The organism is Rothia sp. HMSC062F03 (assembly GCF_001836905.1).
Classification (GTDB): Bacteria; Actinomycetota; Actinomycetes; order Actinomycetales; family Micrococcaceae; genus Rothia; species Rothia mucilaginosa_A.
In genome coordinates, this window is the sequence record NZ_KV830872.1 from 24,023 (window position 1) to 81,693 (window position 57,671).

Sequence of the window (57,671 nt, forward strand, 5' to 3'; positions counted from 1 at the left end):
TAGCGTGGTGGCTTCTGTATATTTCACCACACTGCAGATCCTCAGGGCCCATCCGGCCAGGTCCAAAGCGTACGCTATGGAGCCAGTTTCAAGTTTTTGATGCACTAAAATTACACCACAGATACCTAACTTCCGGCCCGTTTTCCGAACGACGAACTTATTAACGAAGCCGTACATCTGAACTCGAATACCGAATGACTGGAAACATAATGGTGATTAATCACAAGCGACGGGGCGAAACACAGAGCGCTGCTCCTTGCCTGCATCTGAGAGACATGCCCATCGAGCACTTGTATGCGCGCTATCAAAGGATAGCGCGGAACCTGCCGAGACGGATTCGCTGGCTTGCTTTGATATTCGCGCCAACGAGCACGAGTTTCACCGTCTTCACCGCTGGCCTACTGAATGTTGCAGGGGCTCTGATGATTACGGCAGGTATCGGCCAGGTAACGTCAGGTGAGAGGACCCCAGGCAGTGCTATTTGGTTACTCATCTTCGCTTTCCTGGCTGAAAGCCTAGGGTACTGGGTGAAGGAACGCCAAGAGCTTATTCTCACGATCGCGGTTCGACAGCTCACATACCGCCGTTTCCGGGACATCTTTAGTAGGTCATCCCATCCGCCGGAAGCTCACGGACATGTTCTCACATACCCAGGACAGATCAGCCAGTTTGCCTTCGTTGTTGATTTCGCCGTTTCAACCGTTCAGATTATTGCCTTTCTCACGGCTTCGCTCGCGCTATATGGTGCAAGCGGCGCCATCGCTGCGTTGCTCATCACTGGATTGGTATTCGTCAGCGTCCGTCTCATCAACTTGGTGGGCCGACTATGGGAACAGTACGTCGCTCTAGAGGGAGAGCGTAGGCAGTGGATCCAGCGTGTAGCAAACGCGCTGCCTCGAGGGCAAAGCATCCCCAGCTGGGGTACCGCCCTGGACAAGGTCGCTAGCATCCGAAACACCGAAGAGCAGCTTCTGCGCAGACGGGTCCCGTTGCAGGTCCTGAATGGATTCCTTGAACGGGGAGCACTAACTGCGGTGCTCGCTGTGGTTGCGGTTCTCGGCGCATGGCTCTGGCCATCCGCTCGTTTCGGTATTGGAATTATTTTGGCAGCCCGCTACCTGTACGCAGCGGTGCAGAACAACATCGTAAACTATCGGGTTATTCGGCTCGCTGTGCCAATGATGCGTGAGCTCGACAAGCTCGAGTCGTCTCCAAATTGCACGGTTAAACAGCAGGACTGGGTGGGGCAGCCTTCAAATTCTAGAGAGGTGCTTGCAGCTACGTCTGAGCGCGCTGAAGCATTGCGCACATCCGTGACCACCCCCGATTCCGCTTTCGTACCACGCAACCCGGAAGTGTCCCATTCGGTGTTGTCAGCGTGGCGAGCTTCTGCTTCGCCACATCAGGTATCCCGGTTTACTAGCCTCGCTTTAGGTATGGGGCTCAGTGAGGATGTGATCGGGCGGTTCTGGCAAGACGTAACAACCTTGTCGTCAGGAGAGAGACAGCGTGCTGCTGTCGCTATCGTTTTGGCAGACAAACCGGACTGGCTAATTTTGGACGATACGTTCGCAGCGCTTGATCCTGTAACACGAGAAGTGGTTGCCGAGAGGATCTTAGAGTGCGTGCCAACGTGCACACTTCTGGCAAGCTCGGAGGAGTACGTACCAAGTGCCTTCACCCCCGGCAATGATGCGAGGGTAGACCCTCTTGAGTTGCAGGCTCATAGCCCCGGGGCAGCTAAGGGGGTAGATGCTGGTTCGACGGATGTGAGCGAGGGACAGGACCTTCCTGACCCTGAGCCGAAGCGTGCCACATTCCGACGATCGGCCCTGTTGTTGTTTGGACCGCATTTGGTGTGGATTACGTGTGGCGCCCTACTCTTGAGCGGATCCGAAGTTGCTTTTGCATTGACGATTGCTCACAGTGATGGGCTGTCTGCTCAGGTTGCTGGAGTGTCAGCTGCTTGCGCACTGGCAGCAATTGTTGGGTCCGTCATGTTCTTTGGCCCGCTCTACTGGGCTCCCATCGCTAGGCTGAGCGATTTGCACGACCGGGTTATACGGAGGCTCAATCGATTCGCTAGTCCTAGAACAAGCGGTGCGGTCATGGGGCGGATGGGTGAAGACTTCTCCGACCTTCAGATGTCGGTGCCTAGCGCCCTGGGTTCGGTATTTATGGTCATTCTACAGACCTTGATGCTCATCGGAGGCGCAGTGGCCGGCGCCCCGCTGTTCATGATCGTTGTGTTGGCGGTAGCACCCCTAGCGATCCTTGCTATGCGTCAGGGTTCAAAGTGGATTCTCCCTGCCTCGACGACGGCTGCCAATCGCCGAGGTGACTTCATCGGGGTGGCTGGTGCCCAGGCTGGCTTACACGCTGCGCCCGTCAGTGCAGGGCTGCGTCGGGCTGGAGAAGAAGCCTACGCTCATTCGGAGGCTGCATACGTCAGTAGCTCGATTCAGTTGGCGAACGCCTACGCACTGCGTACGGGACTGATTCAGTTGCTTGTGTCGTCACTGAATGTTTCTGCAGTGGTATTGGCACTGATGGTCGAAGGATCGAACTCAGTGGTTGCTCCCGCGGTCGTAATATATTTTGCAGTAACTCTGTCATCTGGCATCCAATCTACGGTGGAGACGCTGCAACAGGTTGGTGTAGTCAGCTTGACTGCGGAGCGTGTTCGGATGCTTGAAGAGTACCGGGCCGACCGTTCTTATCCGCCCGTGCGGTCTGCTGACCTGGCTCTGCTTGAGAGTGTTCTTGACTCTGGGTGTTCTATGGTTGCCTTGATTGGACCAACTGGCGCGGGGAAGTCCGTCATGCTTGATGCTCTATACCGCCGGTATCCCCAAGGCGAAGTGGTAATCGTACCAGATATCGATCCGTTCGCATCTGAAGCATCGAATTCGAGCGGGCTCATGCTTGCGCGTTCCGTGTTACGTGAAGGCGCTGCCCGGCTTGTGTTGCTTGATGAGACCTTGAAGAGTCTCACTCCCTCAGAGGAGCGCACTGAGCTCGAATCGATGGCGTGCGCTATCGAGGGCAGTGACAAGCAGGTTGTGATTGTCCTTCACTCGCGCTCTAACCTTGATTGTTTCAAAGAAGTGGTGAATTTAGATGCGTGAGCTGACCCAAGTACTACGTTTTTTCTCCATGAACTATCGAGGACGAAATGCGAATCTATAGGGCCAAACCTATAGCCTGGACCGATTCGTCGGTGGCACTTCTGAACGAGTACGGCGCCACACTGTGTGTGCACACCTGACCGCGAGGCGACACCGCTGGACTTACCCGAGGCGGATGAGATTGTATTGAGCCCCGACGGTGTGATGTACGCATGCTGGTTTGAGAACGAAAGCTTTCGGGTCCAGGCGTATCGATTTGAAGCTGAGACATTCAAGCCTGCTGGGCAACCGTGCGTGGTAAATGTTCACAGCCTACACGGTGAGGACCTTGTAGTTCTCGGTATCCCTGGCGGTGTAGAGCTGTGGCTGGACACCGCGGAGCAGTGCCAGAGAATCTGGACGATCTCGAACGGCGGTGCAAGAAGGAACCCAGCGACGGTGGACCCAAGACCCAGGGGTGAACTGTTGTTCAGCTCCGGCACGGTCGCAGGATTCGTGGAGGACCTTGGTGGGGGAGAGGCGGTAGGATAATGCCTGATTCAGTAGCAGGAAGAGCGAATAGTTGCCGGGTTGAACTTTGGGCGGTGGCGATGTCGGCGCGGAGTGCTTGGGTGAGGGCGAGGTCGTCGGGAGCCTCGCGGATTGGGGAATAGAAAAGGCACCCCGTGGGGGTGCCTTGGTGCAAAAGCCCAGTCGGATAGCGTGGTGGCTTCTGTATATTTCACCACCTGCAGATCCTCAGGGCCCATCCGGCCAACCTAGCAGCTCAGGGCCGCTAGTGCTAGTTTCAAGTTTTTGATGCTCTACCAGTCTAACATTCCTAAAACCCGGCAGCCCGTAAGCCGGTCATGACTGCGGAAATAGAAAAGGCACCCCGTGGGGGGTGCCTTGTGTGCAAAAGCCCAGTTGGGCAGCCAATGGCTTCTATATATTTCACCAACTGCAAACCCTCAGGGCCCATCCGGCCAACCTAGCAGCTCAGGGCCGCTAGTGCTAGTTTCAAGTTTTTGATGCTCTACCAGTCTAACATTCCTAAAACCCGGCAGCCCGTGGGCTGGTCATGACTGCGGAAAAAGGAAAGGCACCCCGCAGGGGGTGCCTTGGTGCAAAATCCCATCTGAGCGCTAAGGGGCTTCTGTATATTTCACCGCGCTGCTATCCCAGTAGGGCCCATCCGGCCAACCTAGCAGCTCAGGGCCGCTAGTGCTAGTTTCAAGTTTTTGATGCACTACTATTTTAACATAATCACCATACTTCCGAGAAGAGCATCTATGTCTATAAACCGACTTTTGAGTCCTTTTATCCGTAAACTAGGATCTCAAAATGACTACAATCAGGAACTCCAGAGGCACTCTGACGCCGAACGCATTGCTTTCATTGACGAAACCTTTGTTGACCCGTCCTACGATGAAAAAACTGGTATCCTACGCCCCGGCTACTACTCCATCGCAGCCGTCGTTGTCGAAGCCGACGACATCGCCAAATTCCGCGAAGACCTCCCCGCCACCCTCGGAGGTATCAATTACTGGCACACCACTGACGCTTTCAATGATCGAGGTCTAGAAAAAGACCCCAATCCAAACGCCGACCCCGAGAATCCTTCCCGTAAATATTCCCCCTGGCATCTCCGCAGAAATATTCGCCCAATGCTTAACACTCTTGGCCGCAATACCAAGGACGGGCAGAACATTGTCACGCTCAATTTTAATATCCCCTATACCAAGGACCCAGCTGAGAGGCAAAGACTCCGTGATGCTGCCCGAGCTGAAGCTATCACCGCTATCACTACGCACCTTACCCATGCCGACCCGCCCACTACAACCTTTGTCTTCGAAAAAGTTAGAGACGAGAAACAAGACGGTAAAGATGATAACCAAATAGGTAAAGAGGATAACCAAAAAGATATAGATACGCTTAACCGGCTCGAAAAAGCGGGCATTATCCCGCCCATTACTAAAATCTTCGCTCACCCCACCGATGAGCCGCTCCTCTGGGCTGCCGATCTTCTCGCGTGGGCTTCCCGCCATCTTGTCAATGAAACTAATCTTTCATGGCTCGATAACGCTAAAATCAAGGCACGCTTCCTCGACTCACACGTACGAACCGAGCTTAAGACCCTTAATATTCGGCCCCTCAATCAGCCTTCTCCCCGAATGAAGCTATATGATGAAGGCGCCTACCGTGAAGCTGGAACGCCGAGCACCCGTACCGAAGCCGAAGCAACCTTCCGCGCCGCCGAAGCCAACGGCACCCCCGTCTGGGCAGGCCCCGATAAAAAGTCCGATCGCAAAAACATTGCCTACCGCAATGCTAAAAACGAAGCCATGGAAACGCCCCTGTCCACCGAAAAGGAATTCGAACTTGCCGTTGGACGTGGCTATCTCACCGAAGGACAAGCCGAAAAGTTCGATGCGGAAGTAGCTACCTCATCTGAGCAGATGGACCCTGAAACTCAGGAGTTCCTCGAATTCTTCGCCGCGCTCAGGAAGGGAACAGAAACAAAAACCCCTGTTAAGCCGAAGCAAATTCAGCAGGCGGTTGCACAGCAGCAAGTACACCGCCCGCAGGTGAACCAGTCCCACGGCGGAGTCGAACTCTAACCCAAAGAGAATATGCACAATGAAGAGGGGGCTCACGACAAAACTTTCGTGAGCCCCCTCTATCAGTTAACTCAGCAAATCAAAGACTCCCCGCGGCGGATCCTGAATCGGGAACGCCTCACGAGAATACCGCGACGCATTATGCTCCCCATCCTCGCAATAGCGGAACGGGCCAGTCGAAGACATCAACACCGACATGTGGTAATCCATGTGGTCACGCCACCACGCCGAAAGACCCGTCGGGTCCTCACGGGAAGCCTCCCAGGACAGCCACAACGCCGTCAAACGGCACACCGCCTCCGGGTGCTTCCACCACTGGGCACACCAGAACGTGTCCCTGCTATTGACCTTACGGTTCATCACCTGCAGCAACCAGGAATGCACAAACTCACCCGCATTCGGGAAAATCGTTGCAGGACCCTGCTCCTGCTGAACTTCGTTCTCGCCCATGCGCTACGCACCCCCATTCGCCAGCTGCTGCGCCGGGTCATACTTCGCCAGTGACGCCTTCACCGCTGCAGCATCCGGGCCGGTGTACCACGGAATCGTCTGAACCATCGTCGCGGGCGCACCGGATGCAAAGACCACCGCACGGCCACGAGGCAGCGCCGCCAAGTCAGACACGTCCAGGATCTTGTCCTTACGGTCATTATCGACGCTACGCGACGAACCCGACTGGCGGCTACTCGAGACCGAAACGTTCGAGTAGACGTAATCACCAATCAGCTGGCTCAACTCGCCCAGGAACTCAGTCTCAGAGACACCGCCACCATACACCTTGATGTTCGCAGCGCTCCAGAGCTTGCGCATGCCCTCACGACCCCAGACAACCACGCCCTGAGACCAGGACTGCAGAATCGTGCAGATCACGATACCGCGGCTTCCGTAATGGCTATAGAGGTTCGGAAGTTCCTTCCAGCGGCACACGTTCGCAGCCTCATCCAGCATCGCCACCATCGGCAAACGCAAACGCCCACCCAGCGCAACGGCCAGCTCTTCAGCAGCCTCAACCACCGCAACTGTCAAAGCAGTCACCAGCGGACCAGCAGTACCAGCACCCTCCTTCGACAAAAGGAACAGAGTATTACGACCACGCACAAAGTCACGGGCGTTAAACTCTTCGCGCCTCTCGCCCTCTTCCGGCGGGGTCACCCACTTGAGCACCGCCGCCGACGTCAGGCAGTTCGCCATCTGACGAGCCACACCGAACACGCCGCCACGCTGCTTATCAGGGGCCGAGATAATGCCGTCCACGTTCTGTGCAATCTGCGGGTAACCGGCATCCTTGAGGATTCCGACCGCCTCATCATCAGTCTCACGAGTCAGCCAGCGGTAAACACGGGTGATGGGCTGACCGTCCTTAGCGGCCGCCAGCAAGAACGCCGCCAGCAGATCCTTCGCGGCAGAGTCGAAGAACGCATCCGTGCGGGCGCCTTCCTCACGCGAACCAGAGGCGAAATGCTCCGCCAGATTCTGCGCCTTCACCTCATCGGTCACATAGCTGAGCGGGTTCCACCACCAGGTTGCCGGGTGAGCGGCCACAGCCTGCGGGTCAAAGATCCACACGTCACCGACCTGCTCACGCACACCACGGGTAGCATCCACCACGTCACGCTTATTTGAGGTGACCAGCACCGCGCCGGGGGCGGCCAGGATGCCGGGGATAGCACGCGAGGTGGTCTTACCGGTACGAGGACCCCAAATGTCCACGCACACGTTCTCCCAACCGGAATACAGCATCTGGCCTGAGAGGGTCTTGGCAATCGGAAGACCCGGCGAATCCACACCCAGACGGCGGGCGTCATTCAACGCCGCCTTCTCACGCATGAACGCAATATCAGCGCCAGAGCCCATCATTGACCCGGCCTTATCCACACGCGTTGACGGGGTGCTGTTCGCCAGCTTGCGCCACCAAAGGCCTACCGCACCGCCCAGCAGCAGAACAGCTACCACGATAGAGACCACGGTGGAAGCCATAGACCAGGGCGCGGTTCCACGAATCACGCCGATTATGGCAGCAACCGGGTTCCACACGGTGATGCTCTGACCGGTCAGAGCGGCACCGACCGCGTAGCCGGAGTAGAAGATAATGCCGGCGACCAGGATGAGGGCGATAATGCCCCAGATGACGAACGCTTCAGTGTTGAAGCCGCGCTTATGCGGAGTGCTCATAATAGCCGTATCCTTCCGGGCTCGGAATCAGGTGCGCAGACTCAGTAGGGGTCTGATTGTGCTGCGGGGTGGGTGCCGGTGCTGTGGTCGTTGAGGAGAAACGTACCGGCGGCTGCTCCGGTTCCTGCTGTGCAGAGGTCTCTGACAAGCTAGAATCCTGTACAGAAATACCGAAATCCTCATATACAGATTCCTGTATTTCTACATTTCCGTATGTGCCAGCGTTACCAGCAGGCATACCCACCAGTGCGTTCGTCACCTCATTACCACTAGCCACATGCACCGAACCATCCGAGTTACCCCAGCGCTTGTTCGTGTTGTTCATATCGATTTCAACCTGAGTCAGACGCACCATCACACTAATACCAGGGCGTCCACCCACCTTCACCATGAACTTACCAACGCCAGGTGCCTGACGGGGCGCACCATGCGCCGAACGATTCTGAGCGAGACGCGACCACGAACCAGGATCAGCCCACGACACCAGACGCGCCGATTCCGCCTGACTCAGAGGCATCACACGACGCAGCTTCGCCATCTCAGACTGCGGCAACGCACCAGTAATCACCAGACCAGAGCGCTCCACAAAACCACGAGCCTTCTCACGCTCAGACTCCGTCGCCAACGCATCCAAGTCACTCATCGTGTGCGTAATCATCGCCTGGCCCACACCATCACGACGATTCAGACGAGTCAGCGAGTCAATACGGTCCACCATATCCGCGCCCGCACGCAGCGCACGCCAGAGCTCATCGAGGACCACGAAATAGTTGCGGCGCGGCGCCAGCCCCTCATCCGCCAGCGTGTGCGCAATTTCCACCGACGCAAACGTCGTGGACCAGCACGCCAGCAGAGCAGCAGCCTGCACGTCACGGTGAATATCAGAAATCTGGCTAATGTCGAACACCGCCGGGCGGTCCATCGCCAAACGTGCCGTGGTCGGCTTAGAGAACATATCGCCAAAGCGGCCCTGACCATTTAGAGACATGAGCGAGGACACCAACGCATCCGTCGCGTCCCTATAGCGGCCCTCATCACCACGGTCCAGCGCCACATCCTGCAGAGCCTGCGGGCGAGCCACAATCACATCCAGCAGATCCTGCACCACCGGCACACCCTCATGATGCTCCTCCAGATACGTCAAAGCAGCATCCAGAATCGTCTCCTCATGCGGGGTGATGTGGCCCTTACGCAGAATCGAAATCAGCGCAGAAAGCATCTGAAGCTTGCGTGAGTGAGCGTCCACCATCAGACGCTCACGAGTCTTCGGGGGAAGAGAATCAGCGATGGTACTAAGCTCGCCCGGGTCCAGAATGTTCAGGTGTCCACGGCCAGGGGCCAGCTGAATGACCTGGCCGCCCATCGCGGTGATTTCGTCCACATAGTCAGGCTTGAGGTCACCAGGAATCAACGGAACAATACCTCGGCCGTTCATACCCAACAGCATATGACGGACGAACGTACTCTTGCCGTAGCCAGGAAGGCCCAAGATAAACACGGACGGGTTGTTAATAATGCCGTCCACAAACCACGCAATCGGGTCACAACCAACCGGCGCATTCGTATCAATATCGATACCCATAGGGGCACCAGAGAACGGGGTGGACGAGCCTGCCGCAAACGGCCACATGCCGCACACCTGGCGGGTAGAACCACGCCACTCGCGAGGAGACTCAAACAGATGCGAGGCACCGCCACCGGGAATCATGTACCCGCGGGCGCGGCCATAGGCACCCGAGTGAGCTTCAGTAGACGAGACGAAGAGAGACTTGAGGGACGAGAACAGGCCAGCTCGGCGCGGAGCTTCCGGCTGGTCAGCCTCGGCGGCGTTATAGGTGACGACTCGACGACGACTCATCAGAACCTCCATACAGAAAAACAGAAAAGCATATATACAGAAATGCTGATTTGCAGAGACCTGGGAATCTGCATCCACAAATCCCCAGGTCTACGCAATATCACAGGGCTACAACGCCGACTTCACCGATTCCGGCAGAACCGTATGGCGACCCAACACCACACCCAACGGCAACGTCGCAGCAAACACCGCATCATGAGCACCCCACGCACGGCGGAGCATGATACGACTCGACGGAGCAAGCTCCTGCTCCACCACGGCTACCGCATCAGCCATCTCTGCAGGAGTCTCAACCGTCGCGCACACTACCAGACCCACATAGGTCAAACCAGCACCACGCGCCTCATCAGCTGCCGTCGCATTAGCCGCCTCCAGCTCAGCCGACAGACGAGCCGAGCCATTACGAGTCGAGGTCAAACGGGTACGGGCGGTGTTCTGATCCTGCTCAACCATCGCCGCAGTCAACGCCGAATCCACCGGACGATACAGCATCGTCACACGCTTACGACCAATCATCGCGTGCGGCTCCAAAAGACGCGCAAACACGTTCGAGAACACGGCACCTCGCGGAGCCTCACTCATCGTCCAGCACACAGACAGGCCTGAATCATGCCGATAATGGCTCCACTCAACCACCGCAGTACTCGGACCAGCAGAGGACAGGTCAATCTCCGGACTCTCGCCCACATAGGCAGCCTCATCCAGCAAGCGAGATACGGCTGGATCATACGCGGTACGCACAATCTGACCAATATCACCAGCCACCATCGGGGTGGCCACACCCGCGCCGGTTGCTTCCAGGTGCGAGCACCAGAAGACAACCTTGGAGGAGAGGTCACGGAGCATCTCATCCGGGGTGCGGCGGCGCATACCCGCACGAGCCGCAGCCGAGAAGCTTAGGGTCACCCAAGCACGGGTCTCAGAGACACCCGACGGGTAGGTTTGAGCCGCCTCCGCCAGCATCTGCGAAGCAATCGGGGATGCCGTATTGGACATGGACGACTCAATCTCACGGCGCAGACGGATACCTGAACCGGGGGAGGTCTCCACGGTCACCGAGGCACCTACCAGACCGACCTCACGGCCCAGCTCAGCCAAAAAGCCGCCCCAGTTGGCGACCCACTGGTCAATATCGGCTTGGTCGACCATGGCTGCACCATCAGGCTCAACCGCCATCGACACCGAGTAGATACTAACGGCAGGCATGTGAATCAGCGCAAAGGGACGCCCCACGCTGTCGGTACCCTCATAGGTCACCGCAGAGGAAGCCACACCGGGCAGGCGGAACTCATTCGTGGGGGTGGACCCGAGCGGACCCGAGCGGAAGATATTGAGCTTCCGGAAGCGAGCGAACATGAAAATAAGCCTTTCGGAGAGGCGCTCCATGAGCGTGTACCCGTGCTTGTCTTTCAGAGCGAAGGAGCCCAGAAAAAGCGCGAGGATAACGCCGATGATGAGGCCGGGGATAATGCCGGCCAGACGCATGACGAAGATGGTGATGATGATGGTGACGAACAGCAGGGCCGTCGCCAAACCGGAGAGTCTGCCAATACCGGCGCGCTGAGGAATACGCCAGTTACCGTATGTGGGTTCAACATACTCAGTATCGATATGCACTATTGATTACCCCTGTTTCGGTTAGGTTGCGCCGAGCCGCTGCTACCACGTCGTCGGGCACCACGACCCCCACGGGACGGGGGCGTTACGCCGCCGCCACGGGAGCCTCGGGAGCCTCGGGCTCCGCCGCCTTGTTGCTTAGAACCCTGCTGCGGAACCTGCTCGCCAGCGGCATCATGGACAGCAGACGAAATCGCCTGCCCGCCCTTCTGCGCGCCCTTAACGGCAGCACCAGCTGTCATCACAATTGCACCGGCACCACCTGTAGCAACACCAGCACCCTTTGCGAGCAGACTCTTAGCAAGAGAACCACCGCCCTTAGCAGCTGCAGCACCAGTAGCGGCACCGCCACCACCGCCACCGGCGGCAGCTCCACCGCCGCCACCTGCACCGCCACCACCGCGGCCAGCGCCTCGAATTCGCGAGCCGAAGTTGACCGCGCCAGAAGCGGCACTGCCGACAGCAGCACCAGCGAACATTGCGCCAGCACCGGAAGCGGCACCGACAGCGGGGACGATGAGGCGCATCATGGCAGGCAGAGCAAAGAGGGCAGCAATCATCAGGACCAGGCCGGAGATGAAATACATCATTCGCTGCCCATCATCGCCGTCGACCTTGCCGACACTACCGAAAACCTTAAACGCTGCAGCGTAGACTATCGATGCCACCGGCTTGTAGAGGATGAAAGCGATGAGCCAGCTCACATGTTTCTGTGACCACTGCTTACCCCACGAGGTATTAGTCGCCGAGAACGCCAAGGGCAGGGTGCCCACCAGGATCAGCGCCATAGCGGAGCGGACAATGAGCAGACCGATCTGAATGACCGCAACGATGATTGCGATAATGCCCATGACGATGGCAAAAATCGCGATGCCCACCGTGATCCCAGACTTAAAAACCTCTGGGCCGATGAGAGTCGAAAGAGCCTTATCGAACCCCTCGTCCGTGGAGCGGCCGATAATCCAGGCTGAGAACTCGTCGCCTGAGCGCAGCAGAAGAGTTACGCCCGTCACACTGGCGGCGTTCATGATGGCAAATTTCAGTAGTGACGCGAGGAGGTCTGTGAGTGGCTGGCCCTTGCGGGTCCACATCATCTGCCCGGCAGCGATGAGGATGCTGACGACAAGTAGTGCCGCGACGTACCAGGAGGTGGACTCGCGGATGAAGTATACTGCGTTGTCCTTGCCGGTGAGCGGGATGCTGGGTGTGTTAACCCAGAAGGAGCCCAGGCTCTTCGCGAGGCCTCCGAGGGAGTCGGTCACGCCGTGGAAGAGGGAGTTAATGAATCCCTCGGCACCAGCACATACGAGATCACCCCACCCACAATTGGCATTGACATCGTGCTCACCCGCCATTAGGAGCCCCAGGTAATGAAGTCGTCAGGGTCCACGTTGCTAATTCCAGGAGCAGTCGTGGGAGCCCAATAGCGCCAGTCACCGTCGTGCCATTCCATCACTACGTCCCAGCTACGATATGCACCGGAAGGAATCTGAAAGAGCAGACGCACGGTAGCACGCTCAGGAGTGTAGGAGACATAACGGTAGCCCGCGACGCGCACTACAGTGCGGGTTTTAGTATCACTCTGCCGGTTCTGACGCGCTGCCTCAGCACCCGGGCCCACAACAGTCGGCATGTACGCCTCCGGTGCCTCGTTAATCTCGATGGTCGCCCAGACAGATGCGTAGAGTGCGCCCTCAGCAGAGTGCTCAAAGCAGGAGCGAATCGGCGAGTTAACCATGGGGCCGGCGGTCTTCGAGACAGGGCCAATCCAGCCGGCATCGGTAGTCACCCACGATGCGCCCTTCGGGGCAGCATCCATCACCGAATCATCATCCGACGCACCCGCACCACACGAGCCCGCCGCCACTGACGAGGTAGCACGACTCAACTGCTGCTCAGCACCCGCAGAAGCACTAGAGCCACCCGAAGCCGACGAGCTCGAGCCGCCACGCGGAATCAGCACAATCAACAACAGGACCAGCAGCACACCAACACCAGCAATAATGCCGATACCCCAGCGGGGAATGGTCACGCCAGACTTTTTCTCCATGATGTCTCTCCATGTCTCTCAACCCCGAATGTCGGGGTACACCAGATAGCCCTACCCCAGCGTGGGGAAGAGCTTGAGTGAATGATAGTGGGTAATGGGGGGATAGGAGACCCAGCGACGGGTCTCGCTTGAGATTAAAAGGGTCACGGGGTGCGTGAGCGCACCCCGTGCAGGGCTTTTAGCCCATGAACATGCCGACCAGACCGCTGGCTGCGGAGGCCAGGATACAGCCACCGAACACCCAACCGAGGCTGGCAGCGTGCTCGCCGCCCTGACCGCGGCGGTTGTTAATCATCATCGCACCAGCAGTCACCAGCACACCGATAACCGCCAGAGCGAAAACAATCCAGGCAATCCACTTAACGATGGTGGTCACGCCGTCAGAGCCGGGAGGTGCCTCGCCCGCACCCGGATCAACCGGGCCAGCCAGCACAGCAGCGTTCAGGAAAAAGGAATTTGCAGCAGCGAGCATCTCGCGCCTCCTCGTGGTTGTAGTGTGTGTAACCCCCAGCGTCGGGGGCAAAAATTTATTACCGGTATCAGCGATTACCATAGCACACGCACCTGATGTACGTGCCACGCATTGTCACTAGTCCACCGTATAGAGCCTCATGCCTCGACACCGTGTGCCGTAGCTAGTGATGAGTAGCGGACCCACTCACCACTCGTATCCACACCCTCCAGACGGGACAGCTCAGTCAGGCGGGCACGCACAGCACGCCAGCATTCAGCCGCAGTAATGACGTCAGTGCCGGCTACCTTCAGCCCGACCGCGCAATCACGGCAGACCAGACGTAGGGTCCCTGCGCGAGCGGGGATGAGCCCATATCACGCAGCTGGTCTCAGCTCACCGGCCCGTGTTCCCCGCGTGAGCGGGGATAAAACTAAATATGCAGATATGCAGAAAGCCGTAAACATAGCTTTCTGCATATCTGCATATGCGTCTTCCGATATGACCAGCCAGCTTTAAAACTCCCACACCCCCTGTTAAAATGAGATGCGAGGCCACCCCACACGGGGCGACCCCAAGGGCACACGGTATCACTCACACCAACCACGCACACCTCCACACACCAGGAGCCATAAAGTCATGCAAAAAAGTGCCCTCGGGATAGCCCTACCCTTCATCTTCATCTTCGGACTCATCCTCTCACTCCTCCTCGTTATCGGCGGCGGAGCAGGCGCTAACGCCTGCACCCCCAGTAGTAGCGGCAACGGCGGCAACGGCCACCAAAACGCCTCCGCCCCCGCCGCAGCACCCGTCACCAGCATCGGCGACCGCGGCGACACCATCAAGGCCCACCTCCCAGAGCTTCAGGAAGCATCCCGCATCAGCGGCTTCCCCATCTCCCTCATCGCAGCCACCATCCACCAAGAATCCGGCTGGGACCCCAACATCGTCTCCGGCGTAGGAGCACAAGGACTAGCCCAATTCATGCCCGGCACCTGGGCATCCTTCGGTAACGGTGGCGACCCCTTCAACCCCCATGATGCCATCCCCGCCATGGGACGCTACATGAGCTACCTCAAAACCACCCTCCGCAACGCAGGTGTCGACGGCGACGAAATCGATAACGTCCTCCGCGCCTACAATGCAGGCCCCGGCGCAGTCATGGAGCGCACCGGCGGATACAACACCGACGAAAACAACAACTACGCCCCCGCTATCAAAAGCCACTGGCGGCAGTACCAGACCCTCATTAAAGACCTCGGCATTGATGACTACCCCACCGGTGCCGAACAGCCCTCGTTGAGTAATGCTGCCGCCAATAAGGCAACCCCCGAATCCACTAGCAGTACTTCCGCACCGGCACAGGCAGAGAAGAAAAGCAATAAAAAGGCATCCGATAAGGATCAATGCAAGGAAGAGGACCAGAAATCTTCAAATGCAGAAAACCAGAATTCTGTAAATACAGATAACTCCGGTGATGACTACCCCTGGGCTCACATGGCCCATTGCAACGGAGACTACTCCTACTGCCCGACAACACCGGATCCGACCAACGCACTTCCGAGTGAATGTGTAGCATTCGCCGCCTGGCGCGTCACCCGACAAACCGGCGGTAGCGCCGACAACATCACGTTCCACTCCCCCGGCAACGCGTCTGTGTGGCTTGGCCATTGGACAGGCAGAGGCTGGCCCAGCGGCCATGAACCGCGGGTCGGCGCCGTAGTCTACTACGGCCCGAACGTCGCGGGAATGAGTAGCTACGGCCATGTCGCTATCGTGAAGGAAGTCCACGACGACGGAACCTTCGTCGAAGAAGGCTACAACGGCCTCGGCGCACCCAACGACCACATCTACTACACCCGTGTTGTCTCGAATAACTCACCGTCCGCATTCCTCTACATGCCGGGCACCTAAGAAAGGAAATACCATGACCCGCAAACTCACCGCACTCACCGCAACCATCACCCTGCTCGCTACCGGATGCTCCGCATCCACCGACAACACCGCCCCCACCGGATCCCCCGTCGCAACCTCCACCCCCAGCACCACCACGGCACCCGCACCTGCACCCAGCACCGCAACCCACACCCCCACCGTCACCGAGGTAAACCCCACCACTGCAACCCCGACCCCGACGGTCAGCCTTGACCCTTCCCCCCTTGCAGGGGTGGGAGTAGGCGAGCAACAGCCCTCCAGCGAAGCCGTACTGACCTCCATCACTGATGAAGACCGTGCCCGCGCGGTAGACGCGGCAAAGGCCATCGTCACCGCCTACACCAGCGGCAAACCCTACAAGGAATGGTCAGCAGACCTCTTCCCCCTCATCGACCCGGAACTCCAAAACCAGTACGGTCCTAAGATCAAAACTGACATTCTCAAGGGCAAAGTCACCGGAGCCTCCATCACTAATGACCCGACTCTTGAAACAGCCATGGGCGAAAACCCCTACTGGGTCACTGTGGTAGTTACTGTCGACGGCGGTATTAGCCCGCAATACTTTGTACGAGTACACCGTACCGCTGACCGACCCAATAAGTGGAAGGCCTCCCACATCCTCGAGCCTCAGGGCTTCAACTCCTTTGTAAAGAGCCGGACTCAGAAGAAGTAAATAACATGGACGCTCTCGACTACCCCCGCATCGACGCCACCGTCTCAGCTGACGGCCTCATCCAACTTGAAATCCAAGACCACGCCCCCCGCACCTTCCAGGACGCAACCACTAAAGAAGCCCTAGGACAGGTGTGGAACCACTGCGCCCACCTCGCCCAAACCCTCGGCCGCGACGTCAAAATCTACGTCCAAGAAGGTACCAAAACCAGCTACTACACCCTCACTCCAGAAGGCGAGCCTACTCTCCAAACTGTGACCGAGGAAGTTGAAAAGCCGTCCGTCTGGCGACGCAAAGCAATCCTCATCCCCGCCGCAGCCCTCCTAGCACTAGGACTCGGCGGCGGAGCCCTCGCAACCGTCAACGCCCTCAACCAACCCGCCACCACCACCATGGCAACCACCCCAGCCGGAGTCGCCATCACCCTCGACAACGGAACCTACACCACCGGCGCCCTCAGTGGCGATGGCCAGCGTATCTCCTACATTGACGGGTCGACCCTCTACGTTGTCGATGCCACCAAAGGCACCCTCGTCAGCCAGACCGACCTCACCAAAAACAAGGTCGAAGCTGCAGGGCTGACCATCCACCCCACCGGTGACGGATTCCTCTACACCGCACCCGGTAGCTACTTCATGTGGTCCGGCGGAAAATTCTCCAACATCAACACCATTACCACCAAGGCGCAAACCATCATCACCCGCGCTGGGGAATCCGTCATCATCTCCCGCAATGACCCCACCCCCGGAAGCGTCCAAAAAATCAGCGTTAACGGAACCGAGCGGTACCGCTCCCCCGCTGAAGGCGCAGCCTTCATCGCCACCTCTAAAGGCAACGGCATCTGGGCATCCACCCGCGGTAACGGCACCATCATCACCGCAACTGCCAACGGTACCGAAACCGGAGCGCACCCCCTAGTAACCCCCACCGAAGGAGCAACCTTCACTCGCTGGGTAGGAGCCACCGCCAACGGTGAGGTCGTCACCCTCTGGCACACCTCCGCCGGGCAAGACATCCTTGCCCTCCAAGCCCCAGAATCTGACAACGTCAGCCGCACCATCGACATCACCGGAGCAGCCGATAGCGTGAAGATTGACGGCACCGGCACCATCGCCATCGCAGGAGATCAAGTCCATCACCTCACCACCGAGGGGTCCTACGCCCTACCGGCCGTGCCAACCAAGGTCACAAGCCGGCCCGCGGGAGGATTCAGCCTCGAATTCGGTGACGGAACCACCGGCGACGCAACCTCCAGCGGCTATATCGCCTCCACCGACACCCCAGTTCTTGGCACAACCGCAGACGGACACCGCGTAACCGTCAGTCCCGACCAACACAGCATCGTCATTAACCCTTAATTAAGAGGAGTAAAAAGTGTACCGCAAGGCCCTCATCACTTCCCTCACCCTCGCAGCCGCAGCAGGCGCCATTAGCTGCACCGCAGCGACTGCAGCAGAAACACCCACCCAGAGCGGTTCTATCACCATCCGTGATAATGGCCAGCCCAACCGCGACCAGACCCGTGACCTGACCGTTGCCCTCATCACCAAGAACGGCGCCGGTAACGCAGCCACCCAGCCTGCTACTACGCCCGAGTTCGTCACCGCATCCCCTGCCGAAGCGGAAGCACCTGCCGAAGAACCTGCCCAGGAAGCGCCTGCAGAAGCACCCGCTGATACTGCACAACAGGAAGGTTCAACCCCCGAAGCGGAAGCGCCCGCCGAGGCTGAGGCACCTGCTGCGGAGGCGGACCACTCTGAACCTCGTGAAGAGACCCCCGCTCCGAGTGAAGCAGCTTCGGGTGAAGTGGAAGTTGTTATCGCCCCCAGCGCCGAACCCACCCATGAGGTTCCCGAAACGCCGGGCAATACCGACGTACCCATCAACCCGGAACCTGAACCGGTCACCCCCGAACCGGAAACCCCGGGGAACACCGATGTGCCCATTGCACCTGAGCCTGAACCGGCCCGTAGCGAGCACGATGAAACCCCTGCCGACCACCAGCCGGCTGACGACACCGCACCCGTTATCGAACCGGAGCCTGAGCCTTCAACTCCGGCACCCGAGGCTACTGAAACCCCTGGCGAGGTTGAAGTTGTCATCGCACCTACCCCTGAGCCGAGTCAGAAAGCATCTGCGGACACTGTGGATAATGAGACACCCGATAACTCAGAGGTAGTCAGTACCGAGGTGCCCATCGCACCCGAGGATGCCCAGGCACACTCCCGTGCCACCTCAGATACTGGAGACCACGCAGTAACCGGTAGCGACGAGGTGGGTATCGCTCCGCAAGCACCGGGCTCCAAGACCCCTAAGAGTAAGAATGGATCATCAGCTCAGCCTGCTGCAGATGCGAAATCCCCCACTTCGGTGCCGTCTGTTCAATCCACGGCGCCGGCTACCGCCCGCGACGAGTTGGCTTACACCGGTATTAGTGCCGAGACTGGCGGGATCGCAATTGGCGGTTTTATGCTGATTCTCACCGGAGCCGCTGGTGTGTGGTCTGTCCGCCGCAGACCTCTAACGCCTAGCACCTAACTGAAGGGGGCGAGCGAATCATTGCGATTCGCTCGCCCCTTTAGTTATGTCTTGACAAGGGCTAATTCTGTACAGAAATAAAGAAATATTGAAATCTTTATATACGGATTTCTGCATATCCATATTTCCACCTCAAAAGAAGAGGTGCAGGTGGCAGGCGTAACCTATGGGGCCATGCCAAGTTGCTTGAAGCTGCAGTACATCATGCGCGAAAGCGTAACTGACTTATTCGAAAAATACCCGTAGGGTCATTCTGATAGATTTGGAATGGCCCTACGATACACCACCGATATTTAAGGAGAACTACTCATGGCCGAGTACTTTGACCTTCCTGAGCGTTACCCTGAGCTATTCGCGCAGCTCAACGATAAGCAGAAGCGAGGTATTACTCAGACTCTCGCCTCAGCATGGCTTGAGGGTTACACCCATTCTCGCGAAGAAGTGGCTCAACTTATTGATCTGGAGCTAGGACGAATCACCTTCGAAGAATATAAGCAGAAGACCCTGGACAGGATTGCTTCTCGCCGAAACTTGGAAGAATCTGAGTAATGAGTGGTCAGGATGCATGGGCGGCATATTTTTTCCCACCGCCTGATGATCAAGTCATGCGTAATATTCCTGGTATTCGCAATGAGGGAGAGCTAAGAGAGTTCGAATACAGTATGACATCTGCAAGGCAGAGAATGCTGGAGGAGAACCCTAGCCTTGTTGCGCATACTTTTGACGCAGCACATCTCAAAGGGATCCATAAGTATCTCTTTCAGGACGTGTATGACTGGGCGGGGGAGTATCGTACTGTCAACATGAGTAAAAGGTATTCTGTGTTTGCAGATGTCAACAACAAAGAAGTCGACCGATACTTGGCAGAAGCATCCCAAAAAGTGCGCTCAACAGACTGGGAAAAGCTTAATCGTGTGGAATTTGTGAAGGCGGCATCTGAAGTTTTTGCAAACTTAAACCAGGCCCACCCCTTCCGTGAAGGAAACGGCCGAACCAGCAAAATCTTCATGGAACATGTTGCAGCTCTGAGTAATTTTGAACTTGATTACGATCGTGTCAGTAAAGAAATCTGGAATCAGCAGTCTATGTTTAGCGGTCCAGATTTTGGACACTTTCAGGTGCGTCCTGAAGAGATGTACCCGGTTTTCAATGCCATTTCCGTACCGCGCGAAACCCCACATGAGACCCAACTCGATGCTGAGGATGAAAAGTCGCAGCAGATTTACCGGCAGATTATGAATGGCTTCACTGGGCCTACTGGAGCGAATCAGCAGCAGACACCCCAGACACCTAACCGCAATATCAACCACGGCTTAAACCGCGAATCCGGTCAAGGACTCGGAGACTAAAGAAGGTGGGGTGCTCAAGACATATGTCTTGAGCACCCCACCTTTGCGTGTTTTCAAGGTATGGTTACCGACAGGACGAAGTAGACCGGCTAGGGCGCGGAATGGTTATGGAAGGGCAGACGCAGCTTTTCTAACGTAGCGTGAGTGGTTCCATCATACGGCTTATGTTGGAACCACTCACTTCTTTCTAGGGTTTGGGCTCGGAGTTTGCTGCGCGCAGTAGTGCGTTCACTTCGGCGCGAGTAATACCAAGGCGACCCGTCTGGCAGAACGCGCCAAAAACCAGCAAAAGCATCCAAAGGACCAGAAGGTTACTGAGCCGGAGCAGCAGCCGAAGCCGCTCTCGCCGGTAGAGCAGAAAGTGCAGGAGGCCCGTGCTGAGCGTGCGCCTGAACCTGAAGCGGATGAGGAAACTCTGGCAGCTTTGAGGGTGAGCCAGATTGGCATGAGGACACATGCCCGAAAAGGAACAGCCCCTCATCCGAAACAGCCACCGGCACCTTCTACAGTACGTCCAAAGACTAATAAAGACATGGAACTTTAGGAATAACGTAAGAGGGGGACACATATTGTGTGTCCTCCCTTTCTGAAATATGGGTTTGTTCCTTTAGCGTCTGCGAGCGGCAACGACGGCCGACTGCACCAGGCGGTTTTCGCCTTGTGGACGATAACAGTACAGGATTCTAGCTAAGGTTGAACCCCGCACAATAGGGATTGAAACAGGTTAGGGGGAGAGATAGCATGGCTGAACGGACCCCAAATAATGTTCTCACGATTATCCTAGAGGGGTAAGAAAGCAACAAAAAAGGCACCCTCAGCGGGTGCCTTATGCGCAAGGTCCGTAGCTTCGGCCGACCTACATCAGCATACCCACTACGGCTCACCCATTATACCTCCTCGCCTTACGGCGACTACCTCAGGGTTCTTGGTTTACCTTGCTACTATTACTATAGCAAAACCGAATACCAACCGCAACATTTTTTGAAGGAATCAAAGGTGTCCTCCAATTCTTCCGGCCATCATCTTATCAGCGATTATCAGCAGGCCTTTATCACTAACCCCTCCGACAGAATAGAGCGAGATTACCATTCTCGTATCGTCGGTTTCTACGAGAGAAACAGCGATGCTCCTCGTTTTGCCTTTGTAGACGAAACCTACCGACCTCCCAAAGTCAGCGATGACGGATACGGTATGCATCAAGGGTTCTACTCTATGACGGCTGTGATTGTCGAAGCAGATCAGCTTAAGGACTTCCGAGACGCACTGACGAATCTGCAAGGCGATTTCTACCATGCGAACCGAGCCAGTCCTGACCGTAACCAGGCTCTTCTTGAGCTAGTACACCAGCAGCTGCCGCCTGGCGCAGCAATCATTACAGTAGGTACTGCTGTTGATTATTCCCCGGATGCTGATACTCAGGTAGATTTCATCAGGCAAGCACGTCACAGTAACATGCTTTCTCTGATTCAGCAGGGACAAGATCGAGATAACCCGGTCTACGCGTTCGTCTTTGAACGCATGAGGAATGACAAGGAGAACCAGTTGGATTTGGAGGCTATCTCGAACTTTATCCAGGCTGGTCTTATCGATCCTATCGATCAGGTACAGGTATCTCCGAGTGCTGAGAGGCTCCTGTGGACCCCCGATGCGGTCTGTTATGCCGTTCAGAAGGTTCTTAACTCTTCTGACTACACCCTTTTTGAGACCATCAAAGACAATCTTGAGGTCTACGATGCGCTCAGCCATAGGTATCTTGACCTTGCTCCTGGACAGAACCAGCAGACTCAGATGAGTGCGCTCAATTTTGTCGCAGCTACTGTCCCGATTGAGAAGCTCTCTGATAATGCGCTTATGCAGGTCGCGAGTGGTCGTTTCGTCCGTGAAGAAGTCGTAGCTAGCCTTTCAAATTCTTTGCCTGAGGGTCCTTTGCCTGAGGGGCAGGGACGTATCCTACAGCCCAAGGCTCAAGAAGGTGTTGGTGATGCGTACTCCCGGACGCAAGCACAGGGGCATCAGCATCAGTTGTCTCCTGCTCAAGCTGTCGCTCAGAGTATTGCGCGTGGTGATATGACTCCCCGGCAGAAGCAGGCCTTTGAGGAATTGAACCGTCGTGGCACTCCTATTCCTCCCGCGTTGCAGGCTGTTAAGACCTCATATGAGCGGATGGAGCGTGCACGCGAACAGATTCTTGGCCCGAATGAGCAGCGTCAGCAGAATCATTTGAGTTCACAGCAGCAAGAAGCTATCACGGAGCTAGGTAATCGGCCGTCAGAGATTGATGTAGAGACTCAACGTTCGCTCAGTTTTCTCCAGCCCATGATGCAGAAAAGCGGTGTGGCCCAGACAGACCGGTCTCAGAATGAGGCTCCGCGGCGAGGTCCTGAACCACCAGAGCGAGGCATCGAGCTCTAATAAAGAGGTATGGGGGTGAGAAATCCAGTAGTGGATTTCTCACCCCCATGCCCCTTCGTCGTTCTCAGCAGCACACGAGACGATGCTCTGTTAATCTGGAAGAAAGCACCGATACCCCGTGAGGTCAATGATGAACATTCACCCCTTCGACAACCACAGCACCGATGTTGAGCAGGAGCTTTCCCGTGAACTGCAGGCTATTGCCCAGCAGATTCGTCAGGCATTGCAGAACCATAAGCAGCGGGTCGCCCGTGCAGAAAACCAGGAATCTGTAAATGCAGATACACAGATTCCTGCATCTCCGTATGCGCGGCTCTGGGAAGAATCATGGTGGGCTACCGCAACCAGCCGCGACCTAGCCGAATGGGCCACCGCGGCAGATCAGGAAGCACCCTACCGCGCTGATGCCGCCGCAGCCTACCACCACCTCGACGATAAGCTACGGAACGAATATGGCTTCACCCTCGCCGACTACCTTGCATACCTGAAGGAACACGGCTGGGAAGAACGCTACGAACAGCACCAGGCCGAGGAACGAGCTGAAGAACGGGAAAACCTCTCCGATTCTGAGCGTCAGAAGGAACTCGACTCTAACGACCCGGCTGAAGCCCAAGAGCACGAGAACCAGTCAGAGCAGGCTCATGCCCAGGCTGGTCATGAGTGGGATCAGGCTGAAGCCCGCGGTGAGCGTGCCGCCTACTACGAGGCTCACTACGATTCAGAAACCGCACACGCAGCCAAGCTCAACGACCAGTCCCTCGGTACGCATCCGCACCAGGCTGTAGCCGCCGCGAAGGCTCGAGGACCTCAGCAGCAGGCCAAGCCTGCCCGCGCAGTGCAGCAACAGGTTCATCAGCAGCACGAGCTATCCCACTAAAACCGTTCTCTTAGTAAGTGCGCTTAGTCAGCTCACGACGAACCGACTCACGCACACCCGCATCCTCAACCGACGCCAACACCGAAGCCAGAGCACGCGAGAGAATATCCTCACGCATGAACGGCTCCACACGAGTCACCTGGTACACCGGCACCATGGCGCGTGAGAGCATCGGGATGAAGTTCGGTTCAGCCCAGGACGGCTCCAGGGCGATCACGCGTGCCAGGGCGGGGGAGTACTCTTCCATCCAGCGCTGGAAGTCTTCTTCGTTGGAGAAGTACGAGCCGTCTTCCTTGAGCTCGAATGCTTGAGGGACAGCGGTGTTGGCGGCCTTTGCTTCGTCGAGCTCTTGTGCGAAGTCGGAGACGCGTTCACGCAAAGCTGCCATCTGCTTGAATTGCGCGGGAATGTCCTCATCCTGCAGGGCTGCTAGGTAGTTTTCGACTTCGCGGTGATCGGGTTCGCGTAGGGTGGTGCCGGGGGTGGGGAGGGTGGGGAACTGGTAGCCGGTTTCGGTGAGGTGGTTTGCTTTCTCTTCGCCCTTGACGGCTAGTTCGATGGCGGTGTTGAGTAGGTCCTGCTTTGTGTCGGCGTCGATGGGGTAGCGGCCGTATTGGCCGGGGGTGTACTTCTTGTACAGGTTGTTTAGGGCGATGCAGCGTAGGCGTAGGTTGTAGAGGAAGGCTTGCCAGTTGCCGATGGTGGCGAAGCCTTCGTTGATGAGGGTGATCATTTCGTCGATGGGTTCTTCGTCGGCTAGTTCGGTGGTGAGGCTGTCGAGGAGGTGGTTGATGCTTTGGGCGGTGGCGATGTCGGTGCGTAGTGCTTGGGTGAGGGCGAGGTCGTCGGGGTAGGTGATGTAGTGGCTGCCGTCGATTTGGATGAGGTCGGTGTGGGTGATCCATGCGGGGGCGGTGGGGTTGGTGTTGATCATTGGTTTTCTTTCGGTTGTGGTTGGTGGTGTGGTTGTTTTGTCCCGGGTTGCTTCGGTGCGGGGGGGGGTATGGGAAAAGGCACCCTGTGGGGGTGCCTTGTGTGCAAAAGCCCAGTCGGGCAGCGTAAGGGTTTCTATATATTTCACCACACTGCAGACCCTCAGGGCCCATCCGGCCAACCTAGCAACTCAGGGCTGCTAGTGCTAGTTTCAAGTTTTTGATGCTCTACCAGTCTAACATTCCTAAAACCCGGCAGCCCGTGAGCCGGTCACGGCGACCGAAAAGAAAACCCCACCAAACCCGCCGCGCGCGGCGCCCGCAGAAGTGCGGCGTAAGACACTGCACCCGCTGTCTCGCACGTACGCCCGAAAAGTGCGAGAATGGAGCGAAAAAGAAAACTACGAAAGAGACACTTTCATGCTTATTCTCGTTGTGAACGCTGGTTCTTCCTCCCTGAAGTACCAGGTGCGTGACACCTCCCTCCCCGAAGCAGAGCAGATGCTGGCCTCCGGCCTGGTTGAAAACATCGGCACCGATGTGCCCAACCACGAGGTCGCATTCGACATCATGTCCGAGAAGCTTGAGCCCGTCTTGGCAGGCCGCGAGCTGCAGGCAGTCGGTCACCGCGTGGTGCAGGGTGCGGAGAAGTTTACCCACCCCGCCCTGCTCACCGAGGAAGTTGTCCAGCAGATCGACGACCTCTCCCCGCTGGCACCGCTGCACAACCCCGCACACGCTCAGGGTATGCGCGCCGCAATGCACAAGTGGCCCTCCCTGCCGCAGGTTGCTATCTTCGACACCGCGTTCCACTCCACCATGCCCGAAGAAGCATGGCGCTACGCGATCCCCTACGACCTGGCTGACAAGTACAGCATCCGCCGCTACGGCTTCCACGGCACCAGCCACGAGTACGTCTCCCACGTTGCAGCTGACATGCTCGGCATCGCCCGCGACAAGTTCAACGGCATCGTGGCACACCTCGGTAACGGCGCATCTGTGACCGCGGTGAAGGACGGCAAGTCCGTCGACACCTCCATGGGCTACACCCCGCTGGCCGGCCTGATCATGGGTACCCGCTCCGGCGACATTGACCCCTCGGCACTGACCACCATCCTGGTTCGTGAGGGCATTGACGGCGCACGCCTGGACACCATCCTGAACAAGGAGTCCGGCCTGCTCGCACTGGCTGGCTCCAACGACATGCGTAAGGTCGTTGAGGCTGCACAGTCCGGCGATGAGCGCGCACAGCTCGCACTGGACATGACCTCCTACCGCCTGATGAAGTACATCGGCGGCTACAACCTGGTTGTTGGTGGCGCACAGGCTCTGATCTTCACTGCAGGTATCGGCGAGAACTCCGGCGACTTCCGCAAGCTGGTCCTGGACCGCCTCGGCCCTCTGGGCATCAAGTACAACGAGGAGGAGAACGCTAAGCGCTCCCCCGAGCCTCGCGTGATTTCCACCGAGGATTCCGCCATCAAGGTGCTGGTCATCCCCACCAACGAGGAGAAGGCCATCGCCGAGGCAACCGAGGAGCTCGTCAAGAGCCTCTAAGCGCTCGAGTTTCGCGCGGCCACCGTGCGGGGTGCGTGAGGCATCCCGCGCGCAGCGCGTAGAGCTTCAGCCCGCCGTAGCATCCGTTACCAACAGACGCTGCGGCGGGCTTTTGCGCACCCGGACACCCAAATACGTGCGGTTTGTGAGAAAAACCGTTCTCGTATTCACCCAAGCGTGCCCAAACCCGATAGAGTGGAGTCAGACAACACTCGATACGAAGTGGACGAGATATGACTCAACCTCCTGAAAACCACCAGCCCGGCGGGCAGTTCAACGCCCAGCCCGGCCCCCAGGGGCGCCCCGCCCCGCAGGGCACGCCCCTTCCGCAGGACCTCTCCGCGGGTTGGCTGCCCGAAGATAAGCGTCAGAAGCCGGTGAGCCCCCTTCCGGAACCCAGGTTCTTTGCCTACCAGTCCATACTGCCGACGAAGGTGCTGCACGCGCTGCGTCACCCCGCCGAAATCCCGTGGCTGGTCGCCGCCTACGCGGTCACCGCGGCCGGCTACGTCGTGCTGTTCATGTCGATTATTACGCTGTTTGGCCGCATGGGCCAGTGGCTCTTCTCGTCCGGTTCGGGCGACTACACCGGCGGCACAAGCAGCCGCGTGGCAAGCAGCGTGCAGGACATCGTCATGCAGGCCGTGTCCATGCTGGTTCTGGGCCCTCTCGTGCTCTTCATCGGTCGTGCGCTCTTCTACGCCCAGCAGCGTGTGAACGGCGTGCGCATCACCCCGACCCAGTTCCCCGAGGCGTACCAGATGCTCGCCGAGGCCGCCGAGGCTGCCGGCCTGCGCCGCGTACCCGACGCGTACGTCATCAGCGGTAACGGCACCATCAACGCCTTCGCATCGGGTCACGGCTTCCGCCGCTTCATCTGCGTCTACTCCGACCTGTTCGAAATCGGCGGTAAGTCCCGTGACCCGCAGGCCCTGCGCTTCATCATCGGTCACGAGGTGGGCCACATCGCGGCCGGTCACGTCAGCTACTTCCGTCTGATTTTCACCACGCTCTTCAGCCGCATCCCCATACTGTCTAGCGCACTGTCTCGCGCTCAGGAGTACACCGCCGATAACTTCGGTTACCGCTTCTGCCCCGAGGGCGCCAAGGGCGCTATCAAGGTGTTGGCCGCCGGTAAGTACCTGAACAAGCAGGTCAACTTCGACGAGCTGGCCGACCGCGCCGTCACCGACCGCGGCCTGGCCGTCTGGTACGTGAACCTGCTGATGAGCCACCCCGTGATCACCTGGCGTGCCCACGCCCTGCGTGACCGCACCCAGCCGGGCCGCCTCTTCTGGCGCCCGACCGAGAACCCCACGGACAACGGTACCCCGCGCGTGCCCGTGCTGGTTCCCGCTTCGGAGCCCGTTGGCATGTGGCCCGACCCGATTCAGTCCACCGAGTTCATGCAGGAAAACCAGAAGACCTGGGAGCCCCACAACCTCGAGACCGTGGACGTGGTACAGAAGCCCGAGGAGGACCTCGCATACCCCGAGAACACGGCCCTGTTCAGCGGTTGGCAGACCGAGCAGGCTCGCGCGTTCCACGCTCAGCGTTGGGATGCGTACGCGGCCGCCGGCGGTGCACCCGCCGCGGGTGCGTCCGGCTTCGGCCAGCAGGCGGCCTCCGGCTTCGGTCAGCCCGGCCAGCAGCCTGGCCAGCAGTCCGGAACCCCGGATCAGTCCGGCTCCCAGCCCGCTTCTCAGCCCGGCCCGTTCGGGTCGGCCCCTGAGCAGCCCGGCTCCAACCGACCCGACGCCGGCCCCTCCGGCGAGGGCGGTTACGGCTTCGACCCCGGCAACAAGTAGCCCGCTAAGCCGTGAACGCGCCCGCGGGCGCTAAAGGCTCAAGAACCCGCCGAGGGCACCTCATCGTGAGAGGTACCCCCGGCGGGTTCAGCTCTTTAACCGCAGGTCATAGAATAGGGGCTATGCTCTCATCACTGCGCTCCATCAAGCTTGACCCGCTGCTGACCATGCTCATCACCGCCGTTATTCTGGCCATTATCGTGCCGGCGCGCGGCGACTTCGCCGACTGGTTCAGCACCGGAACGAAGTTCGCGGTCGCCCTGCTGTTCTACCTGTACGGCGCTCGCCTCTCCACCGCGGAGGCCATTCGCGGCCTGACCCACTGGCGTCTGCACCTGATGATTTTGAGCTGCACGTTCGTGCTGTTCCCGCTGGTCGGTTTGGCGCTTTCACCGCTGCGTTTTGTGCTCGGCGATGGGCTGTACATGGGTATTCTGTTCTTGACCTTTGTGCCATCGACCGTGCAGGCATCCATCGCCTTCACCTCGATTGCGGGCGGTAACGTGGCGGCGGCGATTGTGAGCGCCTCCCTCTCCTCGATCGTGGGTGTGGTGGCCACGCCGCTGCTGGCCATGCTGCTGATGCACACGGACCATATTGAGTTCTCGGGCACCGTGTTTCTCGACATCGCGATTCAGCTGTTCCTGCCCTTCGTGCTCGGTCAGCTCACGCGCCGCTGGGTGGGGGAGTTCGCCAAGAAGCCGACGACCAAGTGGCTGGATAAGTTCTCGGTCATGATGATCGTGTATTCGGCGTTCTCCGCTTCGGTGGTGCAGGGCGTGTGGACGCGCGTGGCCTGGTGGCAGATCGTGGTGCTCATCGTGCTCATGGCAATCATTGTGGTGTTCATGCTGTGGCTGACCGACCAGCTGGCTAAGCGCCTGGGGTTCAACCGTGCCGACCGCATCACGATTCAGTTCTGCGGTTCGAAGAAGTCGCTGGCGGCCGGCCTGCCCATGGCCATCATTATTTTCGGTGCCGGGTCGCTGGGCCTGATGATGCTGCCGATCATGATTTTCCATCAGGTTCAGCTGATGATTTGCACCTGGCTTGCGGGGCGTTACGCGCGCCTGGATGTGGTGGGCGCGGCGGCCGCGCTGGAGGCTTCGAAGAAGTAGCCGGCGTCCCCTGCACGCGGTCGTCCGCTACCCTCTCGGATAGCGTGCGGGGCGTTCACGAGGAGGGAACATGACGAAATTTTTAAAAATAACCGACCAGTGCACTTATGTGCAATATGTGGTGTTTGTGCTGGTCAGTTGATTTTCTGTGGGGTTTGCGGGGTATTCGGCCCAAAATTCCCCTCGGAGACCCTGAACACTATCCGGCGTTGGGGGTTCGCATTAGCCAAATGGTGCTTTAGAATATTTCACTGTAGCTTCAGCGAAACCGGGTTCCACCTGCGAGTATTTACTGACGCTACGTCACATGGGCGCGGTAGAGATTCACTCCCTCAACCGGCCCGGAGCACTCGCCACGGCGGATTCACTCCCCGACCGCGCGATGACCGGAAGAGATTCACTCCCTCGTACCGGTAGACGCTCCCAAACATTCACTCAGACACAACCGGATAACTCAGCTTCACCACGCGCAGCTATAGCTCCGGCTATCCTGCGTGCTCGTCGCTGTAGTGCATCCACCCCAGAAACGAGGACACATTATCATGGCTACCATCATGAGCGTGAACGTATGCGATTCCAAGTACAACGCTGACCCCACAGGTGTACGAGACTCCACCAGCGCTATCCAGAAGGCCGTTGATGACGTCGCCGCACAGGGCGGCGGTTCCGTCGAGATTCCCGGCGGTATCTACCGAGTCTCCTACCCCTTCATCGAAATCAAGCACCGCGTCGAAATCTTCGGCCACGGTCAGGCAACCCGCATCGTCGCTTTCACCGACAAGGGTATTCCCTCCACCAAGAACGGTAGCTACGAATGTACCGGCGTGTTCCACACCGGTAGTTACACCACCCCCATGAGCGGTGGCACCAACCAGAACAAGCCCATGCGTATGGGCGTGCGCGACCTGTTTATCCGCACCAACAAGTACAACCTGCCGCTGAATTCTAAGAGCAACCAGATCTTCCTGGAGAAGCACACCCAGCCCGTCGACAACGTTGCGGGCGTCATCTTCCACACCCGCATCGCGGACGCCAACCCCGGCGAGCCGGACGCGGTCCCCACCCTGTCCAACATCGAGATTTGGGACACCGCCATTGGCGTGGCCATCCTGGGCCTGGACGACCAGGGCATGAAGATCGACAAGATCCGCATCCGCCAAACCCTGCGCCAGGGCCTGCTGGTCGGCAAGCCCGTGGGTCACCCGCTGCGCGCTCGCGAGGGCGACACCCCCGGCGCGGCAGATAACAAGTTCTCCATGATTGACGTCTCCGACGCCAACATGAGCTACGGTACCTTCGCCGGCATCGAGATTTACACCTCCCAGTCGAAGTTCGAGCTGTCGACCAGCTGGTTCAACAAGCGCAACCAGGGTAAGAACGCCCTGTACGAGGTGAAGACCCGCCACGTGGGCGCCGGCTGGTTCATCCAGGGCACCCGCAACATGTTCATTGGCTGCACCGCCCAGGAGAACGCCGGCCACGGCTGGCTCGTGGAGTGGGGTAATAACCAGTTCATTGGCTGCTTGGGTGAGTCTTCCAGCTTCCAGGATGCCGTGACCGGTGCTGCTCGAGGTGATGAGGCGGCCAACTGGTACATCGGCCGTAACGCACGCGGTAGCCGCTTCGTGGCACCCCGCGCGCACAACCCCTACAGCTGGGCGAAGGCTTCGCTGTACGGCTTCTACATTGAGAACAACATTCGCGATATGCACATTACGAACGGTTCCGCTAAGGATGACCGCCTGGGCGAGAACAATATGATGGGCCGTCGCGTGCACGTGACCGGCGCTATGGGCGATAACGTGCTCATCGAGGTGGACCACATCCGTCACTCGACCTTCGCACCCAAGCAGCTGGAGAAGCGCGGCAACGGCGTGTTCATGGGCTAGTGACGGCCTCGACGTGCGAGACCGCCCCGAGGGGGCACGGGCTCGCTCTGGTGTTTCCGGACCAATAGTTCCGGGCTGATGCAGCGGCCCGGAACCGACACCAGTCGCCGCGGGGGCGAGGAGAAATCCTCGCCCCCGCGGCGTTTAAACGCCCCGTCTCATGCGCGGCCCGCCACACTTTGCGGGGGAGACGGCAAGGGAGTGGGCGGGCGCAGGGTGCCGGTCATCGCCTCCGCCGGCACAATGCGGTACCCTTGAGCAGGAGCCACTCTCGCCCCGCGCGAAAGGGCCCGCACCGGGCGGCTTACGATGAGCCGCCCCGCTCAACTCACTCAGCACAGCGCACCGCCCGCGCATCCTATTCACTCAATTCAACCGCCCCGCCGCGGCCTGTACACCGGCCGCGTTACACCCCTCCCGGAAAGAATTGAACCTCACGTGCCTGATACTCCCATGAGCATTAACGCCGTCAACTACGGCGCAGATCCCACCGGCGCCAAGGATTCCACCGCGGCCATTCAGCGAGCCGTCGACGACGTCGCCTCGCACGGCGGCGGATCCGTCGAGCTGCCCCGCGGCATCTACCGTGTTTCCTACCCCTTCATTGAAATCAAGCACCGCGTCGAGGTCATCGGGCAGGGCCCCGCGACCGTCGTCATCGCCCACTCCGACCGGGCCATTCCCACCACTAGCGACGGGTACATCGAGTACACCGGCGTGTTCCACGTGGGTAGCTACACGACCCCCGTCTACGGTGCCTACAACGCGAACAAGCCCATGCGCATGGGCGTGCGCAATCTGCACATCCGCACCAACGCGGCTAACACGCCCATCGCCAGATACCCGCTGGATGCGCACACCGCCCCGCTGAACAACGTCGCCGGCGTCATCTTCCACACCCACCTGACCGGCGACATGCTCAACGAGCCGGACATCGTGCCCGTTATCGCCGGCGTGGAAGTCTGGGACACCGCCATCGGCGTTGCCGTGCTCGGCCTGGACGACCAGGGCATGAAAATTGACGACGTGACCGTGCGCCGTACCCTCAACCAGGGCCTGCTGCTCGGCAAACCCGTCGGCCACCGCCGCCGCGGTACCGAAGGCCAGAACTCCGGCGCGGCAGACAACAAGCTGCGCGGCGTTGACGTGGCCGAAGCCAACCTCAGCGGCGGCTCCTACGCCGGTATCGAGGTGTACGCGGCCCAGTCCAAGTTCGAGAACTGCTCCAGCAATAGCAACCACCGCACCCTCGGCAAGAGCGCCCTCTACGAACCCGGCACCCGCAACGCCGGTGCGGGCTGGATTGTGCAGGGTGAGCGCAATATGTTCATTGGCTGCACCGCCCGCTCCAACGCGGGCCACGGCTGGCTCGTCGAGTGGGCCAATAACGTTTTCATCGGCTGCGCGGGTGAGGCGTCCAGCTGGGCCGGAACCGTCAGCGGTGCCGCCCGCGCCGACGAGGCGGCCAACTGGTACATCGGCCGTAATGCCCGCGGTACCCGCATGGTCGCCCCCGTCTCGTACAACCCGCCCGAGCAGGCCGCCTCGCTGTACGGCTACTACATCGAAAACAAGATTTACGATCTTCGCATTACCGACGGCGTTGCGCAGGACGAGCGCATCGGCGAGAACAATATGCTGGGTCGCCGCGTCTACGTGACCGGTGAAATGGGCGCGAACGTGGTGATTGAGGTGGAGGACCTGCGCCACACCACCTCCACGCCCGCTCAGCTTCGCGTGGAGGCGTATAACGTCATGCGCGGCTAGGGCCCGGGCGGGGGAGCCGCGCGCTAAGAGGTTGCGCGTCGGGGCGACCACTCACCAAGAATTCAATTTCATCTTGAATAAATTATCGAGATGTACTTTAACTTCATTAAAAGGGAAGGTTTAATGCTGTCGCCTGCCCGGAACCGCTCGCGCGCCGCGGGCGGCCCGGTGCCTTCCTTCGGTGTCGCACCGACCCAACCGGTTCCTTCCGGCCGGTTTCCAACCACAATGTACGAGGACCGCACCATGCTTTCGGCTTTCTCACGCTCCCTTGCACCCGCACGACCCCTGCGTCGCGTGCTCACCCTAACCGTCGCCCTCGCCCTGGGTGCCTTGCCGGTGGGCGCATCCGCAGTGGTGCCCCACCCCCAGACCGCGGTGGCCGCCGTCCAGCCGCCCCGAAACAACGCTGACACCGAGTACAACACCTGCGTTGAACGCCTCGTGGGCGATGCGTCCCCCACGCCCGGCGTGTGGGCCGTCTGCCGCGGCTACCTCGACGAGGGCGAGTATGTCGCTCGTCGTCGCCACGATGCGACCGTCACCCGCGCCGAGCTGGTGCGCCTGCTCTACCGCATGGCCGGCTCGCCCGCTGTGAAGGACCTTCCGGCCGTCTCTCCCTACGCTGACGTGCCCGCCAGCGACCCGGACTACGCCGCCATCATCTGGGCCGCGGATGCGGGCATCACCGCTGGCTGGGACGACGGCCTCTTCCACCCCGACGACCGTGCCAGCCGCTACACCCTCTCCGCGTTCCTGTACCGTGCGGCGGGTAGCCCCGAGGGGGCTGCGACCATTCGCCGCCCGAAGCTGGCTGAGCGCGATGCGCAGCGCAAGGAAGACGCGGCCGCACGGAAGAGCCGTTTCGCCACCGAGAGCCGCTGGCTTACCCGCACTCTGGGCGAGTACCCGGCGGCCGATCGTGACGGCGACGGCGTGACGGATAAGGTAAAGCCCGGCGATCCGCTGTACTTCTCGGATGCGCTCTACATGCTTCGGGCCTACGAGAAGGCCGGCCTGAAGGTCGTCGGAACGCCCGCCGGTAACTAGGGATGACGTTGGCTAAAATCGGTGCTGACTAGTGCATATATTCACCGCCCGCCGGTGCGACCCACCGGGTTGCGCCGGCGGGCGGTGGTGTACCGGCGTGCTTCCGATACACCCGCCCGTGAGGTGAGCTCCCCGCACCCGCTAAGCTAGAAGGCATGAAGATTGCCACCTGGAACATCAACTCAATCCGCGCCCGCGAAAACCGCGTCGAAGACTGGCTCGACGAGCGCGAGGTCGACGTGCTCGCCCTGCAAGAAACCAAAACCAAGGACGAAACCTTCCCCTTCGACCTCTTCGAATTCATGGGCTACGAGGTTGCGCACTTTGGCCTGAATCAGTGGAACGGCGTGGCAATCGCCTCCCGAGTTGGCCTCGAAGACGTGCAGCGCGGCTTCGATAACCAGCCGCACTTCGGCAAGCCCGGCGAGCCCGAAGTCCTCGAAGCCCGCGCGATTGGCGCGACCTGCGGCGGCGTGCGCGTCTGGAGCCTGTACGTGCCCAACGGCCGCGGCCTGACCGACCCGCACATGGATTACAAGCTTCGCTGGATGGAGGCGCTGCGCCAGAACGTGCACAACGAGCTGGCCGCCAACCCGCAGTCGCAGCTCGCCCTGGTTGGCGACTGGAACGTCGCCCCCGAAGATACCGACGTGTGGGACATCGACTACTTCCGTGATAACGAGCTGACCCACGTCTCCGAGCCCGAGCGCCGAGCCTTCGTCGCCCTACTCGAAGAGGGCATGGTGGACGTAGTGCGCCCGCACACCCCGGGCGAGTACACCTACTGGGACTACCAGGCGGGCCGCTTCACCAAGGATGAGGGCATGCGCATTGACTTCCAGCTGTTCTCGCCCGCGCTCGCCGCACGCGTGGAACGTGCCTGGATCGATAGGGTGGAACGCGCCGGTGAGGGCGCGAGCGACCATACGCCGGTGGTCGTGGAGATTGCCGACTAGGCCGAGTATATAGCTTTGACGGGTGCTCAACCCGGGATATTTACCGCGGGAGGCGGGGGATGCGTTCCCCCGCCTCCCGCGGTTTTGCGTCTCGGGGCGCAGTCCTCCCCCAAAGTTTCCGTGTGGCTTAGTTGAAAAGTTCGGCTAGCCGAACTATTGTTAAATTCCGCCCGGGACGACAGGCAAAAGCGCATTATGATGCCTGCGCAGACACAACCGTGTCCCTAGCGTCCCGGCGCGGCAAATCCCATACATCAACCACATACTCAAACCCGTAACTTCCAATGAAGGATGCCTCATGAACGCTTTCACCCCCGCAGGCAGCAACGCACGCCGCCTCATCCAGGCGCTCTGCGCCGCCCTCGCACTCACCCTGCTACTCGTACTCACCGGTTGCGGTAGCACCGCCAGCACCACCGACGGCGCTAAGAGCAGCAGCGGCAAGAAGACCGTGCTCACCACCTTCACCGTGCTCGCAGACATCGCCCGCAACGTGGCAGGCGACGACCTGAACGTCGAATCCCTCACCAAGCCCGGCGCAGAGATTCACGAGTACGAGCCCACCCCCTCCGACGTGAAGAAGGCGCACGCTGCCGACCTGGTGCTCGACAACGGCCTGAACCTCGAATCCTGGTTCGCCAAGTTCGTTGAAGAATCCCACGCTAAGCACGTGACCGTCTCCGAGGGGGTCACGCCCATCTCCATTACCGAGGACGCCTACGCGGGCAAGCCCAACCCCCACGCCTGGATGAGCCCCAGCAACGTGCAGAAGTACGTGGACGTCATGGTCCGCGAGTTTAGCGCCCTCGACCCGGAGCACGCCGCCGACTACAAGACCCGCGGCGAAGCCTACAAGAAGCAGCTGCAGCAGGTGCGGGACGAGCTCGTCAGCGAGATTTCCACCCTGCCCGAAAACCAGCGCGCGCTCGTCACCTGCGAGGGTGCCTTCTCCTACCTGACCTCCGACGCTGGGCTGAACGAGAAGTACATTTGGGCGGTCAACTCCGAGCAGCAGGCCACTCCCTCGCAGATTTCCTCCACCATCGACTACGTGCGCGAGAACCACGTTCCTGCCGTGTTCTGTGAATCCACCGTCTCTGACAACCCGATGCGCCAGGTGGCCGACGCGACCGGCGCCCGATTCGGCGGCGTGCTCTACGTGGACTCCCTCTCGGACTCGAACGGCCCCGTACCCACCTACCTGGACATGATCCGCTACGACGCACGTACCATCGTTGCGGGCCTCAAGGGCAACTCCTAAACCCCGAATAAACCCGGGCCAAACCCGGTATCGAAAACCCCGGGTAACCCCCAAACCCCCGATAGGATAGGAGGGGCGGTCGCCTTCTTGGTTCCGCTCCTCCCACGCCGTTAACACCCGCCCCACGCATACGGTGACTACCAGAAAGAACACAAGGAATGAGCACTCTTCTCAGCTGCGAAAATGTGCACGTGAACTACGGGCCAGTCCGCGCCCTCACCGGCGCATCCTTCACCCTGGACACCGGGCGTATCTGCGGCCTGATCGGCATGAACGGCTCCGGCAAGTCCACCCTCTTCAAAGCCATCATGGGGGTTGTGCCCGCGCACGCCGGCACCATCACCCTGGACGGGCAGGCCGTCGGCGGCAAGCGCGCCCACCGCCACCGTGCCGGAATCGTCAGCTACGTTCCGCAGAGCGAGGAGATTGACTGGACCTTCCCCATCTCGGTGCGCGAGGTCGTCAGCATGGGCCGTTACCGCAATCTCGGCATCACCCGTCGCCTGCGCGCCGCGGACCGTGCCGCCGTGGATGAGGCGCTCGCCCGCGTGGAACTGACCGACCTTGCCGACCGTCAGATTGGGGCGCTCTCGGGTGGTCAGCGTAAGCGCGCCTTCGTGGCACGCGCTATCGCCCAGGGCGCCCAGCTGCTGCTGCTGGATGAGCCTTTCGCCGGCGTGGACAAGCGCAGCGAGGCGATGCTCATTCAGGTCATCGAACAGCTGCGTGATGAGGGTGCGACCGTGCTGGTTTCCACGCACGACTTAGCGAGCCTGCGCCAGTTCGCCGACGAGGCGCTACTGCTACGCGGCGATATTCTGATGCACGATACCCCCGAGAAGGTGCTCGCCCCCGAGAACCTGGTGCGTGCCTTCGGCATGGAAGTGGACGCCGGCGCGTCGGTCGCTACCGCTGCCCCCGGTGCTGCTACCTCCGGCACTACTACGAACAGCTCTGCGGAAGGGAAGAACTAAGAATGAACATTCTGGATTTTCTGGTGGAACCGCTCACCCTGCCCTTCATGCTCCGAGCCGTGGTCGTCACCGTTATCGCCGCCGCCGTCTGCGCCCTGCTCTCCTGCTGGCTCGTGTTGCTCGGCTGGTCGCTCATAGGGGACGCCATCTCCCACGCGGTGCTGCCCGGCGTGGTGCTCGCCTACATTTTCGGCGCGCCCTTCGCCGTCGGCGCGGTGGTTGCCGCCCTCGTGGCGGTGGCGCTCATCGGCGGGGTGCGGCGCAGCGGGCGCGTGCGCGAGGACGCCGCGATCGGCATCGTGTTCACAACCCTCTTCGCGCTGGGCCTGGTGCTGATTTCGGTCACGCCGTCCAATACCGACCTGAACCACATCCTCTTCGGCAACGTGCTGGGCGTGTCCTGGGCAGACGTCACGCAGGTCGCCATCCTGGCGGTCCTCGTGGCGGCCGTGCTACTGGTCAAGCGCCGCGACTTCGTGCTGTACGCCTTCGACCCGGGCTTTGCGCAGGCGGTGGGGTTGCGTCCGCGTCTGCTCGGCGCGCTACTGCTCGTGATGCTGGCGCTCACCTCCGTGGTGGCCCTGCAGATCGTGGGCGTGGTGCTGGTCGTGGCGATGCTGGTTATCCCCGGCTCCACGGCGCGCCTGCTCACCGACCGCTTCGTGCCCATGCTCGGCGTGAGCGTGGGGGTTTCGCTCGCGGGAACGCTGACCGGCCTGTACGCCAGCTACTACCTGGACGTCTCGCCGGGCGGTGCCGTGGTGGTCACGCAGGGGCTGCTCTTCGCGATTGCCTACGCGTTGGCCCCGCGCTACGGTCTGCTGGGCAGGATGCGCGCCCGCCGACTCAGCACTGCCGCAACGAAAACTGAGCCGGTAGCTTCCTAAGAAAGCTCACCCTGCGAAAGCCCACTGAGTACACTCACCACATACAGCAATAGGCGGAAAGTCCCACCGTGGGGCTTTCCGCCTATTGCTATCTTCTGAAGGTTAGGGGCGCGTACCCACCCGGATCTCCGGGCTAGAAGTCCGCCTCTACCGCCCTGTACCTAGCGCGCGGGGCGCGATACGAAGAGGGAGGCGGTCGCCTCCGCACCGAGCGGAATAATCGTGCTCCCGGAGACCACCGTGCCGCTCTCGTCCGTCTCGTGCAGGTTGCCGGAACCGGCACCCACCACGCTCACGTTCACCGCCTCGGAGAAGGGGGCGCCCTCCTCTACCTTGAGGCGCGCGCCGGGCACGAAGCCGTGGCCGTGCAGGTAGCGCAGCAAGCGCGGGTCGTCATCGTTAATGCGTTCGAGCATGACCGTCTCGCCCGGTTCGCACTGGCTCAGCGGCACGGTCTGCGGAAAACTAATATGCCCCGAAGAGTCCGGAATCGGGTCGCCGTGCGGATCGCGGGTCGGGTGCCCCAGCAGGGTGTCGATGCGGTCCACCATGAAGTCGGATACCGCGTGTTCGAGAACTTCCGCCTCGTCGTGCACGCGGTCCCAGGTGTAGCCGAGCGTCTCAACGAGGAAGGTTTCGATGAGGCGGTGGCGGCGAATCATGGCCAGGGCGTAGGCGCGCCCAATCTCGGTGAGCTCGATGGCGCCGTAGGGCTGATGCTCGATCAGGTCGGCGGCGGCGAGGCGCTTGAGGCCGTCAGATACCGAAGAAATGCGCAGGCCCATGCGTTCTGCCAGGGCGGATGCGGTGGCAGGGGTTTTGGTCCATTCTTCGAGGCTCCAGATTTCCTTGAGGTAGTTCTGGGTGCTGACGGAAAGTTCTGAGAGAGGCATAAAGATTAGTTTACCTTTTCTGCGGTTTTGCCTGCCGGGGCGGTCCGCCGGGTCTGAAGAATAGCCCGAAAATACAAAATCCCGCCCGGCCGTGAACCATCATGGCGAGACGGGATGTGCGGGATGCGCCGGCACCGCGTGTTCGGGCGGGCCGGCGTCCCGGGGCTTACCGAGGCTTAGGCGGCGCGGCGGTGCGTGCGCTCGATGCGGGTCATCAGCTCGATGAGCGCGCCGCGGGCGGCCTGCTCTTCGTGCCAGAGGGAACGGACGAGGGTGCGGCTGACCGCCTGGGTGGTGATTCCCAGGGCGGTTGCGGCGGCCTTCTGCTGGCCGCGCACACCGGGTACGAGCAGGTTCACGACGCGCCACTCGGCGTCGGTGCGGTCGGCGCAGACGCGGTAGAGCAGGCGTGCGGAACCGGTGGCCAGCTCGGCGAGGTGGTGGTTGTCCGCGCTGATGCTGATGCAGCGGACGGGGGCGCCTCCCTGCGCCTCCTCGATGGCCAGGCGCGAGAATTCGAGGGCGTCACCGGTGCAGTCGGTGGTGCTGACGGCGCCGAGCGCCCCGGCGAAGCGGGGGATGTTGAGCTCGCCGATTCCGATGCCCACCCAGAAGCCGTTATCGCGGGCGGCCATCAGTGCCGCGTGCAGTGCATCGCTGGCCCGGTCGAAGGCACCCTGAATCTCGTCAGGGTAGGTCTGGGCGAAGGCAACACGCGGGTTGAGTTTGGCGAGTTCGTCCGACAGTGCAGTGAGTGAGTGCTGTGCGGAACGTTGGATGAAAGTAAGAACGAACACCCTCTTATTATGCCGTAAAACCTTCAATGCCCAGCGTAAGGTTCGGCGTAATACCGGCAACACTCAAAACCCCTAAAATACGCATTGATAAGGGGAATTATTGAAACGTTACACCGCGTGCAAAAATTATTGAAAGGATGTAGAACACCCCCGAAAAGAAAATAATTTTCATGCAAGTGCACGTTGAATTATTCGCTTTCGGGGGCGTTGAGTGGAGTTGATAGACGGCGCTACCGCGGAACTACTGTGCGTTCGTTACCTGCGAGATATGCGGCAGCTGACGCAGCGGCTTCTGGAATACCATCACCACCAGCGACAGGAAAATGAACACCGCGTAGAACAGTGCCGTGTACGTAATACCCCAATCAACAATGAGGAAGCCTGCCAGCAGAACAGCCAGCGGGGTCAGCGCCATGTTCGGGATGCCCTGCACCGAGTGCACGCGACCGATCATGTGTTCCGGGGTGGATGCGTTAATGTACGCAATGATGCTCGAATTGAAGGAAGGGAGCACAATACCCGCCAGCACAATCAGCAGGCACACCGCCCACAGCATCGAATGAACCACCGGTAGCAACAGGTAGCACGCCGACATGATGGCCAGGGAGGTGATACCGAGCGGGCCGAGCGCAAACTTCTCGGTCAGCGGGCCGACCAGGAATGAGCCGAGCAGCACGCCCACGCCGAAGGCGCTCGCAAAGATGCCAATGAAGAGCGGGTGTGCGCCCTCCAGGGTGTAGTAGTAGATGAAGGTGAGCGGAATACCGACCGTTCCAAAGTTCGCAAGCGTTGAAACGAACGCGATGGACACCAGCACCTTGTTCTTCAGGATGTACTCAAAACCGGCTTTTGAGTCCTGCCAGAAGCTGGTTTTCTCGCCTTCCTCCTCTTCCGCGGGCTGCCGACTAGCGCCGTAGCTCTTGGGTGCGACGATGAACGCCAGCAGGTTGACGACCGCATGAACTGCGGTCATGAGCACGGTCGAGAAACCGATAATGATGCCGGCGACCGGGCCGCCCAGCAGGTTGGCGGTGGACTCGCGCGTCTCACCCATGCCGGAGGCGTATCCCAGGTGTTCCTTGGGGACTACGCGGGTGATAATGGACTGCTCGCTCGGGTAGTCGAAGGTTGAAATGATGGCGGCGAGAGAAATCGTAATCACCAAAACGTAAATATTGGTGACATTGAAAACGAGGTAGAGAAGAATCGCCACCCAGGACAGCGCCTGGCCAATACAGGACAGCGCCAGGCACTTCGAGGGGCCGATTCTATCAACCCATGTTCCGGATATCGCCCCGGCGCAGGTGGCGAGAACACCCGCGACAAAGAGGGTGATACTCGCAGCTTCGGGGGAGCCGGTCAGCGCCAAAATAATGATGGGCGTGGTGATATAGCTCATCGAATCTGAGAGCTGGTTGGCTCCAATGGCGAAAAGGGTATTTCGAAAATCTCTATTCTTGAGTAACTCGGTGTTGACACTCATGGGGGACCTCCACGATGGGGTTGGGTGTCGCGCGGCGTGCAATCCGTCGTGCGTAGTTCATTGTGCGCAATTCGTAGCGCGCAATCGTATGAGTGAATACCCCGACAGTCGGCTGTGCCTGCCTGTATTCGTCTGTTTTCGCTTGTTTTCGCTTGTGCCCGCCGGTCATGACGGGCCCGCCGGTCATCACGGGGTGGTTGAGGATGCACTGGGCGGCTCATCGGGAGCCACCCCCGCACAAGAAGTGTGTCGCGCGATACTTTAGATTCTATAAGAGACGTTAATCATATACATGAACACTGGTTGAAAAACTTTCCTCATTTTGAGTATTGACATTAGGGTTAGTTTGACTATAATTCATTCTTGGTGCTTCCGCCCGGGTGAGCCCTGACTAAACCCGGCTGAACCCGAATCAGGGCACGCCAAAGACACCCGCAACCAGGCTCCGCCAATCCACACTGCCAGACTCTGTTACAGTCAGACCCTGTTACAGTCAGCCCCGCAACGCAGCGGGCGGGGGAGTGTAGAAGAGCGCAGAATAAGGGCTGCACTAGGTGCTACTCCACCAGGCCCGCGAAACCCGACAGGGCCAGCACCTCCTCAACATCCTGCGGCACCGAACGCGCCACCCACGGCGAATGTACCAGCACCGCCCGCCACTGACCGCGCGACACCGCCACATTCAAACGATTCGGCGACAGCACAAACCCGGCACCGCGCCCAGAATCAACCCGCGACGACGCCAACGACACCAGTACCACCGCAGCCTCCTGACCCTGGAACTTATCCACCGTACCCACACGCACGCCAGCACCCGAAGAATCTGCCAGGCCAGCCGCAATCAGCGCCTCACGCACACAATCAACCTGCGCGTTATACGCCGCCACCACAATGCAATCCTCAGCCGCCAACGGGCGCGGCTCAGCACCAGCCGCCGGAACCCACTCACGGCCCAACAACTCGCGCACGCAATCCACCACCGCTCGCGCCTCCTGCACAGAACGCACCGAACAGCCCGCATGCTCCACCGGATACGACACCACACCAGGCGCAACACCCTGCAGAGTGCGACCAGCCGTCGCCGCCGCGCTCGCCAACGCGCCATCATACGACAGCCACGAAACCCGCTTGCACAACGCCGAATCCATGCGCCACGACTCGCCCAAGAAATAGCCAAAACGAGGATCCAGTGCCGCCGCCCCGTCAGACAACCAGCCCAGCGCCGAAACATCCACCGGGTACGGGTGCACACCCGTCGACACCTGCGGCAGCTGCTGCGGATCGCCCAACAGCAGCACCGAACGCGCCGCACGAGCCGCCGCCACCGTATTCGTCAGAGAGAACTGGCCCGCCTCATCAACCACCAGAACATCCAGCGACCCGGCAGGCACGCGACGCTCACTCACGTAATCCCACACCGTGCCGCCAAAGAGCAGGCCGCCCTCACCGGAAATCAGCTCCACCAGCTCGGAATCAGACACCTCGGCCCACGGGGCGTCCGGAGTCACCGACTTGCCGCGCAGACGCACCGCGCGGGAGGCATCAAAACCCTCGCGGGCGCAGCACGCCGACATGAGATTCTCAATCACCGCATGCGACTGGGCGACCACGCCCACCTTCGCGCCCTCCGCCACGAGGCGCGCAATCACGTGCGAGGCGAGGAAGGTTTTGCCCGCACCGGGAGGGCCCTGAACCGCCACATAGGAGTGGTCGAGGGCGTGAACCGCCGCGTGTACGGCATCCACCGTGGGTAGGGCAGAGCCCGGAAAATCAACCTCACGGGGTAGATTTTCTGCATTTTTGGCGTTCGAGGCGCCCTTCTTCAGGCGCGGTGCGCGGCGGAACAGCAGGTCCGCGGAGGCGCTCTCCATCCCCGTCAGCGAAGCCGCCGCATCGAGCACGCTCGGCAGGGTGCGGGGCGTGGCGGGAGCCTCTTCGGATTCGCTTGAAGCCCCGGAATCCTCGGCGGGCACGGGGTCGCTCGGCATGAGGGCGCCGCCGAAAAGCAACCCGTGCACATCGGCCTGCAGGGCCGCCTCAATCGTCGCCGTAGACACCGGATCGCCAGGACCAATACCCGAAGGCAGGGCACGGTGCGGCTCATCCTTCACGCGGATGCGCTCCTGCAGAAGCACCTCCAAGAACTCGCTAGCCGACTCTTCGCCAGCCGACTCTTCGGCAGCCTTTTCGGGGTCCGCAGAATCCTCGGAACCGGCACCGAAACCGCCCTGCGTCACAGCCAGCACACGCAAGCCAAAGAAACCCGTCGCCGTCAACTCGGCAGGCACACGCTCACCCGGATTCGACGCACGGAAATAATTCACCTGCGACTCCATACGGTCCAGCGCAATCTGCGGGCTCAACCCCGCCTCATACGCACAAAACACCGCACGGTCAGAGGGCGCAATCACCAGGCTCGGGTCAGCCTCAATTCGCGCACGCAACAGGCGCACCTGCGCGCCACGCACACGATACCAGCCCGGGGCGTCCGGCACCTCGGTGGGCTCCTTCATGGCGGCGGCAAGCGCCTCCAAATCGGCGGGGGTGCTCAGAAGAGCATGCGCATGCTCCACCGAAAGCACCTGCACCCGATCAAGGTACGCATAATCGCGGCTCGCCACCCACGCCGTCGGGCCGTCCTCCAGGCGGCGAATGTGCTCACGCCAGAACGGGGCACGCTCGCGGCGGTGATAATTCGTCATGGACAGCAGCATCGCCGCCTCAAGCTCACCGGCACCCCAGCCGTGCTCCGCCGCGTGCTCCTCCAGGGAGGCGAGCTGGGCATCTAGCAGGCACTGCAGGCGGTACTGTTCGCTGTCGTTCTCCACCGCGGCGGGCACCCGGTACATGACCGGGTGATCCTCAGTTTCGGGATTCTCGGCGGTATCTTCGGCAATGTCTTCGGTGACGAGCTCCGGGGCGTCGGTCGCGAGGGCAAGAGATACCGCCGCGTTCAGACACGCCTGGCACTCGTCGCAGGTTAGAAAATAGGGGATGCGCTCGGCAAGTTCCGCCGGTTCTATACCCTCGTTCAGCGCCTCGGTGAGCAGGAGGAGGCGCTGCTCCTGCAGGCGAATCAGCGGCAGAATGCGCGCCGAATCAACCCGGTGAGGTTGAGGAACGGGGGAGTGGTGCTCCGCGGCCTCCGATTCGGACTCCGCGCAGTACTCATTCGCGCCGTACTCATCCACGCCGTGCTCCAGATGAAGGTCGAGGCGCGCGGCATTCTTGGTGTTCTCGGCGCTCTCGGTTGCACTAGCGGTCATCAGGTGTGCCGCCAGGGCACCGCGCAGCAGCGCCCGATGCGCCGCCTCACCCAGGTGCGGGGTGCAGACAATCTGGGCGGTATTGCTCTCGGCGGTGCTGTCCGCAGCCGGGCAGTCCAGACGGTCGAGCTCCACCGTGTAGGTCAGCCCCGCCGTGGAGGTCGCCACCAGGGGCACCGGGTGCGCTGTGCCGTCCGCATGCTCACCGCTGACTACTCCACTGCCGACCATTCCACTGCCGACCATTCCACCGGCGGTTAGCACCCGCAGGCACTCGCGGTATGCTTCGCGGGCGCGCTCGGACTTCTCGGGGGTCGGGCGTGCAGACTGCTTCTGCGCACGCTCCCGAAGCTCGGTGTAGAGCCGTAGCTCGCAGGCGGAGGTGGCGGTCAGATCAGCGAGGGTGAAGGTAAGGTCCATGGTGACTTTTCTGCTGGAGGAGAGAGAAACAAGGCGGGCGTGAAACCCAGCCGAGTGAGCGGGTGCGAGCCCCGGTTGAGGAGTCTGTCGGCACCCCGTGCCCCCCTAGCCCCGAGAGGTTGATTTTCATGTTTCACGTGAAACACTACAGAAAATCAACCTACACAGGATGATTTAGGGGGCTTTCGGGGCTATCCGGGCACACGCGCTAGGAGGCTACACCCGCCGCAGCCGCGGTAGAAACTACCGCCGCGGGCGCCGCCGAAGCCGTCTCAGAAGCCGGGGCGCTTGCCCCTTCCAAAGCGGGTGCCGAACCACTCGCCGCTACCGCAGAGGGAGCAGCCGAAGCACTTGGCGCGGTCGAACGGTTCGCAATCGCCGCCGCGGCAGCGTCCACGCGTTCCTTCGCGGCGGGCAGCGCATCCGAGCCGCCCAGATCGTTCAGAATAATCGCGAAAATCAGGCGGGTGCCGTCGGGTCGGGTCGCCACACCGCACAGCGAAGATACCGTGTACAGGGTGCCGGTCTTCGCCTGCACAAAAGTGCGTGCGTGCACGGCGTTTGCCGCGCCAAAACGATTGGACAGGGTGCCGCTCACGCCCGCGACCGGGAATGTGCTCATCAGCTGCTCCGCATGCTCATCAGCATTCAGCAGAGCCACAACCTGCACGAGGGTTCGGGCGGTCACGCGGTCCGTCAAGGACATGCCGCACACGTCTGCCTGCACCAGGTTTTCAATGTTCACGCCGGCATCCACGAGTGCCTGGCGCACGGTCTGCTGTGCCGCTTCGCCGCTACCTTCCTTACCTGCGGCAATGGCGGCGCAACGGCCGAGCACCTCAGCGAGGGCGTTGTCGGATTGGAGCATCATGTGTTGTGCCTGCTCCAGCAGGGTTGCCGATTCGACCGCGGCGATTTCGATTGCTTCCGCGGGGGCGGTGCGGCGCTCCGCGAGGGTGAAGCTCATGCCGGACTCCTTGCCGGCGGTGTTGAGCGCATCCACGAACGCCTGCTGGGCGGCAACTGCCGCATCGTCCGGGCGTACCGGGTTGCTTGCGGTGGACTTGCCCGGCACCGTGTGCGATTCGAGCGCAATCGGGTGAATGGGCGTGATTTGGCCGGACGCCACGTCGGCGTCATCCCAGCCGGGGTTCACGCCGGGGCCGGTGAAGAAGGTGCCGTCAAGGTAGACGGGTAGCGCCGCGGTCGGCTTCTCGCCCTCGTTCAGCGCCTTCACGGTCAGCTCGGCGAGGGTGGTGAGGCCTGCGCGTCCGACGATCTGCTTCGGGTTGGAGGCGCCCGCACCGAGCAGGGTGTCGCCGCCTGCCATGAGGTACAGTCCGGCGGCGTCGCGGGTGACGCGGGTGCGCAGGCGCGCCTGCAGGTTCGCGTAGTGGTTGAGTGCGAACAGGGTCAGCACCTTAAAAGTGGAGGCGGGTACGCGCGCGGTGTCGGCGTTGGCAGCGTAGAGGTCGGCGGGCGCGGTGGCTGCTTTGATACTGGGCAGGTTGCCGTCCATGCCGGTGACGAGCAGGCTGTACTGCGGGTAGGCGCCGTCCGCGAAGAGCGAGGTGAGGGCGGCACGTAGTTGCTCCTGTTCCGCTTCGGGCAGTGCGGATGCGAGGGTCGGGGTAGCGCTCGGGGCTGCGGAGGCGGTCGCCTCGGCGGTGCCGGTGGGACTGCCGGTTGCGCTGCCGCTGGGGCTTGCGGAACCTTCGGGGCGTTTCTGTTCGGTTGCGGCGGATCCGCAGGCGGTGAGGAGGAACATGCCGCCGAGGGTGAGGGCGGCGCGTCGGGTGAGGGTGGTGGTCTGGGTGTTGTGCTTGTTGGAAGGCATCTTTTGAGCATAGCGGGCGGATGGGGTGCCTATCGAATTTACGCGCCGGTGCTGGGATGCTCATGCCGTGTTCCTGCTGCCCCTCACGACCCCTATCTGGGCTGCCCGGTACGGCGGCGGGGCGCGCTGGCGGGCGTGGGACTAGGTGGAACGTTAACTGTGGTGTGAGGTAAAGATGCTTTCTGGGAGTAATGCTTTGACTCCACAACTATGGTCCAAAATTCAATGAAGGGTCTGCAGTTTTCCCATGTAACAAGATTCTTGGTTATGCCAGCTCTTATAATTGCCCTTCAATGACTTCTGATGTGTTGGAGTAATGCCGCCATCTAGGTATTGTCAGGCTGCTAATGTGCGCCATGAGGTCTGGAGGGAGCACCTTTGCCGGTACTTCAATCGGCTGTTCTAACGCTGTTTTAGCTACTTGCCAATATGGAATTAGCCTGTGCTGACTATATGGAGAAGTGGAAATGGGTTTACCTCCGATAGCCCTGGCGAGCGCTAAGAAGGCAGGATACGTGAGCGGACGAAGAGGCGGGGGCTGCTAGATCACTGGTATGAGTGGTCTGGCAGCCCCCGCCTTTATGTCTTTTAGATATGAGAGTTAGGCCCTATAGGTTTAGGGTGCAGGTTAAAGGGTTTCTTCGTATATCTCCTAAGGGGTGCCGTAGAGGTTGTATACATCGCCATGTGCGTGTGCGAGAACTTCAGCGAAGTGCTCTTCGGATTCCTTCATGTATTCCGCAGCTGATTTTCCGTTGTATGCCTGTGAGGGGGTGGTTAGCCAGATGGCTGCTTCCCACTCGGTAAAGTGGCCCTTTAGAAGGGTCTGGATGATCTTCTGGATGTCGGGATCAACAGTACCGTCAGAGAACTGGAAGAGTGGGTATCCGTTGCGTCCCTTGCCGTCCTTCAGGCGAAGGATAGTTTTCTTGTTGATGCGGTCGTTGAGGGCCTGAGGGGTGATGCCTCCGAGGTGCTTGCAGGTTGCGGCGGTGGTGTACATCTTGCCGATGATTGAAGTCGCGGATACGGGCTTCTGGTATTTGTACAGGTGTTTCTGGGTGGCGGCTAGCAGAGCGTAGGAGAGGGATTTTGCGAGGTCGTCGTTGGCGGTGATTTCACCAGAATTGATGAGTTCTTCGATGTGCTTTTGGGCTGGGCTGAAAGCCTGGCTGAGTAGAGTTTGAGTATCCATTTTTCAGGTTTGCTGATTGTCCTAGGGATTGGTGCTGGGGTCCTGCGTCTCGTTGAGTAGCGGCTATCCCAACATTGGGTGTGGTGGGAACGCTTCGCAGGGCATAACCCTAGAATATATAATATAAAGCCTAAATATAAAGTTAGCTACACCTAATATTTCGGTTCTTTTGGGCAGGAGAAAGCCCCCTCTAGACTTCAAGGCATCAAAAAATCCAAAGGGGGCTGGATAAAGCCTAATTTAGCCAATCAGCGAATCAGCATAATCCTCATCCGAGGTCCTAAGCTTTGGAAGGGACTCACCTTTAGTACTCATCTCCCAGTACAGATCCATCCCAAGATGAGTACCTACTACATCAAAGAAGTCTTCCTGTACCTCTGCTGAGCCAAAGAGATAGAGGGCGTATCCGTCGTTATGGCGAGCACGAGCAATAATCCCATCGAATCCAAGCTTTTTGAGTGCCTCAGCCCATAGCTGAGTCACATGATATCCATCTTCGTCAGGAAGGGGTCCAGTAATATCTCCGGGGATATAGCCAGGACCGGGCTTGCTCAAGTCAGCCAACAGCAAGCGGCGTTTAATGCGCAGTTCTGTTACGAGTGTATTGGAGAGGAAAGTTTCCGAGATGAAACCATCTACTGCCGTTCGCCCCAGCCGTTCACGAAAGGCCGTATATTCATCCGCTGCGGTGTTACATGTCCCTGCGGGGAAGAGAAGGTCAAAGCGTCCAGCACTGGACTTGTCGGTGATGTTTTTGGTAATGCTGGCGAAGAACCTGGGGTCACAGAGGGTATTGCCACGCATGTAACTGTGCGCTCGGAAGACCGTTTCATGTTTAGTGCCCGGTCCTACCTCTACCGTATGTAGGTCGCTCTTCGTGAGGTCTGCGGGCGGGGGAGTTAGGGTCGACTGATGTCGGGGGTTGGAAAACAAGCGTTTTACTTTCTGTTAAGGGGTGCCCCTGTTGTATTTAGTGGAGGCACCCGTTTTTATTTATCTCAGAAGACCTGTCAGCTTCCCTGGATGTCTTTCTAAGGGGCAGATCCAGGTGGCACCGCTTTTGGTAAATTCAGCAGATTTCAGTGCCACGGACGTAAAAATGGTGTTACATTCGCTTGTAAATCTGTGGAATACCGGTTTATACTATAAATGTAGGCGGTGACCTGCTGTAAGGTCGGGTTACCCAGGGGGTTATAAACCCCCAAGGTTCACATGTAGGAGATATAAATCTTGTAGCAAGCTCGAAGACCGTGTCGGATGTCCTAGAAAAATTTCGCGACGCGTATCATCAGGCCTGTAGATTCACCTCTCACGTGGTGAGAAGATGAAATCTCCTGAAGGTTTCTACTCCTTTCTGCTAGTGCCGAGGCTTTCTCGGTGGTATCGTATTGTGGTATATTCGAGTCACCTAGTTGCCAACCTAGGTAAACTAGGTCATATTATAGCATAAACCCACACATTATGTGTGGGTTTTTTCTCTGCCCGCCAAAATGCGGACTTCTAGGCACGGAATAACCGCTCAGAGAGGTTCCGTCGAATCAAGTTTTTCTACCCGCCAGACTCTACACCCCTTATTCCTGTCGCACCTATTCCTGTGTTGGACCCGTGGTAATTTACGCTGGTTTTGGCGCCGAATACGCGGTTTCGGTGTGCGTGAACGGGTTACAATGGGTGAGTTCAACACCTAGCTTTCGCACCCGTGCGCCGATGTCGCCGCGAAAGTGACCTTAACTCACGAGAAAGAAGGTTCCGATGGAACTCGACGTCACTATTGAAATCCCCCGCGGCTCCCGCGTGAAGTACGAAGTGGACCACGAGACCGGCCGCCTGCGCCTGGACCGCGTGCTGTTCACCTCCATGCAGTACCCCACCGCTTACGGCTACTTCGAGAACACCCTGGGTGAGGACGGCGACCCGCTGGACGCAATGCTGATCCTGGACGTTGACGTGGTTCCCGGCGTGCTGGTTGAGGCTCGCCCCGTTGCAGTGTTCAACATGACCGACGAGGCTGGCGGCGACGCTAAGGTTCTGTGCGTTCCCACCGACAAGCGCTACGACCACATCAAGTCCCTGGCTGATGTTCCCGAGCAGCTGAAGGCTGAGATTCAGCACTTCTTCGAGCGTTACAAGGACCTGGAGCCCGGCAAGTGGGTTAAGGGCGAGGGCTGGGAAGACCTGGCTACTGCCGAGAAGATGGTCCAGGAGGCTATCGACCGTTTCGCAGCTGAGGGTCACTAAGCTGCCGCGCCGTTAGGTGCACCCGGTTTTTGGAAGGGGCGTGTTCCCTGCGTCTGGTTCGTGCGAGTTTTCGTGCGTGCTGGAGGCGGTGGGCACGCCCCCTTTTTGCTGTGTTCCTTGGCCGTGTTTGGGGGTGCCGGAAGGGCAGGTGTAACCGAACTATTCTTCGGAAAATAGCCTTAGAGCGCCTCCGGGAGTGCTAATATGGGCATATTACGAAGAATACTTCGTATAACCTGAGGTTCTGTAGCGGTGAGGAGGGAACCCCTATGGCATTCGACGCAGCAGGGTTCGCGCAAGAATTTGGTGCGCAGGTTCGTGCCGTCCGCAAGTACGAAAAAATCACCCAAATGGAGTTGGCGTGGATGGTCGGGCTCAGCGATAAAACAATCCGCGATATTGAGCGTGGGCTACCCGGCCCGTCAATTGGCGCAGTCCTCAAGGTCGCCCAAGAGCTCGGCATTGAGCTGGCCATTACTAACCCCCTCACCTAACCCCCTCCCGCACACTGCGATAGAAAACAGAACCTGGAGAAAAGCCATGACAGATGAACTTATGGCAGATGTCTATAAAGATGGTGTTCTCGCCGCATATTTGAGGCGAGACGCCAACGGGCTGATTCATTTCACCTACCGGGCAGATTATAAAGGCCCGGCAATTGCCACGAGCCTGCCTTTAGAGGCGGAATATACCGCAGAATCAATTCCCCCTTTCTTCCAGAATCTTTTGCCCGAAGGCTATAGGCTCGACGTTGTCAGTTCCGAGAAAAAAATCAGCAAAAATAACACTCTGGGCTTATTGCTGGTGATTGGTTCTGACGTTCCAGGCGATGTGCAAATTATTGAGCACGGGCGGGAACTGTACACCGCTCCTGCCGCATTGGTGAACAACCCTGAGGTTGTTTCCTTTGCAGAACTTATGGGCACGGTTGACCGCCGAGGACTGCCTGGCGTTCAAGAAAAGCTGAGTGCCGTCATGAAAACCCTGCCCGTGCATTGGACGGGCGCTGGATACGATGCGCTTCTGAAAATCAGCCCGCAACGCATGCCCGGGCTCGTAGAAAACGAAGCTGCCCACCTCACGGCGGCCGCACTCATGGGGATTCCTGTAGCTCAGCATGAGCTTGTCTATGATCGAGACGGCGTATCAGGTTTGATGGTCTCCCGTTTCGACCGAACACCCTCTGGGGGACGCATCGCTATGGAGGATGGCGCACAGATTTTGGGTGTTCCTTCGGGTGAGAAATACACGGAAGATAATCCTGCTGTGACAACTGAGAGTGTCATTCAAGCAATGGTGAAGCTTGCTGCTTCCCCTGCTATTGCCCGCAGGAATCTTTACATGTATTTTCTCTACGCTTGGCTGACCGGCAATGGGGACCTGCACGCAAAAAATATCTCGCTCCTCAAGGGGCGCCGTGGATGGGAAGTAGCTCCTATCTACGACATCCCCTGTTCGCTCGTGCACATTAAATCTCTATCCATGGCGCTTAGCGTCAACGGAAAAGATAATTCGAATCCCGGTGACGGTTCGCCGCCCGAAGATTGGAAGATTACTGTTGACGATTGGCTTGCTCTCGCAGAGACTATCGGTCTTCCGCCTAAGGTGCAGAAAGACGCTTTAACTCGTGCTCTCAAAGCGGCTCGAGCAGTTCGCTGGCCTACAGACCGAGCCGCCCCGGGATATGTTTTCAACTCGAATGCCTCACCGTTTAAGGCCATGCAGAAAGAGTTGGAACGCCGTCAGGACGAGTTTGAAGAGTACCTTCATACGCGCTCCTAAGGCTCCTGACTTCTTGAGCCTTCGTTATTTCTAAATTCTCCTCGTGAAGTATCTATGTACATAGATACTTCGCAATTTCTATAAAGGAACCACCATGCAGAATGGACGCGCAGGACGCCTGCACCCCGCCGTCGGCACTGCCCGCCGCCACCTCGCCGCCGCCCTCGAAAAGCTCCTCGGCGCCGGAAGCATCAAAGCCACCGGACGCTCCCGCACCAGCCGCACCGCACCCGAGCCGGACGCCGCCGACCTGCCCCTGCTCCTGGTCGCCTGCAGCGGCGGCCCCGACTCCCTCGCACTGGCCGCCATCGCCGCGCACTTCGCCCGCCGCGGCGACGTACGCGTAGGCGCCATCATCGTCGATCACGGCCTGCAGGAAGACTCCGCTGAGGTTGCCGAACGCACCACGCAGACCCTCACCGACCTGGGGCTTCACCCCGTCATCACCGAAAAGGTACAGGTTCCCGTCGGCAACAGGGGCCCCGAAATGGCGGCACGCACCGCCCGCTACGCCGCCTTCAAGAAGGTTGTTGAGGCGACCGGCGCCCGCGTCGTGCTCCTCGGCCACACCCTCGACGACCAGGCGGAAACCGTGCTGCTCGGCCTGAGCCGCGGCTCCGGAACCCGCTCTCTGGCGGGCATGCCGCCCGTGCGCGTCGAAGGGGGCGTCACCTACCTGCGCCCCTTCCTCGGCCTGCGCCGCGCCGACATGCTCGATATCTGCGAGGCCGAAACCCTCACCCCCTGGATTGACCCGACCAATGCCGACCAGTCCCTCATGCGCGCCCGCATCCGCCACAGCGTGCTGCCCTACTTGGAGGAGCACCTCGGTGGGGACGTGGCCCGCTCCCTGGCCCGTACCGCCGCGGTGGCCGGCCCCGATGCAGACTACCTCGACGAGCAGGCTCGCGAAGCTTTCGAACGGGTGCTGCTACCAGCCGGAACCGCCGTGCGCGGCATCGAGCGCGAGGATGCCGTGCTGCTAGACCGTGCGCAGGTGGCGGCGCTGCACCCGGCGCTGCGCCTGCGCATGCTTGCCGCCGCCTGCAAGGCCGCCGGGGGAGAGAACCCCGGCTTCGAGCGACTGCAGGCGCTGGACTCCTTCACCGCCGAATATGCGGTAGCTGGGCCCGTTCAGATGCCCGGCCACGTGAGCGCCTACCGCCGCCGCAAGGTTGCGCACCCGGTGACCGGTGAACGCGTGGATGCGCTGGTCCTCGTGCCCACCCGCGGGTAGCCACCGCTCCGCTACCGGGGCTTCGGGGCCGGTCGCCGCAAACCTGCCGCCCGGCCCGCATATAGTGCCCCCACGTGCGGATTCGGATATTGCGCATGCCTCGAATCGGGCTCCCCGCGGGTGCGCGAGGGGCTGGTGAGGTGCGCCGAAGCACGTTTTTAAGTCATACTTAAAGCGAACACCATCCACATTGTCCGGTGCGGGGTGCCCGCCAGCGAGCGGTCTGCGCCCTCCCGGAGGCGCAGTAGCGTCCAAATATACGAAGGAATTATCGTGCAGGCTATCGACGTGAAGGACGATATCAAGAACGTACTCTTCACCAAGGAAGAGATCAATGCGAAGGTCGCCGAGCTGGCGGCTCGCATCGACGAAGACTACGCCGGCAAGGACGTGCTGCTCGTGGGCGTGCTGAAGGGCGCCATCATGGTGATGGCTGACCTCTCCCGCGCGCTGAAGGGCCACTACACCATGGACTGGATGGCTGTCTCCTCCTACGGTTCCGGCACCAAGTCCTCCGGCGTGGTTCGCATCCTGAAGGACCTGGACACCGACCTGGTCGGCCGCGACGTGCTGATCGTTGAGGACATCATCGACTCCGGCCTGACCCTGGCCTGGCTGCAGCAGAACCTGATTTCTCGCGGCGCCGCAACCGTTGAGATTTGCGCCCTGCTGCGCAAGCCCAAGGTCGTCAAGGCCGACGTCAACGTCAAGTACGTTGGCTGGGACATCGAGCCCGAGTTCGTGGTCGGTTACGGTCTGGACTTCGCCGAGAAGTACCGCAACCTGGACTGCATCGCAACCCTGCACCCGCACGTGTACTCCTAAACTTCATCGTCGGCACCCGAAACGCCGATACACGCCCCGCCTCCCGCCGTTTGTGCGGGGGCGGGGCGTTCCCGTACCCGCACGCGGGATGGCTGAGGGAGGGTTCCATCCTTTAGCCCGCAGGTGAAATAGAGAAGAAGGGTGCCTGGCTCCCGGCCGCGGTAGGGTACATTTAAGGGTGCATCGTTGGGTGCTCCGGCACGAAAATACCGCAGCCCCAACGGGTTACAGCCGCAACGTAAGGACAAAGCATTGGCGCAAACCCCCAATACTCCGCAGAAGGGCACGGATAGCTTTCTGAAGAAGCTCATCAACGGCCCCTGGTTCTGGCCGGGCGCAATCGCCGTGGTCATGCTGGCGTTCTTCATGAGCTCCCTCTTCACCCAGACCTCGCGTCAGGTGGACACGAACGTGGGTATTCAGCTGCTTAACGACCACCAGGTCAAGAGCGCGAAAATCTACGACGGCGATCAGCGCGTGGAGCTGCAGCTCAAGGAGGACTACAAGAAGGGCAACGACAACTACGGTAAGTCGGTGAACTTCTACTACGTGCAGCCCCGCTCCGAGGACGTGGTCAAGGCCATGAACTCCGCCGAGCTGGAAAGCTACACGGACCAGCCGGTTGAGCATAGCTTCCTGGGCTCCCTGGTGTCCCTGCTCCTGCCGATTCTGCTCTTTGGTGTGCTGTTCTGGTTCCTGATGGGACGCGTCGGAGGCGGCTCCTCCGTGATGAGCTTCTCCAAGTCCCGCGCGAAGAAGTTCACCAAGGACAAGCCGGATGTGCGCTTCAGCGACGTTGCCGGCGTGGACGAGGCGCTCGCCGAACTGGAAGAGGTTCGCGAGTTCCTGGCTGAACCCGAGAAGTTCACCCGCCTGGGTGCAAAGATTCCCAAGGGCGTGCTGCTGTACGGCCCTCCCGGCACCGGTAAGACCCTGCTCGCCAAGGCTGTGGCGGGCGAGGCCGGCGTGCCCTTCTACTCGATTTCCGGCTCCGACTTCGTTGAAATGTTCGTGGGCGTGGGTGCCTCCCGCGTGCGCGACCTGTTCAAGGAAGCAAAGAGCGACCCCGCCGCCATCGTCTTCGTCGACGAGATTGACGCCGTTGGCCGCCGCCGCGGCGTCGGCATGGGTGGCGGTAACGACGAGCGCGAGCAGACCCTGAACCAGCTGCTGGTTGAGATGGACGGCTTCGACGGCAACTCGAACGTCATCGTCATTGCGGCAACGAACCGCCCCGACGTGCTCGACCCGGCGCTACTGCGTCCCGGTCGTTTCGACCGCCAGATTGGTGTGGACGCCCCCGACATGAAGGGCCGCGAGCAGATTCTGCGCGTGCACGCCGCGGGCAAGCCCATTGCCAACACCGTGGACCTGGCGCAGGTTGCGAAGCGCACCCCCGGCTTCACCGGTGCCGACCTGGCGAACGTCATGAACGAGGCGGCCCTGCTGACCGCCCGCGATAACGGCAACGTGATTGACGACCGCGCCATCGACGAAGCTATCGACCGTGTGATGGCCGGCCCGCAGCGTTCCTCGCGCATCATGAACGAGCACGATCGCAAGGTCACCGCCTACCACGAGGGCGGCCACGCCCTGGTCGCGGCGGCACTGCGCAACTCCGCCCCCGTCACCAAGATTACAATTCTTCCGCGCGGCCGCGCCCTGGGTTACACCATGGTCATGCCGCAGGACGACAAGTACTCCACGACCCGCCACGAGCTGCTCGACCAGATGGCCTACGCGATGGGTGGCCGTGCGGCGGAGGAGATTGTCTTCCACGACCCCTCGACCGGCGCGTCCAACGATATTCAGAAGGCAACCGACACCGCCCGCAAGATGGTCACCGATTACGGCATGAGCTCCGTGATTGGTTCCGTGAAGCTTGGCGGCGAGGACACCGAGCCGTTCCTCGGTGGCGGTGGCGCTTCGGCCCGCAACTACTCGGATGAGACTGCGGCCAAGGTGGACGCTGAGATTCGTGCCCTGCTGGAGCAGGCGCACGATGAGGCGTTCGCGATTCTGCTGGAGAACCGCGATGTGCTGGATCGCCTGGCCTTCGCCCTGCTTGAGAAGGAAACCCTGCTCGAGCACGAGATTGACGAGATCTTCAAGGACGTTCGCAAGCGCCCTGAGCGCGAGTACTGGTACTCCAAGCCGACCCGCGAGCGCACCGACATTCCGCCGGTGAAGGCTCCGAGCGAGCTGGCTCAGGAGGCCGAAGCCCCTGCTGCTCCCGCAACCCCGGCTACCCCCGCGGCATCTGCCCCGCAGGCACCGACTCAGCCCGTTCAGCAGGCGCCCCAGGCCCCGGTAGCACCGGCGGCCGACCCGGATGCCGACCCGACGGTCGCCATGCCGCCGCAGCAGTACCCGAACTACCCCGTGCCTCCGGTACAACGCCCGGAGAATGGCACCCCGAACCAGAATGGAGCAGAGAATGAGCGAGGCTAAGACCGCCGTCGACCAGCCGCGTATTGAGGCGGCTGTGCGCGAGATTCTGCTCGCGATCGGTGAGGACCCGGATCGCGACGGTCTGCAGCAGACCCCGGCACGCGTGGCGCGTGCCTACGCGGAGTTCTTCTCGGGCCTGCACCAGGACGCCGGCGAGATTCTGGGTACGACCTTCGATATCGCCCACTCCGAGATGGTGCTCGTGAAGGACATCCCGTTCTACTCGACCTGTGAGCACCACCTGGTGCCCTTCCACGGCGTGGCGCACGTGGGTTACATCCCGGGCCCGGACGGCAAGGTCACCGGCCTGAGCAAGCTCGCCCGCGTGGTGGAGATGTACGCCCGCCGCCCGCAGGTGCAGGAGCGTCTGACCACCCAGGTGGTGGAGGCTCTGGAGGAGCACCTGAACCCGCGCGGCGCCATAGTGGTGATTGAGGCCGAGCACATGTGCATGTCGATGCGCGGCGTGCGCAAGCCGGGCGCGAAGACCGTGACCAGCGCGGTACGCGGCGCGCTCATGAACACCGCAACCCGTGCGGAGGCGATGAGCCTAATCTTCTCGCAGCGCTAAACATTCGGGATAATCATATAGCTATACGACAGGGGGCAGGATTCTAAGGAATCCTGCCCCCTGCGTTGCGCGGTCGCATGTGTTGGGCTGTATGACGAGAGCCCTTGCGTAAAGAGCGTCATCAGCTGTAGAGTAGTACCACTAGTACCGGCACCACTCCTTCGGGAGTACAGGACCGGTCTTCTTTTTATCAATGCTACGTACAGCGCTCTTCACGTACCGTTGTTAATGAATACATGACTGTTCCTCTCCTCCTCAGGAGCGAAAGTAACCGCGGCCGGTTCCACCCATCAGGGGTCTGGAGCCGGTCATCGTTTTTAAGCGATGACCTTAGCAAGGCAGAGATGGCTTACATACCGTGTAGTTATACCCTTAATATCCTTATATTGATATTATTAAAGAGTTCCAATGATGAAACGATATCAAGTGGTGTATAGTGTATGTCTCCAATCGTAAAACCATTTAAAACATATGAACAGCAGGTTGGAATCTTGCGGCAGCGAGGCATGCTCGTAGGTTCTCAAGAACATGCCGTTCACGTCCTTGAGCGTGTTAGTTACTATCGGCTGAGTGGTTACTACTATTCGTTCCGGCGGCCTGCGGGAAGCGGGCAGCGCTCGGATACTTTCGTGCCCGGAACCGTCTTTGAAGATATCGTGGCCCTGTATGAATATGACCGTAATCTTCGGTCTATTGCGTTTTCGTATTTCTCGCAGTTTGAGGTGTATTTGCGGTCCCGCCTAGGGAATTTACTGGGGGCAGTGGATCCACTCATATACGAGGATGAAACTCAGTGCGACCTTCAAGGTAGTAAAAG

At 59.9% G+C, this 57,671-nt stretch carries 42 protein-coding genes and 1 pseudogene (1 of these 43 cut by a window edge); 28 read left to right on the top strand and 15 right to left on the bottom strand.

Features of this window, described 5'->3' with window-relative positions; translation table 11 throughout:
* Positions 1–275 precede the first annotated feature (275 nt).
* Positions 276–3,128, top strand: coding sequence for a hypothetical protein (locus HMPREF2674_RS03400; protein ID WP_246826164.1), 2,853 nt, complete (start codon positions 276–278; stop codon positions 3,126–3,128).
* A 1,271-nt stretch (positions 3,129–4,399) separates the two neighbouring features.
* Positions 4,400–5,728 (top strand): hypothetical protein, encoded by a 1,329-nt coding sequence (locus HMPREF2674_RS03410; protein ID WP_070824827.1) that lies wholly within the window; start codon positions 4,400–4,402, stop codon positions 5,726–5,728.
* 66 nt (positions 5,729–5,794) lie between these two features.
* On the opposite strand, the gene HMPREF2674_RS03415 is transcribed toward HMPREF2674_RS03410, so the two are convergent.
* From HMPREF2674_RS03415 to HMPREF2674_RS03445, 7 genes are all read right to left on the bottom strand, one after another.
* Complete coding sequence (locus HMPREF2674_RS03415; protein ID WP_070824828.1) at positions 5,795–6,178, bottom strand: DUF4913 domain-containing protein; 384 nt, start codon at positions 6,176–6,178, stop codon at positions 5,795–5,797.
* 3 nt (positions 6,179–6,181) lie between these two features.
* Complete coding sequence (locus HMPREF2674_RS03420) at positions 6,182–7,900, bottom strand: type IV secretory system conjugative DNA transfer family protein (protein ID WP_070824829.1); 1,719 nt, start codon at positions 7,898–7,900, stop codon at positions 6,182–6,184.
* Entirely contained in the window at positions 7,884–9,758 is a 1,875-nt protein-coding gene (locus tag HMPREF2674_RS03425; RefSeq protein WP_070824830.1) for a hypothetical protein, read from the bottom strand. The genes HMPREF2674_RS03420 and HMPREF2674_RS03425 overlap by 17 nt, the downstream gene beginning before the upstream one ends.
* A gap of 108 nt (positions 9,759–9,866) precedes the next feature.
* Positions 9,867–11,375, bottom strand: coding sequence for an SCO6880 family protein (locus HMPREF2674_RS03430; RefSeq protein WP_246826165.1), 1,509 nt, complete (start codon positions 11,373–11,375; stop codon positions 9,867–9,869).
* Positions 11,375–12,730 (bottom strand): TrbL/VirB6 family protein, encoded by a 1,356-nt coding sequence (locus tag HMPREF2674_RS09375; protein WP_070824832.1) that lies wholly within the window; start codon positions 12,728–12,730, stop codon positions 11,375–11,377. The genes HMPREF2674_RS03430 and HMPREF2674_RS09375 overlap by 1 nt, the downstream gene beginning before the upstream one ends.
* A complete protein-coding gene (locus HMPREF2674_RS03440) occupies positions 12,730–13,425 on the bottom strand; it encodes a DUF8175 domain-containg protein (protein WP_070824833.1) in 696 nt (231 codons plus the stop codon). Before HMPREF2674_RS03440 ends, HMPREF2674_RS09375 begins: the two co-directional genes overlap by 1 nt.
* A gap of 178 nt (positions 13,426–13,603) precedes the next feature.
* A complete protein-coding gene (locus tag HMPREF2674_RS03445; RefSeq protein ID WP_049333533.1) occupies positions 13,604–13,897 on the bottom strand; it encodes a hypothetical protein in 294 nt (97 codons plus the stop codon).
* Between the two features lie 618 nt (positions 13,898–14,515).
* Between HMPREF2674_RS03445 and HMPREF2674_RS03450 the strand changes: the two genes are divergently transcribed.
* The 8 genes from HMPREF2674_RS03450 to HMPREF2674_RS03495 all read left to right on the top strand — a co-directional run bounded on the left by HMPREF2674_RS03450 (position 14,516) and on the right by HMPREF2674_RS03495 (position 23,660).
* Complete coding sequence (locus HMPREF2674_RS03450) at positions 14,516–15,790, top strand: transglycosylase SLT domain-containing protein (protein ID WP_070824834.1); 1,275 nt, start codon at positions 14,516–14,518, stop codon at positions 15,788–15,790.
* A 13-nt stretch (positions 15,791–15,803) separates the two neighbouring features.
* Complete coding sequence (locus tag HMPREF2674_RS09380) at positions 15,804–16,484, top strand: hypothetical protein (RefSeq protein ID WP_049347583.1); 681 nt, start codon at positions 15,804–15,806, stop codon at positions 16,482–16,484.
* A gap of 5 nt (positions 16,485–16,489) precedes the next feature.
* The gene (locus tag HMPREF2674_RS09270; protein WP_070824835.1) at positions 16,490–17,842 is read left to right on the top strand and encodes a hypothetical protein; all 1,353 of its coding nucleotides are present in this window, start codon (positions 16,490–16,492) and stop codon (positions 17,840–17,842) included.
* A 16-nt stretch (positions 17,843–17,858) separates the two neighbouring features.
* On the top strand, positions 17,859–19,022 hold the full coding sequence (locus HMPREF2674_RS03465) for a hypothetical protein (protein WP_070824836.1): 1,164 nt from the start codon (positions 17,859–17,861) through the stop codon (positions 19,020–19,022).
* A 309-nt stretch (positions 19,023–19,331) separates the two neighbouring features.
* Positions 19,332–19,571, top strand: coding sequence for an antitoxin VbhA family protein (locus tag HMPREF2674_RS03470; protein WP_049333542.1), 240 nt, complete (start codon positions 19,332–19,334; stop codon positions 19,569–19,571).
* The gene (locus tag HMPREF2674_RS03475; protein ID WP_065423992.1) at positions 19,571–20,371 is read left to right on the top strand and encodes a Fic/DOC family protein; all 801 of its coding nucleotides are present in this window, start codon (positions 19,571–19,573) and stop codon (positions 20,369–20,371) included. The genes HMPREF2674_RS03470 and HMPREF2674_RS03475 overlap by 1 nt, the downstream gene beginning before the upstream one ends.
* 996 nt (positions 20,372–21,367) lie before the next feature.
* Positions 21,368–22,783, top strand: a complete 1,416-nt coding sequence (locus tag HMPREF2674_RS03490; protein WP_141761799.1) for a hypothetical protein — start codon at positions 21,368–21,370, stop codon at positions 22,781–22,783.
* A 127-nt stretch (positions 22,784–22,910) separates the two neighbouring features.
* A complete protein-coding gene (locus tag HMPREF2674_RS03495) occupies positions 22,911–23,660 on the top strand; it encodes a hypothetical protein (RefSeq protein WP_049347589.1) in 750 nt (249 codons plus the stop codon).
* 10 nt (positions 23,661–23,670) lie between these two features.
* Here the strand turns inward: HMPREF2674_RS03495 and HMPREF2674_RS03500 are convergent, their stop codons facing one another.
* Positions 23,671–24,594 carry a hypothetical protein gene (locus HMPREF2674_RS03500; RefSeq protein WP_070824838.1) on the bottom strand — a complete coding sequence of 308 codons (924 nt, stop codon included), beginning with the start codon at positions 24,592–24,594 and terminating at the stop codon, positions 23,671–23,673.
* Positions 24,595–25,012: 418 nt separating this feature from the next.
* Between HMPREF2674_RS03500 and HMPREF2674_RS03505 the strand changes: the two genes are divergently transcribed.
* The 10 genes and pseudogenes from HMPREF2674_RS03505 (at position 25,013) to HMPREF2674_RS03550 (ending at position 37,859) form a co-directional block, all read left to right on the top strand.
* On the top strand, positions 25,013–26,149 hold the full coding sequence (locus HMPREF2674_RS03505) for an acetate/propionate family kinase (RefSeq protein ID WP_049345988.1): 1,137 nt from the start codon (positions 25,013–25,015) through the stop codon (positions 26,147–26,149).
* 650 nt (positions 26,150–26,799) lie between these two features.
* Positions 26,800–27,411, top strand: a pseudogene (locus tag HMPREF2674_RS09665) (M48 family metallopeptidase); the annotation flags it as partial.
* Positions 27,412–28,079: 668 nt separating this feature from the next.
* Positions 28,080–29,075, top strand: a complete 996-nt coding sequence (locus HMPREF2674_RS03515) for a bile acid:sodium symporter family protein (RefSeq protein WP_070824840.1) — start codon at positions 28,080–28,082, stop codon at positions 29,073–29,075.
* A gap of 542 nt (positions 29,076–29,617) precedes the next feature.
* A complete protein-coding gene (locus tag HMPREF2674_RS03520; RefSeq protein WP_049345999.1) occupies positions 29,618–30,964 on the top strand; it encodes a glycosyl hydrolase family 28-related protein in 1,347 nt (448 codons plus the stop codon).
* Between the two features lie 438 nt (positions 30,965–31,402).
* Positions 31,403–32,731, top strand: a complete 1,329-nt coding sequence (locus HMPREF2674_RS03525) for a glycosyl hydrolase family 28-related protein (RefSeq protein ID WP_070824841.1) — start codon at positions 31,403–31,405, stop codon at positions 32,729–32,731.
* Between the two features lie 246 nt (positions 32,732–32,977).
* The gene (locus HMPREF2674_RS03530) at positions 32,978–33,781 is read left to right on the top strand and encodes an S-layer homology domain-containing protein (protein WP_070824842.1); all 804 of its coding nucleotides are present in this window, start codon (positions 32,978–32,980) and stop codon (positions 33,779–33,781) included.
* A 155-nt stretch (positions 33,782–33,936) separates the two neighbouring features.
* A complete protein-coding gene (locus HMPREF2674_RS03535) occupies positions 33,937–34,737 on the top strand; it encodes an exodeoxyribonuclease III (protein ID WP_049333506.1) in 801 nt (266 codons plus the stop codon).
* Between the two features lie 298 nt (positions 34,738–35,035).
* Entirely contained in the window at positions 35,036–35,998 is a 963-nt protein-coding gene (locus HMPREF2674_RS03540) for a metal ABC transporter substrate-binding protein (protein WP_070824843.1), read from the top strand.
* Between the two features lie 158 nt (positions 35,999–36,156).
* The gene (locus HMPREF2674_RS03545) at positions 36,157–36,972 is read left to right on the top strand and encodes a metal ABC transporter ATP-binding protein (protein ID WP_049333502.1); all 816 of its coding nucleotides are present in this window, start codon (positions 36,157–36,159) and stop codon (positions 36,970–36,972) included.
* A gap of 2 nt (positions 36,973–36,974) precedes the next feature.
* Positions 36,975–37,859: a metal ABC transporter permease gene (locus tag HMPREF2674_RS03550; RefSeq protein ID WP_070824844.1), complete on the top strand. Its 885-nt coding sequence runs from the start codon at positions 36,975–36,977 to the stop codon at positions 37,857–37,859.
* 161 nt (positions 37,860–38,020) lie between these two features.
* Here HMPREF2674_RS03550 and HMPREF2674_RS03555 read toward each other — a convergent pair whose 3' ends face one another.
* From HMPREF2674_RS03555 to HMPREF2674_RS03585, 7 genes are all read right to left on the bottom strand, one after another.
* Entirely contained in the window at positions 38,021–38,752 is a 732-nt protein-coding gene (locus tag HMPREF2674_RS03555; protein ID WP_070824845.1) for a metal-dependent transcriptional regulator, read from the bottom strand.
* 176 nt (positions 38,753–38,928) lie between these two features.
* Positions 38,929–39,549 carry a recombinase RecJ gene (locus HMPREF2674_RS03560; RefSeq protein ID WP_239662801.1) on the bottom strand — a complete coding sequence of 207 codons (621 nt, stop codon included), beginning with the start codon at positions 39,547–39,549 and terminating at the stop codon, positions 38,929–38,931.
* Between the two features lie 241 nt (positions 39,550–39,790).
* The gene (locus HMPREF2674_RS03565; RefSeq protein ID WP_049346255.1) at positions 39,791–41,032 is read right to left on the bottom strand and encodes an MFS transporter; all 1,242 of its coding nucleotides are present in this window, start codon (positions 41,030–41,032) and stop codon (positions 39,791–39,793) included.
* Positions 41,033–41,589: 557 nt separating this feature from the next.
* The gene (locus tag HMPREF2674_RS03570; RefSeq protein ID WP_070824846.1) at positions 41,590–44,718 is read right to left on the bottom strand and encodes a DEAD/DEAH box helicase; all 3,129 of its coding nucleotides are present in this window, start codon (positions 44,716–44,718) and stop codon (positions 41,590–41,592) included.
* Between the two features lie 208 nt (positions 44,719–44,926).
* Positions 44,927–46,555 carry a D-alanyl-D-alanine carboxypeptidase/D-alanyl-D-alanine endopeptidase gene (gene dacB / locus HMPREF2674_RS03575; protein ID WP_070824847.1) on the bottom strand — a complete coding sequence of 543 codons (1,629 nt, stop codon included), beginning with the start codon at positions 46,553–46,555 and terminating at the stop codon, positions 44,927–44,929.
* A gap of 652 nt (positions 46,556–47,207) precedes the next feature.
* Positions 47,208–47,750 (bottom strand): DUF2384 domain-containing protein, encoded by a 543-nt coding sequence (locus tag HMPREF2674_RS03580; protein WP_070824848.1) that lies wholly within the window; start codon positions 47,748–47,750, stop codon positions 47,208–47,210.
* A gap of 240 nt (positions 47,751–47,990) precedes the next feature.
* Positions 47,991–48,554, bottom strand: a complete 564-nt coding sequence (locus HMPREF2674_RS03585) for an RES family NAD+ phosphorylase (protein WP_070824849.1) — start codon at positions 48,552–48,554, stop codon at positions 47,991–47,993.
* Positions 48,555–49,502: 948 nt separating this feature from the next.
* Between HMPREF2674_RS03585 and ppa the strand changes: the two genes are divergently transcribed.
* From ppa to HMPREF2674_RS03625, 8 genes are all read left to right on the top strand, one after another.
* The gene (ppa, locus tag HMPREF2674_RS03590) at positions 49,503–49,988 is read left to right on the top strand and encodes an inorganic diphosphatase (protein ID WP_070824850.1); all 486 of its coding nucleotides are present in this window, start codon (positions 49,503–49,505) and stop codon (positions 49,986–49,988) included.
* A 269-nt stretch (positions 49,989–50,257) separates the two neighbouring features.
* On the top strand, positions 50,258–50,482 hold the full coding sequence (locus HMPREF2674_RS03595) for a helix-turn-helix domain-containing protein (protein ID WP_070648605.1): 225 nt from the start codon (positions 50,258–50,260) through the stop codon (positions 50,480–50,482).
* A 46-nt stretch (positions 50,483–50,528) separates the two neighbouring features.
* Positions 50,529–51,770, top strand: coding sequence for a type II toxin-antitoxin system HipA family toxin (locus HMPREF2674_RS03600; protein ID WP_070824851.1), 1,242 nt, complete (start codon positions 50,529–50,531; stop codon positions 51,768–51,770).
* Between the two features lie 94 nt (positions 51,771–51,864).
* Positions 51,865–53,007 carry a tRNA lysidine(34) synthetase TilS gene (gene tilS, locus HMPREF2674_RS03605; RefSeq protein WP_070824852.1) on the top strand — a complete coding sequence of 381 codons (1,143 nt, stop codon included), beginning with the start codon at positions 51,865–51,867 and terminating at the stop codon, positions 53,005–53,007.
* Between the two features lie 273 nt (positions 53,008–53,280).
* Positions 53,281–53,832: a hypoxanthine phosphoribosyltransferase gene (hpt, locus tag HMPREF2674_RS03610; RefSeq protein ID WP_049333480.1), complete on the top strand. Its 552-nt coding sequence runs from the start codon at positions 53,281–53,283 to the stop codon at positions 53,830–53,832.
* A 252-nt stretch (positions 53,833–54,084) separates the two neighbouring features.
* Complete coding sequence (ftsH, locus tag HMPREF2674_RS03615; RefSeq protein ID WP_070824853.1) at positions 54,085–56,283, top strand: ATP-dependent zinc metalloprotease FtsH; 2,199 nt, start codon at positions 54,085–54,087, stop codon at positions 56,281–56,283.
* On the top strand, positions 56,270–56,854 hold the full coding sequence (gene folE, locus HMPREF2674_RS03620; protein WP_049333477.1) for a GTP cyclohydrolase I FolE: 585 nt from the start codon (positions 56,270–56,272) through the stop codon (positions 56,852–56,854). Before ftsH ends, folE begins: the two co-directional genes overlap by 14 nt.
* A gap of 440 nt (positions 56,855–57,294) precedes the next feature.
* A protein-coding gene (locus HMPREF2674_RS03625; RefSeq protein WP_070824854.1) for an Abi family protein crosses the window boundary here: on the top strand, positions 57,295–57,671 show its beginning. It continues 589 nt past the right edge of the window; the window shows 377 of its 966 coding nt (coding positions 1–377); its start codon is at positions 57,295–57,297; its stop codon lies off the right edge, out of view.

Coding starts and splice junctions, on each gene's coding strand:
- HMPREF2674_RS03470 (WP_049333542.1), top strand. CDS start 19,332: ATGGCCGAGTACTTTGACCTTCCTGAGCGTTACCCTGAGCTATTCGCG.
- HMPREF2674_RS03415 (WP_070824828.1), bottom strand. CDS start 6,178: ATGGGCGAGAACGAAGTTCAGCAGGAGCAGGGTCCTGCAACGATTTTC.
- dacB (WP_070824847.1), bottom strand. CDS start 46,555: ATGCCTTCCAACAAGCACAACACCCAGACCACCACCCTCACCCGACGC.
- HMPREF2674_RS03565 (WP_049346255.1), bottom strand. CDS start 41,032: ATGAGTGTCAACACCGAGTTACTCAAGAATAGAGATTTTCGAAATACC.
- folE (WP_049333477.1), top strand. CDS start 56,270: ATGAGCGAGGCTAAGACCGCCGTCGACCAGCCGCGTATTGAGGCGGCT.
- HMPREF2674_RS03545 (WP_049333502.1), top strand. CDS start 36,157: ATGAGCACTCTTCTCAGCTGCGAAAATGTGCACGTGAACTACGGGCCA.
- HMPREF2674_RS03535 (WP_049333506.1), top strand. CDS start 33,937: ATGAAGATTGCCACCTGGAACATCAACTCAATCCGCGCCCGCGAAAAC.
- HMPREF2674_RS03475 (WP_065423992.1), top strand. CDS start 19,571: ATGAGTGGTCAGGATGCATGGGCGGCATATTTTTTCCCACCGCCTGAT.
- tilS (WP_070824852.1), top strand. CDS start 51,865: ATGCAGAATGGACGCGCAGGACGCCTGCACCCCGCCGTCGGCACTGCC.
- HMPREF2674_RS03570 (WP_070824846.1), bottom strand. CDS start 44,718: ATGGACCTTACCTTCACCCTCGCTGATCTGACCGCCACCTCCGCCTGC.
- HMPREF2674_RS03595 (WP_070648605.1), top strand. CDS start 50,258: ATGGCATTCGACGCAGCAGGGTTCGCGCAAGAATTTGGTGCGCAGGTT.
- HMPREF2674_RS09375 (WP_070824832.1), bottom strand. CDS start 12,730: ATGGCGGGTGAGCACGATGTCAATGCCAATTGTGGGTGGGGTGATCTC.
- HMPREF2674_RS03530 (WP_070824842.1), top strand. CDS start 32,978: ATGCTTTCGGCTTTCTCACGCTCCCTTGCACCCGCACGACCCCTGCGT.
- HMPREF2674_RS03495 (WP_049347589.1), top strand. CDS start 22,911: ATGATGAACATTCACCCCTTCGACAACCACAGCACCGATGTTGAGCAG.
- HMPREF2674_RS03425 (WP_070824830.1), bottom strand. CDS start 9,758: ATGAGTCGTCGTCGAGTCGTCACCTATAACGCCGCCGAGGCTGACCAG.
- HMPREF2674_RS03450 (WP_070824834.1), top strand. CDS start 14,516: ATGCAAAAAAGTGCCCTCGGGATAGCCCTACCCTTCATCTTCATCTTC.
- HMPREF2674_RS03555 (WP_070824845.1), bottom strand. CDS start 38,752: ATGCCTCTCTCAGAACTTTCCGTCAGCACCCAGAACTACCTCAAGGAA.
- ppa (WP_070824850.1), top strand. CDS start 49,503: ATGGAACTCGACGTCACTATTGAAATCCCCCGCGGCTCCCGCGTGAAG.
- HMPREF2674_RS03410 (WP_070824827.1), top strand. CDS start 4,400: ATGTCTATAAACCGACTTTTGAGTCCTTTTATCCGTAAACTAGGATCT.
- HMPREF2674_RS03540 (WP_070824843.1), top strand. CDS start 35,036: ATGAACGCTTTCACCCCCGCAGGCAGCAACGCACGCCGCCTCATCCAG.
- HMPREF2674_RS09270 (WP_070824835.1), top strand. CDS start 16,490: ATGGACGCTCTCGACTACCCCCGCATCGACGCCACCGTCTCAGCTGAC.
- HMPREF2674_RS09380 (WP_049347583.1), top strand. CDS start 15,804: ATGACCCGCAAACTCACCGCACTCACCGCAACCATCACCCTGCTCGCT.
- HMPREF2674_RS03400 (WP_246826164.1), top strand. CDS start 276: ATGCCCATCGAGCACTTGTATGCGCGCTATCAAAGGATAGCGCGGAAC.
- HMPREF2674_RS03580 (WP_070824848.1), bottom strand. CDS start 47,750: ATGGATACTCAAACTCTACTCAGCCAGGCTTTCAGCCCAGCCCAAAAG.
- HMPREF2674_RS03500 (WP_070824838.1), bottom strand. CDS start 24,594: ATGATCAACACCAACCCCACCGCCCCCGCATGGATCACCCACACCGAC.
- HMPREF2674_RS03585 (WP_070824849.1), bottom strand. CDS start 48,554: ATGCGTGGCAATACCCTCTGTGACCCCAGGTTCTTCGCCAGCATTACC.
- HMPREF2674_RS03445 (WP_049333533.1), bottom strand. CDS start 13,897: ATGCTCGCTGCTGCAAATTCCTTTTTCCTGAACGCTGCTGTGCTGGCT.
- HMPREF2674_RS03505 (WP_049345988.1), top strand. CDS start 25,013: ATGCTTATTCTCGTTGTGAACGCTGGTTCTTCCTCCCTGAAGTACCAG.
- HMPREF2674_RS03420 (WP_070824829.1), bottom strand. CDS start 7,900: ATGAGCACTCCGCATAAGCGCGGCTTCAACACTGAAGCGTTCGTCATC.
- HMPREF2674_RS03440 (WP_070824833.1), bottom strand. CDS start 13,425: ATGGAGAAAAAGTCTGGCGTGACCATTCCCCGCTGGGGTATCGGCATT.
- HMPREF2674_RS03550 (WP_070824844.1), top strand. CDS start 36,975: ATGAACATTCTGGATTTTCTGGTGGAACCGCTCACCCTGCCCTTCATG.
- HMPREF2674_RS03520 (WP_049345999.1), top strand. CDS start 29,618: ATGGCTACCATCATGAGCGTGAACGTATGCGATTCCAAGTACAACGCT.
- HMPREF2674_RS03515 (WP_070824840.1), top strand. CDS start 28,080: ATGCTCTCATCACTGCGCTCCATCAAGCTTGACCCGCTGCTGACCATG.
- HMPREF2674_RS03600 (WP_070824851.1), top strand. CDS start 50,529: ATGACAGATGAACTTATGGCAGATGTCTATAAAGATGGTGTTCTCGCC.